The 54,783-nt window shown below is 67.2% G+C and carries 61 protein-coding genes, 2 tRNA genes and 1 riboswitch (1 of these 64 only partly in view); of the genes, 16 read left to right on the plus strand and 47 right to left on the minus strand.

The genetic code is table 11. The annotated features are described in order from the left end of the window. The first annotated feature begins 138 nt into the window (after nt 1-138). The 6 genes from FFS23_RS11285 (at nt 139) to guaA (ending at nt 4,907) form a co-directional block, all read left to right on the plus strand. Entirely contained in the window at nt 139-339 is a 201-nt protein-coding gene (locus FFS23_RS11285; protein WP_137898693.1) for a hypothetical protein, read from the plus strand. A 221-nt stretch (nt 340-560) separates the two neighbouring features. Continuing rightward, the gene (gene rpsM, locus FFS23_RS11290; protein ID WP_038663341.1) at nt 561-929 is read left to right on the plus strand and encodes a 30S ribosomal protein S13; all 369 of its coding nucleotides are present in this window, start codon (nt 561-563) and stop codon (nt 927-929) included. 88 nt (nt 930-1,017) lie between these two features. Beyond that, entirely contained in the window at nt 1,018-1,407 is a 390-nt protein-coding gene (rpsK, locus tag FFS23_RS11295) for a 30S ribosomal protein S11 (RefSeq protein WP_037534130.1), read from the plus strand. Between the two features lie 83 nt (nt 1,408-1,490). Continuing rightward, a complete protein-coding gene (locus tag FFS23_RS11300; protein WP_038663345.1) occupies nt 1,491-2,558 on the plus strand; it encodes a DNA-directed RNA polymerase subunit alpha in 1,068 nt (355 codons plus the stop codon). Between the two features lie 257 nt (nt 2,559-2,815). Continuing rightward, nucleotides 2,816-3,238, plus strand: a complete 423-nt coding sequence (gene rplQ, locus FFS23_RS11305) for a 50S ribosomal protein L17 (protein WP_038663347.1) — start codon at nt 2,816-2,818, stop codon at nt 3,236-3,238. A 112-nt stretch (nt 3,239-3,350) separates the two neighbouring features. Next, nucleotides 3,351-4,907, plus strand: coding sequence for a glutamine-hydrolyzing GMP synthase (gene guaA, locus FFS23_RS11310; RefSeq protein ID WP_137898694.1), 1,557 nt, complete (start codon nt 3,351-3,353; stop codon nt 4,905-4,907). A gap of 47 nt (nt 4,908-4,954) precedes the next feature. Here the strand turns inward: guaA and FFS23_RS11315 are convergent, their stop codons facing one another. Together FFS23_RS11315 and FFS23_RS11320 are read right to left on the minus strand one after the other, a co-directional pair. Further along, nucleotides 4,955-7,429, minus strand: a complete 2,475-nt coding sequence (locus tag FFS23_RS11315) for a TonB-dependent receptor (RefSeq protein ID WP_171009459.1) — start codon at nt 7,427-7,429, stop codon at nt 4,955-4,957. A 267-nt stretch (nt 7,430-7,696) separates the two neighbouring features. Continuing rightward, nucleotides 7,697-7,773, minus strand: a tRNA-Arg gene (locus tag FFS23_RS11320). A 60-nt stretch (nt 7,774-7,833) separates the two neighbouring features. Between FFS23_RS11320 and FFS23_RS11325 the strand changes: the two genes are divergently transcribed. After that, nucleotides 7,834-8,574: a queuosine precursor transporter gene (locus FFS23_RS11325; RefSeq protein WP_137898696.1), complete on the plus strand. Its 741-nt coding sequence runs from the start codon at nt 7,834-7,836 to the stop codon at nt 8,572-8,574. A 205-nt stretch (nt 8,575-8,779) separates the two neighbouring features. On the opposite strand, the gene FFS23_RS11330 is transcribed toward FFS23_RS11325, so the two are convergent. From FFS23_RS11330 to FFS23_RS11475, 30 genes are all read right to left on the minus strand, one after another. Beyond that, a complete protein-coding gene (locus FFS23_RS11330) occupies nt 8,780-10,120 on the minus strand; it encodes a sensor histidine kinase (protein ID WP_137898697.1) in 1,341 nt (446 codons plus the stop codon). Between the two features lie 40 nt (nt 10,121-10,160). Continuing rightward, nucleotides 10,161-10,856 (minus strand): winged helix-turn-helix domain-containing protein, encoded by a 696-nt coding sequence (locus FFS23_RS11335; protein ID WP_038663357.1) that lies wholly within the window; start codon nt 10,854-10,856, stop codon nt 10,161-10,163. 375 nt (nt 10,857-11,231) lie between these two features. Continuing rightward, nucleotides 11,232-11,876, minus strand: a complete 645-nt coding sequence (locus tag FFS23_RS11340; protein ID WP_038663359.1) for an adenylate kinase — start codon at nt 11,874-11,876, stop codon at nt 11,232-11,234. Nucleotides 11,877-11,913: 37 nt separating this feature from the next. Next, nucleotides 11,914-13,278 (minus strand): preprotein translocase subunit SecY, encoded by a 1,365-nt coding sequence (secY, locus tag FFS23_RS11345; RefSeq protein WP_038663362.1) that lies wholly within the window; start codon nt 13,276-13,278, stop codon nt 11,914-11,916. A 128-nt stretch (nt 13,279-13,406) separates the two neighbouring features. Then, nucleotides 13,407-13,949 carry a 50S ribosomal protein L15 gene (rplO, locus tag FFS23_RS11350; protein ID WP_038663364.1) on the minus strand — a complete coding sequence of 181 codons (543 nt, stop codon included), beginning with the start codon at nt 13,947-13,949 and terminating at the stop codon, nt 13,407-13,409. A gap of 191 nt (nt 13,950-14,140) precedes the next feature. Next, the gene (gene rpmD, locus FFS23_RS11355) at nt 14,141-14,317 is read right to left on the minus strand and encodes a 50S ribosomal protein L30 (protein ID WP_038663366.1); all 177 of its coding nucleotides are present in this window, start codon (nt 14,315-14,317) and stop codon (nt 14,141-14,143) included. Nucleotides 14,318-14,322: 5 nt separating this feature from the next. Further along, nucleotides 14,323-15,099, minus strand: a complete 777-nt coding sequence (rpsE, locus tag FFS23_RS11360) for a 30S ribosomal protein S5 (RefSeq protein ID WP_137898698.1) — start codon at nt 15,097-15,099, stop codon at nt 14,323-14,325. Between the two features lies 1 nt (nt 15,100). Next, nucleotides 15,101-15,457, minus strand: a complete 357-nt coding sequence (gene rplR, locus FFS23_RS11365; RefSeq protein WP_038663371.1) for a 50S ribosomal protein L18 — start codon at nt 15,455-15,457, stop codon at nt 15,101-15,103. Beyond that, entirely contained in the window at nt 15,457-15,990 is a 534-nt protein-coding gene (gene rplF, locus FFS23_RS11370) for a 50S ribosomal protein L6 (RefSeq protein ID WP_038663374.1), read from the minus strand. Before rplF ends, rplR begins: the two co-directional genes overlap by 1 nt. Further along, nucleotides 15,990-16,385: a 30S ribosomal protein S8 gene (gene rpsH, locus FFS23_RS11375; protein ID WP_037534152.1), complete on the minus strand. Its 396-nt coding sequence runs from the start codon at nt 16,383-16,385 to the stop codon at nt 15,990-15,992. Before rpsH ends, rplF begins: the two co-directional genes overlap by 1 nt. Before the next feature lie 9 nt (nt 16,386-16,394). Then, a complete protein-coding gene (gene rpsN / locus FFS23_RS11380; RefSeq protein WP_038663377.1) occupies nt 16,395-16,700 on the minus strand; it encodes a 30S ribosomal protein S14 in 306 nt (101 codons plus the stop codon). Nucleotides 16,701-16,741: 41 nt separating this feature from the next. After that, nucleotides 16,742-17,329 carry a 50S ribosomal protein L5 gene (gene rplE, locus FFS23_RS11385; RefSeq protein ID WP_038663381.1) on the minus strand — a complete coding sequence of 196 codons (588 nt, stop codon included), beginning with the start codon at nt 17,327-17,329 and terminating at the stop codon, nt 16,742-16,744. Continuing rightward, nucleotides 17,322-17,639, minus strand: a complete 318-nt coding sequence (gene rplX, locus FFS23_RS11390; RefSeq protein ID WP_038663384.1) for a 50S ribosomal protein L24 — start codon at nt 17,637-17,639, stop codon at nt 17,322-17,324. Before rplX ends, rplE begins: the two co-directional genes overlap by 8 nt. After that, on the minus strand, nt 17,639-18,007 hold the full coding sequence (rplN, locus tag FFS23_RS11395; RefSeq protein ID WP_037534160.1) for a 50S ribosomal protein L14: 369 nt from the start codon (nt 18,005-18,007) through the stop codon (nt 17,639-17,641). Before rplN ends, rplX begins: the two co-directional genes overlap by 1 nt. A 162-nt stretch (nt 18,008-18,169) precedes the next feature. Then, nucleotides 18,170-18,442, minus strand: a complete 273-nt coding sequence (gene rpsQ / locus FFS23_RS11400) for a 30S ribosomal protein S17 (RefSeq protein WP_037534161.1) — start codon at nt 18,440-18,442, stop codon at nt 18,170-18,172. 10 nt (nt 18,443-18,452) lie between these two features. After that, nucleotides 18,453-18,656: a 50S ribosomal protein L29 gene (gene rpmC, locus FFS23_RS11405; RefSeq protein ID WP_038663387.1), complete on the minus strand. Its 204-nt coding sequence runs from the start codon at nt 18,654-18,656 to the stop codon at nt 18,453-18,455. 2 nt (nt 18,657-18,658) lie between these two features. After that, a complete protein-coding gene (rplP, locus tag FFS23_RS11410; RefSeq protein WP_037534163.1) occupies nt 18,659-19,093 on the minus strand; it encodes a 50S ribosomal protein L16 in 435 nt (144 codons plus the stop codon). A gap of 13 nt (nt 19,094-19,106) precedes the next feature. Then, a complete protein-coding gene (gene rpsC / locus FFS23_RS11415) occupies nt 19,107-19,814 on the minus strand; it encodes a 30S ribosomal protein S3 (protein WP_037534164.1) in 708 nt (235 codons plus the stop codon). Next, nucleotides 19,814-20,191 (minus strand): 50S ribosomal protein L22, encoded by a 378-nt coding sequence (gene rplV / locus FFS23_RS11420; protein ID WP_038663392.1) that lies wholly within the window; start codon nt 20,189-20,191, stop codon nt 19,814-19,816. Before rplV ends, rpsC begins: the two co-directional genes overlap by 1 nt. Beyond that, entirely contained in the window at nt 20,191-20,466 is a 276-nt protein-coding gene (gene rpsS / locus FFS23_RS11425; protein WP_017979490.1) for a 30S ribosomal protein S19, read from the minus strand. The genes rplV and rpsS overlap by 1 nt, the downstream gene beginning before the upstream one ends. Nucleotides 20,467-20,468: 2 nt before the next feature. After that, nucleotides 20,469-21,308, minus strand: coding sequence for a 50S ribosomal protein L2 (gene rplB / locus FFS23_RS11430; RefSeq protein ID WP_037534170.1), 840 nt, complete (start codon nt 21,306-21,308; stop codon nt 20,469-20,471). Nucleotides 21,309-21,313: 5 nt separating this feature from the next. Further along, on the minus strand, nt 21,314-21,625 hold the full coding sequence (locus FFS23_RS11435; protein ID WP_038663397.1) for a 50S ribosomal protein L23: 312 nt from the start codon (nt 21,623-21,625) through the stop codon (nt 21,314-21,316). Next, complete coding sequence (rplD, locus tag FFS23_RS11440) at nt 21,618-22,244, minus strand: 50S ribosomal protein L4 (RefSeq protein WP_038663400.1); 627 nt, start codon at nt 22,242-22,244, stop codon at nt 21,618-21,620. Before rplD ends, FFS23_RS11435 begins: the two co-directional genes overlap by 8 nt. Nucleotides 22,245-22,246: 2 nt before the next feature. Next, the gene (gene rplC, locus FFS23_RS11445; RefSeq protein ID WP_038663403.1) at nt 22,247-22,996 is read right to left on the minus strand and encodes a 50S ribosomal protein L3; all 750 of its coding nucleotides are present in this window, start codon (nt 22,994-22,996) and stop codon (nt 22,247-22,249) included. Between the two features lie 287 nt (nt 22,997-23,283). Beyond that, nucleotides 23,284-23,592, minus strand: a complete 309-nt coding sequence (gene rpsJ / locus FFS23_RS11450) for a 30S ribosomal protein S10 (protein WP_007406109.1) — start codon at nt 23,590-23,592, stop codon at nt 23,284-23,286. Nucleotides 23,593-23,863: 271 nt separating this feature from the next. After that, nucleotides 23,864-25,057, minus strand: a complete 1,194-nt coding sequence (gene tuf / locus FFS23_RS11455; RefSeq protein ID WP_038663408.1) for an elongation factor Tu — start codon at nt 25,055-25,057, stop codon at nt 23,864-23,866. Between the two features lie 179 nt (nt 25,058-25,236). Next, nucleotides 25,237-27,333: an elongation factor G gene (fusA, locus tag FFS23_RS11460; RefSeq protein ID WP_038663410.1), complete on the minus strand. Its 2,097-nt coding sequence runs from the start codon at nt 27,331-27,333 to the stop codon at nt 25,237-25,239. Between the two features lie 84 nt (nt 27,334-27,417). After that, a complete protein-coding gene (rpsG, locus tag FFS23_RS11465) occupies nt 27,418-27,888 on the minus strand; it encodes a 30S ribosomal protein S7 (protein WP_037534182.1) in 471 nt (156 codons plus the stop codon). Nucleotides 27,889-27,945: 57 nt separating this feature from the next. Next, on the minus strand, nt 27,946-28,317 hold the full coding sequence (gene rpsL / locus FFS23_RS11470; protein WP_010185487.1) for a 30S ribosomal protein S12: 372 nt from the start codon (nt 28,315-28,317) through the stop codon (nt 27,946-27,948). Between the two features lie 218 nt (nt 28,318-28,535). Continuing rightward, nucleotides 28,536-29,555 carry an alpha/beta fold hydrolase gene (locus FFS23_RS11475; protein ID WP_245640716.1) on the minus strand — a complete coding sequence of 340 codons (1,020 nt, stop codon included), beginning with the start codon at nt 29,553-29,555 and terminating at the stop codon, nt 28,536-28,538. 130 nt (nt 29,556-29,685) lie between these two features. Here FFS23_RS11475 and FFS23_RS11480 point away from each other — a divergent pair. The 4 genes from FFS23_RS11480 to nusG all read left to right on the plus strand — a co-directional run bounded on the left by FFS23_RS11480 (nt 29,686) and on the right by nusG (nt 30,939). Continuing rightward, nucleotides 29,686-29,761, plus strand: a tRNA-Trp gene (locus FFS23_RS11480). Between the two features lie 98 nt (nt 29,762-29,859). Continuing rightward, on the plus strand, nt 29,860-30,003 hold the full coding sequence (locus FFS23_RS11485) for an LPXTG cell wall anchor domain-containing protein (RefSeq protein ID WP_137898699.1): 144 nt from the start codon (nt 29,860-29,862) through the stop codon (nt 30,001-30,003). A 191-nt stretch (nt 30,004-30,194) separates the two neighbouring features. Further along, a complete protein-coding gene (secE, locus tag FFS23_RS11490; RefSeq protein WP_017979500.1) occupies nt 30,195-30,392 on the plus strand; it encodes a preprotein translocase subunit SecE in 198 nt (65 codons plus the stop codon). A 10-nt stretch (nt 30,393-30,402) separates the two neighbouring features. Further along, nucleotides 30,403-30,939, plus strand: coding sequence for a transcription termination/antitermination protein NusG (nusG, locus tag FFS23_RS11495; RefSeq protein WP_037534189.1), 537 nt, complete (start codon nt 30,403-30,405; stop codon nt 30,937-30,939). Between the two features lie 64 nt (nt 30,940-31,003). Here the strand turns inward: nusG and FFS23_RS11500 are convergent, their stop codons facing one another. Further along, a complete protein-coding gene (locus FFS23_RS11500) occupies nt 31,004-32,071 on the minus strand; it encodes a threonine aldolase family protein (protein WP_249340641.1) in 1,068 nt (355 codons plus the stop codon). Between the two features lie 50 nt (nt 32,072-32,121). Then, a riboswitch (SAM-I-IV-variant riboswitch) is annotated at nt 32,122-32,231 on the minus strand. A 139-nt stretch (nt 32,232-32,370) separates the two neighbouring features. Here FFS23_RS11500 and FFS23_RS11505 point away from each other — a divergent pair. Continuing rightward, the gene (locus FFS23_RS11505) at nt 32,371-34,335 is read left to right on the plus strand and encodes a glycoside hydrolase family 84 protein (RefSeq protein WP_137898700.1); all 1,965 of its coding nucleotides are present in this window, start codon (nt 32,371-32,373) and stop codon (nt 34,333-34,335) included. A gap of 60 nt (nt 34,336-34,395) precedes the next feature. Then, on the plus strand, nt 34,396-34,713 hold the full coding sequence (locus FFS23_RS11510) for a hypothetical protein (protein WP_137898701.1): 318 nt from the start codon (nt 34,396-34,398) through the stop codon (nt 34,711-34,713). On the opposite strand, the gene FFS23_RS11515 is transcribed toward FFS23_RS11510, so the two are convergent. The 10 genes from FFS23_RS11515 to glmU all read right to left on the minus strand — a co-directional run bounded on the left by FFS23_RS11515 (nt 34,710) and on the right by glmU (nt 48,726). Continuing rightward, nucleotides 34,710-35,912, minus strand: coding sequence for a histidine-type phosphatase (locus FFS23_RS11515; RefSeq protein WP_137898702.1), 1,203 nt, complete (start codon nt 35,910-35,912; stop codon nt 34,710-34,712). The two genes, FFS23_RS11510 and FFS23_RS11515, sit on opposite strands and share 4 nt — an antisense overlap. Nucleotides 35,913-35,985: 73 nt before the next feature. Further along, nucleotides 35,986-38,601 (minus strand): TonB-dependent receptor, encoded by a 2,616-nt coding sequence (locus FFS23_RS11520; RefSeq protein WP_137898703.1) that lies wholly within the window; start codon nt 38,599-38,601, stop codon nt 35,986-35,988. Nucleotides 38,602-38,769: 168 nt separating this feature from the next. Continuing rightward, nucleotides 38,770-40,647: a sensor histidine kinase gene (locus FFS23_RS11525; protein WP_137898704.1), complete on the minus strand. Its 1,878-nt coding sequence runs from the start codon at nt 40,645-40,647 to the stop codon at nt 38,770-38,772. Further along, nucleotides 40,647-42,557 carry a putative bifunctional diguanylate cyclase/phosphodiesterase gene (locus tag FFS23_RS11530; protein ID WP_137898717.1) on the minus strand — a complete coding sequence of 637 codons (1,911 nt, stop codon included), beginning with the start codon at nt 42,555-42,557 and terminating at the stop codon, nt 40,647-40,649. Before FFS23_RS11530 ends, FFS23_RS11525 begins: the two co-directional genes overlap by 1 nt. 48 nt (nt 42,558-42,605) lie before the next feature. Beyond that, complete coding sequence (locus FFS23_RS11535) at nt 42,606-43,520, minus strand: ROK family protein (protein WP_137898705.1); 915 nt, start codon at nt 43,518-43,520, stop codon at nt 42,606-42,608. A 44-nt stretch (nt 43,521-43,564) separates the two neighbouring features. Next, entirely contained in the window at nt 43,565-44,776 is a 1,212-nt protein-coding gene (locus FFS23_RS11540) for an FAD-dependent monooxygenase (protein ID WP_171009462.1), read from the minus strand. Next, nucleotides 44,758-46,581 (minus strand): glutamine--fructose-6-phosphate transaminase (isomerizing), encoded by a 1,824-nt coding sequence (gene glmS / locus FFS23_RS11545; RefSeq protein WP_137898706.1) that lies wholly within the window; start codon nt 46,579-46,581, stop codon nt 44,758-44,760. The genes FFS23_RS11540 and glmS overlap by 19 nt, the downstream gene beginning before the upstream one ends. A gap of 15 nt (nt 46,582-46,596) precedes the next feature. After that, entirely contained in the window at nt 46,597-46,974 is a 378-nt protein-coding gene (locus FFS23_RS11550) for a PIN domain-containing protein (RefSeq protein WP_137898707.1), read from the minus strand. After that, on the minus strand, nt 46,971-47,348 hold the full coding sequence (locus FFS23_RS11555; RefSeq protein ID WP_038663433.1) for a ribbon-helix-helix protein, CopG family: 378 nt from the start codon (nt 47,346-47,348) through the stop codon (nt 46,971-46,973). The genes FFS23_RS11550 and FFS23_RS11555 overlap by 4 nt, the downstream gene beginning before the upstream one ends. A gap of 25 nt (nt 47,349-47,373) precedes the next feature. After that, complete coding sequence (glmU, locus tag FFS23_RS11560; RefSeq protein ID WP_137898708.1) at nt 47,374-48,726, minus strand: bifunctional UDP-N-acetylglucosamine diphosphorylase/glucosamine-1-phosphate N-acetyltransferase GlmU; 1,353 nt, start codon at nt 48,724-48,726, stop codon at nt 47,374-47,376. 61 nt (nt 48,727-48,787) lie between these two features. Here glmU and FFS23_RS11565 point away from each other — a divergent pair, with 61 nt between their 5' ends. Continuing rightward, nucleotides 48,788-49,489: an HAD-IA family hydrolase gene (locus tag FFS23_RS11565; RefSeq protein ID WP_137898709.1), complete on the plus strand. Its 702-nt coding sequence runs from the start codon at nt 48,788-48,790 to the stop codon at nt 49,487-49,489. A gap of 6 nt (nt 49,490-49,495) precedes the next feature. Here the strand turns inward: FFS23_RS11565 and FFS23_RS11570 are convergent, their stop codons facing one another. From FFS23_RS11570 to FFS23_RS11585, 4 genes are read right to left on the minus strand one after another with little or no spacing between them, the layout of a single operon-like run. Beyond that, the gene (locus tag FFS23_RS11570; protein ID WP_137898710.1) at nt 49,496-50,485 is read right to left on the minus strand and encodes a nucleotidyltransferase domain-containing protein; all 990 of its coding nucleotides are present in this window, start codon (nt 50,483-50,485) and stop codon (nt 49,496-49,498) included. After that, on the minus strand, nt 50,470-51,324 hold the full coding sequence (locus FFS23_RS11575; protein WP_137898711.1) for an HprK-related kinase A: 855 nt from the start codon (nt 51,322-51,324) through the stop codon (nt 50,470-50,472). The genes FFS23_RS11570 and FFS23_RS11575 overlap by 16 nt, the downstream gene beginning before the upstream one ends. After that, nucleotides 51,321-51,587 carry an HPr-rel-A system PqqD family peptide chaperone gene (locus FFS23_RS11580; protein WP_137898712.1) on the minus strand — a complete coding sequence of 89 codons (267 nt, stop codon included), beginning with the start codon at nt 51,585-51,587 and terminating at the stop codon, nt 51,321-51,323. Before FFS23_RS11580 ends, FFS23_RS11575 begins: the two co-directional genes overlap by 4 nt. Nucleotides 51,588-51,591: 4 nt before the next feature. Then, on the minus strand, nt 51,592-52,029 hold the full coding sequence (locus tag FFS23_RS11585; protein ID WP_137898713.1) for a hypothetical protein: 438 nt from the start codon (nt 52,027-52,029) through the stop codon (nt 51,592-51,594). Between the two features lie 505 nt (nt 52,030-52,534). Here FFS23_RS11585 and FFS23_RS11590 point away from each other — a divergent pair. Together FFS23_RS11590 and FFS23_RS11595 are read left to right on the plus strand one after the other, a co-directional pair. Next, a complete protein-coding gene (locus FFS23_RS11590) occupies nt 52,535-53,761 on the plus strand; it encodes a sensor histidine kinase (RefSeq protein ID WP_038663453.1) in 1,227 nt (408 codons plus the stop codon). 51 nt (nt 53,762-53,812) lie between these two features. Next, nucleotides 53,813-54,783, plus strand: the 5' portion of a protein-coding gene (locus FFS23_RS11595; RefSeq protein ID WP_249340642.1) for a substrate-binding domain-containing protein. Its footprint extends 100 nt past the window's final position; 971 of the gene's 1,071 nt are visible here — the first part of the coding sequence; its start codon is at nt 53,813-53,815; its stop codon lies beyond the right edge, outside the window.

Below are 54,783 nucleotides of genomic sequence, written 5' to 3' on the forward strand. Positions count from 1 at the left end.
TTTCCAGCCCGGCCGACGGTTAACCACTTGTCAGCCCCGGGCCGATAGGGTGACGGCGCAAGACGCAGCCGGGGGGCTGCGTTCGACGGGCGGCGGTGCCGCGGGGGCTTTGCGCCGGATACGGCAAGAAGGAGCATTATGCTTGGGGCGATCGTCTTTACCTACGGCATGCTGATGAGCTTCGTGTTGCAGGGCGCGACCCGCAACGCCAAGCTCGCGCGGCCCAATCCGCCGATGCTGCAATATGTCGGCTATCTGCTGTGCGGCCTGTCCGCGGGTCTGTCGATCATGCTGCTGATCATGGCCTTGACGGCAAGGGCCCCCTTCCCGCTGATGTAAGCGAGGATCGGGCGAAGCGGCCGGGAACCAGTCGCTTGACACGGCGTTTGCGCCCGCCTACCTGCACTCCTCTCCGAAATACCGGCTTCCGGCGACGCTCGTTTGCGTTCGTCGCGCTTTGCGTAGATGCAAGGTCTTGGAAGGCGGTGTTGGGTCGGAGGATGCGACGAGATGGGGGCGTGCGGCCATGCCGTTCCCCGTGGAGCTAGGAGAAACATTTCATGGCACGTATCGCGGGTGTCAATATCCCGACCAACAAGCGCGTGGTGATCGCGCTGACCTACATCCACGGCATTGGCCTGACCAAGTCCAAGGAAATCATCGCCAAGCTGAACATCGCGCCGGAGCGTCGCGTGCAGGACCTGACCGATCAGGAAGTGCTGCAGATCCGCGAGACGATCGACGCCGACCACACGGTCGAGGGCGATCTGCGTCGTGAGACGGCGATGAACATCAAGCGCCTGATGGATCTCGCCTGCTATCGTGGCCTGCGCCACCGCAAGGGCCTGCCGGTCCGCGGCCAGCGCACGCACACCAATGCGCGCACCCGCAAGGGCAAGGCGAAGCCGATCGCAGGCAAGAAGAAGTAATTCGTCCGGGGGACGAATTACTACGCCGGAGGCAGGCTCGATGCCGATTGCCCGGCGATTTCCGAATTAGGGTCAGGAATCTCAACCAATGGCACGTGAACCGCAGCGTATTCGCCGTCGCGAACGCAAGAACATCACCGCCGGCGTCGCCCATGTGAACGCCAGCTTCAACAACACCATGATCACCATCACCGACGCGCAGGGCAATGCCATCTCGTGGTCGTCGGCCGGTGCGATGGGCTTCAAGGGCAGCCGTAAGTCGACCCCGTATGCCGCTCAGGTGGCCGCGGAAGACGCCGGCAAGAAGGCCGCCGAGCACGGCGTCCGCACCCTCGAAGTCGAAGTCAAGGGTCCGGGTTCGGGCCGCGAGTCGGCGCTTCGCGCGCTGCAGGCGGTCGGGTTCCAGATCACCTCGATCCGCGACGTCACCTCGATCCCGCACAACGGTGTGCGTCCGTCGAAGCGTCGCCGCGTCTGATCTTCCACGCGCCGGCTGACGAGTCGGCGCGTTTTTCTCCCGGCTGGAGCTGCCCCCGTTCCGGCCCAAATTAGGGGACACCTGTGTCTGTCAATGCAAAGAACTGGCAGGAACTGAAGAAGCCCAACGGCCTTGAGAAAAAGGGCGGCGACGGCAAGCGGAAGGCGACCTTCGTGGCCGAGCCGCTGGAGCGTGGTTTCGGCCTGACGCTCGGCAACGCGCTGCGTCGCGTGCTGCTCTCCTCGCTGCAGGGCGCCGCCGTGACCTCGATCAAGATCGAGAACGTGCTGCACGAATTCTCCAGCCTGGCGGGCGTCCGCGAGGACGTCACCGACATCGTTCTGAACGTCAAGCAGATCGCGATCCGCATGCAGGGCGAGGGGCCGAAGCGCCTCCAGCTCTCGGCGACCGGCCCCGGCGAAGTCAAGGCCGGCGATATCGCCGTGTCGGGCGACATCGAGGTGATGAACCCCGAGCTGGTGCTGTGCCACCTCGACGAAGGCGCCACGCTCAACATGGAGCTGACCGCCGACATCGGTAAGGGCTACGTCCCCGCGACCGCCAACCGTCCGGCTGATGCGCCGATCGGCCTGATCCCGGTCGACGCGCTCTATTCGCCGGTGCGTCAGGTGTCGTACAAGGTCGACCCGACCCGCGTCGGTCAGGACCTCGACTACGACAAGCTGACGCTGACGATCGAGACCGACGGCACCGTGACGCCCGAGGATGCGGTGGCCTATGCCGGTCGTATCCTGCAGGACCAGCTGGCGCTGTTCGTTCACTTCGACGATTCGGCGATCACCCGTTCGTCCGCTCCGATCGGCCAGGCGGCCGCTCCGGCGGCTGGCGGCGACGCGGCCGGCGACACGCAGCAGATCAATCGTTATCTTCTCAAGAAGGTCGACGAGCTCGAACTGTCGGTGCGTTCGGCCAACTGCCTTAAGAACGACAACATCATCTACATCGGTGACCTCGTCGGCAAGACCGAGGCCGAGATGCTCCGGACCCCGAACTTCGGCCGCAAGTCGTTGAACGAGATCAAGGAAGTCCTCTCGTCCATGGGCCTGCGCCTCGGCATGGAAATCCCGGGCTGGCCGCCCGAGAACATCGAAGAGATGGCGAAGAAGCTCGAGCAGGAAATTATGGGGTAATCGCAGGCGGATAGCCTCGGCTATCCGCCGTCTCGGCGATGACCTCGGCCGACGGGCAGGGAAGCGGCAAAGCCGCAACCCTGCCCGTTCGACGTGACCGGTGCGGCCTCGCCGCACCGCCACCCGGCCGCCCAAGGACACGTCTCTTTGCGTGACCTTTATGAACTTACCGGGGCCTCAATGGCGGTGGCCCGTTACGAACCGCCTGGTCTGGGGATCTCCGTAAAACGGCCCCATAACGAACAAAGGAAGTTACCATGCGTCATCGCGTCGGCGGCCGTAAGCTGCAGCGTACCTCGGCCCATCGTATTGCGCTGTTCCGCAACATGTCGGCCGCGCTCATCAAGCATGAGCAGATCACCACTACCGTCGCCAAGGCGAAGGAACTGCGTCCCTACGTCGAGAAGCTGATTACGCTGGCCAAGAAGGGCGGCCTGTCGAACCGCCGTCTCGCCCATGCGCGCCTGCTCGACGATGCGCAGCTCGTGAAGCTGTTCGACGTCCTCGCCTCGCGCTACGCCGACCGCAACGGCGGCTACACCCGCATCATCAAGGCCGGCATCCGCGCCTCGGACGCCTCGCCGATGGCGATCATCGAGTTCGTCGACCGCGACGTCTCGGCCAAGGGCCAGGATTCGGGTCCGGTCCAGTCGGACGAGGATTTCGACGAAGCGGCATAAGCCCCGCCCCTTCATCCCGGGCATGTCCCGGAATGACGGAAAAGCTCCGGAGGCCGCGTCAGCAATGGCGCGGCCTCTTTCGTTATCGGCGTCGCATCGCTACACGCCCGCCATGCAGCATACCGACACCATCCTGATCGTCGACTTCGGCAGCCAGGTGACCCAGCTCATCGCCCGCCGCGTCCGCGAAGCCGGCGTCTATAGCGAGGTCGCCCCCTTCCAGTCCGCCGAGGCCGCGTTCGACCGGCTCAAGCCGGCGGGCATCATCCTGTCGGGCGGCCCCGCCTCGGTCACGGCCGAGAACAGCCCGCGCGCGCCGCAGGCCTTCTTCGAGGCGGGCATCCCGATCCTCGGCATCTGCTACGGCCAGCAATTGATGAGCGCGCAGCTCGGCGGCAACGTCATCGTCTCGGGCGACGGCGGCGAGTTCGGCAAGGCCTATGTCGAGGTGAAGGCCGATTGCGCGCTGTTCGACGGCCTCTGGGCCGAAGGCGAGCGCCATCAGGTCTGGATGAGTCACGGCGACAAGGTGAATGCGATCCCGCCCGGCTTCACCCCCGTCGCGACCTCGGAAGGCGCGCCCTATGCGATCGTCGCCGACGAATCGCGCCGCTTCTACGGCGTCCAGTTCCACCCCGAGGTCGTCCACACGCCGGATGGCGGCAGGCTGATCGCCAATTTCGCCCGCCACGTCTGCGGCCTCGCCGGCGACTGGACGATGGCCGAGTTCCGCGAGGCGAAGATCGCCGAGATCCGTGCGCAGGTCGGCAGCGGCAAGGTAATCTGCGGCCTGTCGGGCGGGGTCGATTCGTCGGTCGCCGCGCTGCTGATCCATGAGGCGATCGGCGATCAGCTCACCTGCGTGTTCGTCGATGGCGGCATCCTGCGCGCCGGCGAGGCCGAACAGGTCGTCAGCCTGTTCCGCGGCCATTACAACATCCCGCTCGTCCATGTGGAGGCGCAGGACCTGTTCATGGATGGCCTCGCCGGCGTCACCGACCCCGAGGCGAAGCGCAAGTTCATCGGCAAGACCTTCATCGACGTGTTCGAGGCGGAGGCGAAGAAGATCGGCGGGGCCGAGTTCCTCGCGCAGGGGACGCTCTACCCCGACGTGATCGAAAGCGTCAGCTTCACCGGCGGCCCCTCGGTGACGATCAAGAGCCACCACAATGTCGGCGGCCTGCCCGAGCGAATGAACATGAAGCTCGTCGAGCCCTTGCGCGAATTGTTCAAGGACGAGGTGCGCGCACTCGGTCGCGAGCTCGGCCTGCCCGACGTCTTCGTCGGCCGCCATCCCTTCCCCGGGCCCGGCCTCGCGATCCGCATCCCCGGCGAGGTGACGCGCGAACGGTGCGACATCCTGCGCAAGGCGGATGCGGTCTATCTCGAGGAGATCCGCAACGCCGGCCTGTATGATGCGATCTGGCAGGCGTTCGCGGTGCTGCTGCCGGTGCGGACCGTCGGGGTGATGGGCGACGGCCGCACCTATGACCATGTGCTCGCCCTGCGTGCGGTGACCTCGACCGACGGCATGACCGCCGAGGTGTTCGGCTTCCCGAGCGACTTCCTGCCGCGCGTCGCGACGCGCATCGTAAACGAGGTCAAGGGCGTCAACCGCGTGGTCTACGACTATACGTCGAAGCCGCCCGGTACGATCGAGTGGGAATGACCGGGCGCCAGTAACGGCGCGGGCAGCGATGCCCGCGCCGTTCGCGTTCAGAGGGTCACGCGCAGCGACAGCGAGGTGGTGCGGCCGTTGATCGAGCGCGCGCGGACGATACCGTTGGCGGGGATCGATCCGTCCTCCGCCTCGGTGAAGCCGCGCACGTCGAACACATTGTTGGCGTTCAGCGAGAGCAGCAGCCGGTCGGTCCAGCGCCATTGGGCGAAGCCGTTGACCTGGGTGAAGCCGGGCAGCCGCAGGTCGCCGACGTCCTGCGCATAGCTGCTGGTCGTGCCGACGACATTGGCGCCGACGCTGAACCGGTCGACGGTGACCTGCGGCGTCGCCTGGAAGATCAGCGCCGCCTGCCGCCGTGGCGTGCGGCCGACGCTCTGCGGGCTGAGCGCATCCTCGGTGACCTTGGCATCGGTATAGGTCGCGCCGACCGTGAGGTCGAACGGCCCGTAGCCATAGCCGCCGTCGACTTCGAAACCGTAGGCGCGGTATTTGCGGTCGATGAAGGTCTGCCGCGTCGCCTCGAAATTCTGCTCCTCGGTGCCGGCCCAGAAGCCGGTCAGATTGGCGGTGAGGCCGTCATGGCGATATTTCACCCCGGCCTCGGCCTGACGGACATAGTCGATGGCGGCGTCGCGGTTGGTCAGCGATCCGTCGACGGTGCTCACCTGCGGCCCGAACAGCAGACGGTCGGCGTTGGCGCGCGCGCCGCGGCTGTAGCGGGCGAAGACCGCGAAGGGCTCGGACACGCGGAGGTTGATGCCGGCCGAATAGGAGAGGTAATGCCAGGTGTAGTCGACCGGCGCCGGGCTGGTCAGCGGGATCACCGCCACCCTTCCTTCGGCGGCGGAGAGGCGATCGTCGCCGTCGATATCGAAGATGGTCGTGCCGATCCGGTTGCCGCCGAGTTCGGCGCCGTAGATCGACCCGCGCGCGCTGCCGTAATCGTAGCGGACGCTGGCACCGAGCGCGACGCGGCCGATCTTGTAGTTGAGCGAGCCGAACGGCGCGTTGACCGCATAATCGACGCGATAGCTGCGCCGGCAGCAGCCACCGAACCATGACGCGCCGAAGCCGTAATAGCCGTTCTGCGTGACGGCACGGCCGCGGCCGTCGAACACATCGACCAGGGCCGCGCGGCCGTCGCCGCGCACGTCCATCAGCGTCGAGGTCCATAGCCAGTCGGTGTCGACCGTCTGGCGCGACGCGTAGAAGCCGGCGGTGGTGGTCAGGTCGCCCTTGCCGACCCGGTCGACGCGGCTGACGCGCAGATCGTTGGTGACGTTGTTGAGGCTGTTCAGCTTGACGTCGAACACGACGATGCGCGCGAGCAGGCCGTTGCCGTTGATCGCGGACGGATCGGCAATCGCCTGACCGGCGGCCGGGCCGGTGGCGTAGCGCAGCGTCGCGCCGCTGCCGCCGAGGTCGGTCGCGGTCGCGGTCGCCGCCGCTCCGTCCACCGTGGCCGGGAAGTTCGAGATGAATCGTCCGGAGATGTCCGCATAGCGGAAGCGTTCGGTCAGCATCCAGCCCGACAGATCGACCTGCGTCTCGAAGCCGATCGCCTTGACCACCGGATGCTGACCGTCGCGCAGGTCGTCGACCACCGGATTGTTGTGCCCGTCGAGCGTGACGTTGCTGGTGACGTAGCGCGAGAGCAGCGCATCGTGCGCAATCGAGAAGCCCGGGATGTCCTCGTAATTCGGGTGGCCGTCGCTGCCGGTGACGCGCACCGGATTGGGGAGATAGGCCGCCGAGCGGTCGTCGAGCAGCTTGCCGTAGAGGCGGGCGTAGCCGCCGGTGAACGCTCGGGTGACGTTGACCTTGATCTGGCCGCCCTTGGTGCCGTCATAGCCGACGTGGCGTGGCCCCTCGCCCTGATGGTAGAAGCCGCCGACCTGGAAGCGTGTACCTTCGGCGATCTTGCCGCCGTAGGTGAAGTCGACGCGATGCTCGTCATAGTCGAGTCCGGTGCTCGCCTGGATCGCACCGCCGGCGACCTCGCCGGTCTTGGAGATCAGGTTGACGACGCCGCCCGGCGAGTTGGACGAGAAGGTCGAGGCGGAGCCGCCGCGGATCGCCTCGACCGAGGCGAGATTGAGGTCGGCGCGCAGGAAGATGTCGGCATTGCCGAAGGTGATGTCGCCGAATTCGAGGACGGGCAGGCCGTCTTCCTGCAATTGCAGGAACTTGGCGCCGCCAGTCGCGATCGGCAGGCCGCGGATCGAGATATTGGCATTGCCGTCGCCGCCCGAGCTTTCCGAGCGGATGCCGGGGATGTTGCGGAAGATCTCGGCGGTCGAGCGCGGCGCGATCTTGAGGATTTCGGTCTCGCGCAGCGAGCTGGTCGAGATCGCGCTGTCGAGCCGGTCGCGGCCGCGTGCCACCGCGGTGACGATGATGTCAGTGTTCTTCGCCGGCGCCCGTGCCGGATCGCCCGCCTTCTGCTCCGCCTCGGCCGGCATGTCCTGTGCGCTGGCCGGCTGCGGCAGGACATTGGCGAGGGTAATCATCGTCAAGCTTAGTCGGGCAAGAAGCACGGGGGGTCTCCATATGGGAAGCATACGGAGCCATTCTAGGGGATGTTTTCAAATGGCAGCGCTATCAGCGCAAAAATCACAATCGTTTGTAAGGAGATCGTCATAACCGGACCGCGGTAACGACATAGCCTTATCATCAGCCGGCAGCGGTAAACCCAAAAGTGTTATTTGAATCAATGCGGTAAAGGCGCGACCGCGATGACGGCAGGATCGCGGTGACGTCAGCCTGGGACCAGGATCTGGCGCGCCCGGCTGGATTCGAACCAGCGGCCACAAGCTTAGAAGGCTCGTGCTCTATCCATCTGAGCTACGGGCGCGCGCGGCAGACCGATTAGCGCGGTTTGCGCGGGACGGGAACCGCCATATAATGCGCCGCCATGGGCGAGCGGGGCGAACGGGCGATCGATGCCGCGGCGATGCGCGGGCAGGCGTTCCGCTATTACGACTTCGTCATGGCGGCGTTCGTCGCGATCCTGTTGCTGTCCAATGTGATCGGTGCGGGCAAAGTGGCGCAGATCGTGCTGCCCGGCATCGGGCCATGGCCGTTCGGCGCGGGCATCCTGTTCTTTCCGGTCAGCTACGTGATCGGCGACGTGTTGACCGAAGTCTATGGCTATGCGCGGGCGCGGCGGGTGATCTGGGCGGGTACCGCCGCGGTGGTGTTCATGGCGTTCATGAGCTGGGTGGTGGTCGCGCTGCCGCCGGCGCCGAGCTGGGGCAATCAGGCCGCCTATGCGACGATCTTCGGCCAGGTGCCGCGAATCGTGCTGGCGAGCGTCTGCGCCTTCTGGGCGGGCGAGTTCGTCAATTCCTACGTCATGGCGCGGATGAAGGTGCGTACCGCGGGCAGGCATCTGTGGATGCGGACGATCGGTTCGACGGTCCTCGGCGAAGGCGTGGACAGCCTGATCTTCTATCCGCTCGCCTTCCTCGGCGCGGCGGGGTTCACGCCGGCGCTGGTGGTCAAGGTGATGCTGACGCAATGGGCGCTCAAGGTGGCGTGGGAGGTGATCCTGACGCCCGTCACCTATGTCGTCGTCGCGGCGCTGAAGCGCGCCGAGGGCGTCGACGTCTTCGACCGCGCGACCGCCTTCACGCCGTTCCGGACGGGGGTGTGACCGCACCGGTGTTGGACGACATGGACAAGATGGACACCTTAATGGAAACGATCCGCTCCCATCGTTTCCGTTTTGGAGGTGATGGATCGACGATGCGAAAGAGCCGGCGGCGGGGATAGCAGGCGGGGCACGTGTAGGACAGCGCGACAGAGGCTCGCTTAGCCCGGCCGTCAGTCCGGGCCGTGCGAGACCCGCGGATGCCGCATCAATGGACCGGCAGCACGATACGCGCGATGAGACCCGGCACGTTGTCCGCCAGTTCGAACCGGCCGTTGTGGAGCCGCGCGACCGCCTCGATCAGCGCCATGCCGAGGCCCGCGCCCGGCGTCGTGCGCGCCGCGTCGAGCCGGCCGAAGCGCTTAAGCGCCTGTGCGCGGTCGGCTTCGGCGATGCCGGTGCCGCGATCCTCGACCTGGATCGCGATCTCCTGCGCGTGGCAGACGAGGCGCAACGTCAGCACGCCCCCGCTCGCGGCATGTTTGAGCGCATTGTCGATCAGGTTGGTGATCGCCTGGCTGAGCAATTCGCGGTGCAGCGGCATCGCCGGCGCGGAGGCGTCGATCGCGACGGTGAAGTCGAGCCCCGCCTCCTCCGCCACCGGCTCGTAGAGTTCGGCGATCTCCTCGACCAGTTCGGCGGGCTCGACGAGGATGAACCGGTCGCGCGACACCGATTCGGAGCGGCTGATCTCGATCACCATCGTCAGCATGCGCATGACGAGATCGGTCTCGACCAGCAGCCCGCCGAGCGCCGCCTCGCGCGCCGCGGGGTCGGCGATCAGCACCGCCTGCTCGGTCTTGGTACGCAGCCGGGTGAGCGGCGAGCGCAGGTCGTGCGCCATACTGTCGGTGACGACGCGCAATTCGACCATCAGCCGTTCGAGCTTGCCGAGCATCAGATTGAGCTGATGGCCGAGTCGGTCGAACGCGTCGCGTCGCGCCGGTGCGACCGGCACGCGGCGGGAAAGATCGCCCTCCCCCGCCGCCCCGATCACCGCGGCGATGCGGTTGAGGCGCAGACCGACGTAGCGCGCGAGCACCAGCCCGGCACCGACGCCGAGGATCAGCGACAGCAGCACCGCGACCGCGAGCGCGCCCTCGATCGCATTGCGCTCCGCCTCGACCAGATCGAGGCGGCGGCCGGTCAGCAGCCAGTGGTCGCCGATCGGACGCAGCGTATAGCCGATGTCGTTGGTCGCCTCGCTGGTGTCGAAGTCGGCGATGCGGAACTGGCTGGGGACGAGCGGGATGCCGACGTGCGCGGGGGCGTAGCCGGCGACGCGATTGCCATTGCCGTCGAGCACCGCGAGCAGCAGGGCGGTGTCGCCGGCGACGCGGGCGTGTTCGATCGCCTCGATCACCGCGGCGAGTCCGTCGGCGCGGTAGATCGCGCGCATCGCGTCCGACTGTTCGATCGTCTCGCGCCGGACGGTGCCGACCACCGCGGCGTCGGTCTGCCGCCAGACGAAGCCGACGAGCACGAGGTTGGAGATCAGCGCGAGCGCGATCGACAACAGGGCGATGCGGGCAGTGACGGACAGGCGCATGGCCCGTCCTAACCGACCGCCCACCAAATGCGAATCCGGATCAGACGGGATCGGCGGCAAGCCGGTAGCCGGCGCCCCGCACCGTGTGGAGAATCGGCGAGGCGAAGCCGTCCTCGAGTTTGCGACGCAGACGGCCGATATGGACGTCGACGACGTTCGAGCCCGGATCGAAATGATAGTTCCAGATCTTCTCGAGCATCATCGTCCGCGTGACGACCTGTCCGGCATGGCGGGCGAGGAATTCAAGCAGGTTGAATTCGCGCGCGCCGAGCGGGATGTTGCGGCCGGCGCGGGTGACATGCCGGGCAAGCAGGTCGATCTCGAGATCGCCGACCGCGAGCTTGGTCTTCGTCGGCTCGGTGGCGACGCGGTCGCTGCGGCGGACCAAGGCCTCGATCCGCGCGGACAGTTCGGCGAAGGAGAAGGGCTTGCAAAGATAGTCGTCGGCGCCGGCCTTGAGCCCGTCTACGCGATCGTCGACCGCGGCGAGCGCGGACAGGACGAGCACCGGCGTCGCGATCCCCGCGGCGCGGATCGCGCTGACCATCGAGAGGCCGTCGAGGCCGGGCAGCATGCGATCGGCGATGATGAGGTCGAAGATGCCCTCGCTGGCGAGGAACAGGCCGTCGCGGCCGTCGCGCGCCGATTCGACGGAATAGCCGCCCTCGGACAGGCCCTTGGCGAGATAGGCGGCGGTCGAGCTGTCATCCTCGACGATCAGGATCTTGCGGCTCACGGTGTCTTGCTCACGCTTCCTCACTACAGGAAAGGCCGGCGGAAAGCATCCCTTCCGCCGGCCCCTACGGCACCCCCGGGAGTGACGGGTACCGATCTCGACAAACCTGCCGATCGACGCTGCGACCGTGGGTTACGGTCTAGCGGAGCGGTGGTAGCGATGCGGTGACCGTCAGATGACAAAAACGTCATGGTTGTAACGGGTTATGTCGAAATCAGGAAATGTCGACGCCGCGCTACATTCGTCATCCCCGCGCAGGCGGGGATCCATACGCGCGGACCTCACGATGAATCGCGGACGTCGGAGGTTATGGATCCCCGCCTTCGCGGGGATGACAGAGAGGGGCAGAAGGGAAAGGCGAGGCCATCGCCCCCCTTACCCGTCGAGGATCGCCGCGATCGCCTGCGAGACGTGATCGATGTCGGCCATGCCGTTGACGCGCTCGACCAGTCCGCGCGCCTGATAGATCGGCAGGATCGGCGCGGTCTTGGCGCGATATTCGGCCATGCGCGTTTGCACCGTCTCGGCATTGTCGTCGGGGCGGCGCTTGAACGCGGTCGAGCCGCAGACGTCGCAGACGCCCTCGACCTTCGGGCGCTTGAAGCGGTCGTGATAGCCCTCGCCGCAATTGGCACAGGTATAGCGGCCCTCGACGCGCTCGATCAGCGCGGCCTCGTCGACCTCCAGCTCGATGACATGGTCGAGCGTCAGGCCGCGCGCTTCGAGCAATTCGTCGAGCGCGACGGCCTGCGCGGCGGTGCGCGGATAGCCGTCGAAGATCGCCCCGCCCCCGACGCCCTGGTCGAGCCGCTCGCCGATCAGCGCCGAGACGATCGCGTCCGAGACGAGCTCGCCCGCCTCCATCACCGCCTTCGCCTGCTGGCCGACGGGCGTGCCCGCCTTGACCGCGGCGCGCAGCATGTCGCCGGTCGACAATTGCTGCATCCCGCGCGTGGCCATCAGCCGCTGCGCCTGGGTGCCCTTGCCCGCTCCTGGCGGTCCGAGAAGGATGATGTTCACGCGAGCTCTCCCTGTTTGGCTCGTGGACTTGCCGACGTTAGCGGAGACGCCCGCCCTTCAGCTTCGCCTTCTTGATGAGATCGCCATATTGATGCGCGAGCAGATGGCTCTGGATCTGCGTCACCGTGTCCATCGTCACGTTGACGACGATCAGCAGGCTGGTGCCGCCAAGATAGAAGGGAATCGACAGCGCCGACACCAGATATTCGGGCAACAGGCAGATGATCGTCAGATAGGCCGCGCCGATCACGGTGATGCGGGTCAGCACGTAATCGAAGTAATTTTCGGTGTTCTTGCCCGGGCGGATGCCGGGGATGAACCCGCCATAGCGCTTGAGGTTGTCTGCGGTCTCTTCGGGATTGAAGACGACGGCGGTGTAGAAGAACGAGAAGAAGATGATGCCGGCGGCGTAGAGCGCCATGTACACCGGCTGGCCGTGCGCCAGATACTGGTTGAGGGTGATGATGAAGTCACCCCATTTCGATTGGCCGGCGACGCGCTGGCCCGCGAACTGGCTGATCGTCAGCGGCATCAGCAGCAGCGACGACGCGAAGATCGGCGGGATCACGCCCGCGGTGTTGATCTTGAGCGGCAGATGGCTGCGGTCGGCCTGCATGCCGCGCTGCGTCTGGCGCTTGGGATATTGGATCAGGATGCGACGCTGCGCGCGCTCCATGAAGCAGATGAACAGGATCAGCGCGACGACCGCGATGATGATGCCGATCAGCCGCACCGCGTCGATCGAACCCGACCGGCCGCCTTCGAGCAGGTTGACGAGCGTGGTCGGCAGATGCGCGACGATGCCGGCCATGATGATGAGGCTGACGCCGTTGCCGATGCCGCGGCTGGTGATCTGCTCGCCGAGCCACATCAGGAACATCGTGCCGCCGATCAGCGAGACCACTGCGGCGACGCGGAAGGTCATGCCCGGCTCGATCACCGCGGCGAGGCCGTTGCTCGCGCTCAGCGCCTCGAGCCCGACGGCGATGAAATAGCCCTGGATCGCGGTCAGCGCGACGGTGCCGTAGCGAGTATATTGGTTGAGCTTCTTGCGGCCCGATTCGCCTTCCTTCTTGATCGCGGCGAGCTGCGGCGACAGCGAGGTCGACAGCTGCACGACGATCGAGGCGGTGATATAGGGCATCACGCCGAGCGCGATCAGCGACATGCGGCTGAGCGACCCGCCCGAGAAGGTGTTGAAGAAGTCGAGCACACCGCCCGTGGTGCGCTGGCTGAGCAGGCCCAAAGCGGTCGGGTCGATGCCCGGCAGCGGCACGTAGCTCAGCAGCCGGAAGACGATCAGCGCGCCGATCGTGAACCACAACCGCTTCTTGAGGTCGGTCGCCTGCGCGAACTTCGCGAGGCTGATGCTTTGCGCCATCTGATCGGCTGCGGATGCCATGCGTGTATCCTGGAAACAAAAACGGCGGGATGCGTTTGAACCGCCCCGCCGCTCATATAGGCGCTGGGTGCGCCTTGTCTAATCGGTCCGGCGCTTTGTGTCCCCGCGCGCGGCGGGGACACGAAAGATTACGCCTTGAACGACGCCTTCTTTTCCTGGCGCGCCTTGTACTGCACGCCCTTCTTGGCGGCGGCCTTCTCGGCGGCGGGGACGATGGTCGGGATGTCGAGCGAGCCGCCGGTCTTCTCGACCTGCGCGCGCGCACCCGCCGACGCACCGGCGACGTGGAAGGCGAGCTTGGTGGTCAGCTCACCCTTGGCAAGCAGACGGACGCCGTCCTTGCCGCCACGGACGAGGCCGGCCGCCTTCAGCGCCGCCTGGTCGATCGTGCCGTCGGTCGACAGCTTGCCCGCGTCGATCGCCTTCTGGATCGCGCCGGTGTTCACCTCGGCATAATCCTTGGCGAAGATGTTGTTGAAGCCGCGCTTGGGCAGACGCATGTGGAGCGGCATCTGGCCGCCCTCGAAGCCGGCGATGCTGACGCCCTCGCGGCTCTTCTGACCCTTCTGGCCGCGGCCGCCGGTCTTGCCCTTGCCCGAACCGATGCCGCGTCCGACGCGGATCTTGGACTTGCGGGCACCCTGGTTGTCGCGGAGTTCGTTGAGCTTCATGATATGCACTCGCTTTCGCTTTTGTCGCGCTGATGGAAAAAGGAAGGGGGCCGCTTAGCCCCCTTCCCCGTATTTGTCACTAGGTCGGGACCGCCACCGTTCCGTCACCCCGGCCGAAGAGCCGGCGTCCCGCTTCTTCCAAAACGAAAGGAGCGGGACCCCGGATCAAGTCCGGGGTGACGGACGACGTATCAGCCCTGTACCTCGATCATATGTGCAACCTTGCGGATCATCCCGCGGACCTCGGGGCTGTCTTCCAGCTCCGAGACCTTGTGCATCTTGTTGAGGCCGAGGCCGATCAGCGTCGCGCGCTGATCCTTGGTGCGGCGGATCGGCGAACCGGTCTGCTTGATCTTGATCGTCGCCATGTCAGTTACTCCACGACGGCCGCTGCGTCCGCCTCGGCGGTCTGCGAACCACCGCGGCCGAGCAGGTCGGCGATCTTCTTGCCACGGCGCTGCGCGACCGACTTCGGCGAAGTCTGTTCACCCAGTGCCTCGAACGTGGCGCGGATCATGTTGTAGGGGTTGGACGTGCCGACCGACTTGGTCACCACGTCGGCAACGCCGAGGCTCTCGAAGATGGCGCGCATCGGGCCACCCGCGATGATGCCGGTGCCCTGCGGCGCCGAACGGAGCGTCACGCGACCGGCACCGAAGTGACCGTTGCCGTCGTGATGCAGCGTGCGGCCGTCCTTCAGCGGGACGCGGACCATCGCCTTCTTCGCGGCCGCAGTGGCCTTGGAGATGGCTTCCGGCACTTCGCGCGCCTTGCCGTGACCGAAGCCGACGCGGCCCTTGCCGTCACCGACGACGACCAGTGCGGCGAAACCGAAGCGCTTGCCGCCCTTCACCGTCTTCGAGACGCGGTTGATATGGACCAGCTTCTCGATCAGCTCTTCGCCGCCGTCATCCTGGCCGGGACGACCGCCACGGTTGTCGCGACCGCGACCGCCGTCACGACCACCGCGATTGCCACCGGGGCCACCGGGGCCACGGCCACCGCCGCCACCACGACCGCCGCGCGGCGGGCCGCCGCGACCGCCACCGGGACCGCCGAAGCCGCCCTGCTGGCCGCCCTGCGGCGCCGAATTGGCCTCCTGGGGAGCGCCTTCAGCCGCTGCGGGCTGCACGTTGTTCTCGTCAGCCATATTAGAACTCCAATCCGGCGGCACGCGCCGCCTCAGCCAGCGCCTTGACGCGGCCGTGGAACAGGAAGCCGCCACGATCGAACACGACCTGCGTCACGCCGGCGGCCTTCGCCGCCTCCGCCACGCGGGTGCCGACGGCGGTCGCTGCCGCGATGTTGGCGCCGGACGTGTCGCGCACGTCCTTCTCCAGCGTCGAGGCCGAAGCGACGGTCTTGCCGGCGACGTCGTCGATCACCTGGGCATACATGTGCTTGCCCGAGCGATGGATCGACAGCCGCGGGCGGGTGCCCGAACGTGCCTTCAGCGCGGTACGGTTGCGCCGACGGCGCTTCGCGAAAAGAGAGAGACCCTTGGTCATTACTTCTTCTTCCCTTCCTTGCGGAAGATGAACTCGCCGTCGTACTTGATGCCCTTGCCCTTGTACGGCTCGGGCTTGCGCCACTGACGGATCTCGGCGGCCAGCTGGCCGACCTTCTGCTTGTCGGAACCGCTGATCTCGACGGTCGTCGCGTCCGGCGTCTTGACCTCGATGCCTTCCGGCACGTCGATGTTGACGTCGTGGCTGTAGCCGAGCTGCAGCTTGAGGTTACGACCCTGTGCGGCGGCACGGTAGCCGACGCCGGTGATCAGCAGCTTCTTGGTGAAGCCGTCGGTCACGCCGGTGACCAGGTTCTGCACCATCGTCCGCTGCATGCCCCAGAACGCGCGCGCGCGCTTGGTGTCGTTGGCCGGCTGCACCTGGATGCCGCCGTCCTCGAGCGTGTAGCTGATCTCGTCGCGGAGCGGCATGGTGAGGGTGCCCTTGGGGCCCTTCACGCTGATGATGCCGTCGTTGATCGTCGGGGTGACGCCGGCCGGCAAGGCAATCGGCTTCTTACCAATGCGGCTCATCAGAAGACCTCCGCGAGCACTTCGCCGCCGACATTCTGCTCGCGCGCTTCCGCGTCGGACAGAACGCCACGAGGCGTCGAGACGATGGTGATGCCGAGGCCGTTGCGGACGCGGGGAAGTTCCTGCGAGCCGGAATAGACGCGGCGGCCGGGCTTCGAGACGCGGGCGACATGCTTGATCGCCGGCTGACCCTCGAAATACTTCAGCTCGATGCGGACGCCCGCTGCGGGGCCCATCTGCTCGTCGCTGTAGCCACGGATATAGCCTTCGCGCTGCAGCACGTCGAGCACGCGGATGCGCAGCTTCGACGCCGGCGAGAGGACGGAGTCCTTCTTCGCGCGCTGGCCGTTGCGGATACGGGTGAGCAAATCACCCAGGGGATCGGTCACTGCCATGATGAATCCTTACCAGCTCGACTTGGTGAGACCGGGGATCATGCCCTTATTGGCCAGATCACGGAGCATCACGCGTGCGAGACGGAACTTGCGGTAATAAGCGCGCGGGCGGCCCGTGATCTCGCACCGGTTGCGGATGCGGGTCGGGTTCGCGTTGCGCGGCAGTTCCGCCATCTTGAGGCGAGCGATCAGACGCTCGCTCTCGTCGAGGCTCTGGTCATTCGCCATCGCCTTCAGCTTCGCCAGCTTGGGAGCATATTGCTTCACAAGCTTCTTGCGACGCTCATTCTTGTTGATCGAACTCAGTTTCGCCATGGACTTAAGCTCTCTTCCTTACTTCAGGAAAGCGAGGCTGCTCACGCAGCCTGCTTCTGCTGCTCAGCCTCGGGCTGAGGGAACGGGAAACCGAAGAGACGGAGCAGCTCGCGCGCCTCGTCGTCGGTCTTCGCCGTGGTGGTGACGATCACGTCCATGCCGCGCACCTTGTCGATGCGGTCATAGTTGATCTCCGGGAACACGATCTGCTCCTTGATGCCGCAGGCGTAATTGCCACGGCCGTCGAAGCTCTTCGGATTGAGGCCGCGGAAATCGCGGACGCGGGGAAGAGCGATCGTGATGAAACGGTCGAGGAATTCGTACATGCGCTCGCGGCGAAGGGTGACCTTCACGCCGATCGGCATGCCCTCGCGCAGCTTGAACTGCGCGATCGACTTCTTCGCCTTGGTGATCACGGGCTTCTGCCCGGCGATCAGCTCCATTTCGGAAGCGGCCTGGTCGACGCGCTTCTTGTCCTGGGTGGCCTCGCCGACGCCCATGTTGAGGACGATCTTCTCGATCCGGGGGATCTCGTTGACGTTCTTATAGCCGAACTTCTCGACCATCGCCTTGACGATCGTGTCCTCGTAGATGCCCTTCATGCGGGGCTTGTAGGCTGCATCAGCCATCGATCTTGTCCCCCGTCTTCACGGCCACGCGGACCTTCTTGCCGTCCTGCGTCTCGAAGCGGACGCGGGTGGGCTTGCCGTCGGCGGTCACGTGCGCGACCTTCGAGATGTGCAACGGCGCCTCGATCTTCTCGAGACCGCCCTGCGGGTTCGCCTGGGTCGGCTTGCGGTGGCGCGTCGCGACGTTGACGCCGCCGACGACGACCTTGCCGTCCTTCGGCATCGCCAGGGTCACGGTGCCGGTCTTGCCCTTGTCCTTGCCGGACAGGACGATGACCTGGTCACCCTTCTTGATCTTCGCGGCGGCCATTACAGCACCTCGGGAGCGAGAGAGATGATCTTCATGTGCTTCTTGCCACGCAGCTCGCGCACGACCGGGCCGAAGATACGGGTGCCGATCGGCTCCTCGTTCTTGTTGACCAGGACGGCGGCGTTGCCGTCGAAGCGGATGGTCGAGCCATCGGCACGGTGGATGTCCTTGGCGGTGCGGACGATGACGGCGCGATGCACGTCACCCTTCTTCACCTTGCCGCGGGGCTGTGCTTCCTTGATGCTGACGACGATGATGTCGCCGACGGTGGCGGTACGACGCTTCGAGCCGCCCAGCACCTTGATGCACTGCACCCGCTTCGCGCCACTGTTGTCAGCGACGTCGAGATTGGATTGCATCTGGATCATCGATCCATTTCCTTCTCGTCTATGGGGTGGATACCGACCCAACCCCGCCTAAAATAACGACCCCGGCGCAGCGGACTGCACCGGGGGAGCGGCCCTGTACCCACTCCGCTGGCAGGACGCAAGCCCTGCCCTGTTCATCCGCCGGCCGAAGCCGGCGGTGAGTTATGCGTCGACGTCGACCCGCTCGGGCGTCGCATGGGTGTTGACCCGATCGACGACCTTCCAGGTCTTCAGCTTGGAGATCGGTGCGGTCTCTTCGATCCGCACCGTTTCGCCCTGCTTGTACTCGTTCGCCTCGTCATGGGCGTGGTACTTCTTCGAGCGACGGATGATCTTGCCGTAGAGCGGGTGCTTGACCTTGCGCTCCACGTTCACGACCACCGTCTTGTCGCCCTTGTCGGACACGATCAGTCCGGTCAGCACGCGCTTCGGCATCTGATGTTCCTTACTTGGCAGCCGCGGCGCTGGTGCGCTGCGCCTGGAGGGTCTTGATCCGCGCGATGTCGCGACGGACTTCCTTGACGCGGCTCGGCTTCTCGAGCTGGTTCGTCGCCGCCTGGAAGCGGAGGTTGAACTGCTCGCGCTTCAGCTGGCCGAGGCTCTCGGACAGCTGATCGTCGCTCTGGCTAAGAAAATCGGACTTGGCCATTATCACTCGCCTCCGAGGTGGCTGGTGTCACCCAGGCGGGCGACGACCTTGACTTTGATCGGGAGCTTCATCGCGGCGCGCTCGAACGCCTCAGCGGCGATCTTGCCTTCGACGCCGTCGAGCTCGAACAGGATCCGGCCCGGCTTGACGCGGGCGGCCCAGAATTCGGGCGAACCCTTGCCCGAGCCCATGCGGACTTCGGCCGGCTTCGACGAGACGGGGACGTCCGGGAAGATGCGGATCCACAAACGCCCCTGGCGCTTGATGTGACGCGTGATCGCGCGGCGGGCCGCCTCGATCTGGCGTGCGGTGATCCGGTCCGGCTCCATCGCCTTCAGGCCGTACGACCCGAAGTTGAGGCTGGTGCCACCCTTGGCGTCGCCATGGATGCGGCCCTTGAAGGCCTTGCGGAATTTGGTGCGCTTTGGCTGCAACATGTCGTGTCAGTCCTTAACGACGGTCGTCGCGGGCCGGGCGGACGCCGGAGGTCTGAGCCTCCATCATCAGCCGGTCCTGCGCCATCGGGTCATGGCCGAGGATCTCGCCCTTGAAGACCCAGACCTTCACGCCGCACACGCCGTAGGACGTGTGGGCCTGGGCCTCGGCATAATCGATGTTCGCGCGCAGCGTGTGCAGCGGAACCCGACCTTCGCGATAGCTCTCCGAACGCGCGATCTCGGCGCCGCCGAGACGGCCGCCGCAAGCGACGCGGATGCCGTCGGCACCCAGGCGCATCGCCGACTGCACCGCACGCTTCATGGCGCGGCGGAAGGCGATACGACGCTCGAGCTGGTCGGCGATACCCTGTGCGACGAGCTTGGCGTCGATCTCCGGCTTGCGGATCTCAACGATGTTCAGCGACACGTCGGACTTGGTCATCGCGCCGATCGTCTTGCGCAGCTTCTCGATGTCCGAGCCCTTCTTGCCGATGATCACACCGGGACGGGCAGCGAAGATCGAGATGCGGCACAGCTTGGCCGGACGCTCGATGACGACCTTGGAGATGGCGGCCTGCGGCAGCGTCTTCATGATGAAGGCGCGGATCTTCAGATCCTCCAGCAGCAGCTGGCCATAATCATGGCCTTCGGCGAACCAGCGGCTGTCCCAGGTCCGGTTGATCTGGAGCCGCATGCCGATGGGGTTGCTCTTGTGACCCATTATGCTTCTTCCTGCTCGCGCACGACGATGCGCAGACGGCTGAACGGCTTCAGGATGCGGGTGGACTTGCCACGGCCGCGGGTCGCGAAGCGCTTCATGGTGATCGACTTGCCGACCGAGGCCTCGGCGACGACGAGCGCGTCGACGTCGAGGTTGTGGTTGTTCTCGGCGTTGGCGATGGCCGAGGCCAGCACCTTGCGCGCGTCGATCGCCATCGCCTTGGTCGAGAACTGAAGGATGCTCATCGCATCGCCGACCGGCTTGTTGCGGATCAGCGCCGCGACCAGGTTCAGCTTCTGCGCCGAACCACGGATCTGCGTCGCGACGGCAAGCGCTTCCTTCTCGCCGACCTTGCGGGGGGATACAGGCTTGCTCATCAGCGCTTGCCCTTCTTGTCAGCGGCGTGACCCGGGAAGTAGCGCGTCGGCGCGAACTCACCCAGCTTCATGCCGACCATGTCTTCATTGACCGACACCGGCACGAACTTGCGGCCGTTGTAGACGTTGAACGTGAGGCCGACGAACGACGGCAGGATGGTGGAACGACGCGACCAGGTCTTGATCGGCGCGCGGCCACCGGCATCCTGCGCGGTTTCCGCCTTCTTCAGAAGGCTCAGTTCGACGAACGGGCCCTTCCAGACTGAACGAGCCATGGTTAGCCCTTCCTCTTAGTCGAATGACGCGACCGGATGATCATCTTGTCGGTCGACTTATTGTGACGGGTGCGAGCACCCTTGGTCGGCTTGCCCCAGGGCGTAACCGGATGACGGCCGCCCGAGGTCCGGCCTTCGCCACCGCCGTGCGGATGGTCGACCGGGTTCTTGGCGACGCCGCGGGTCAGCGGACGCTTGCCCATCCAGCGAGAACGCCCGGCCTTGCCGAGGTTCTGGTTCTGGTTGTCCGGGTTCGACACCGCACCGACCGTCGCCATGCACTCGCCACGGATGTAGCGCTGCTCGCCCGAGTTGAGGCGGACGATGACCATGCCGCGGTCACGACCGACGACCTGCACATAGGTGCCGGCCGAACGGGCGATCTGACCACCCTTGCCCGGCTTCATTTCCACGTTGTGGACGATGGTGCCGACGGGCACCTGGCCCAGCTCCATGGCGTTGCCCGGCTTGGTGTCGGTCTTCTTGGCCGCGAGGACCTTGTCGCCCGGCGCCAGCCGCTGCGGCGCGATGATGTAGGCCAGCTCTTCGTCGGCATACTTCACCAGCGCGATGAACGCGGTGCGGTTGGGGTCATATTCCAGACGCTCGACCGTGCCCTCGACGTCCCACTTGCGACGCTTGAAGTCGACGTAGCGATACTTCTGCTTGTGACCGCCGGCGATGCCGCGCGACGTCACATGACCCTTGTTGTTGCGACCACCGGTCTTGCGCTTGCCTTCGGTAAGCGCCTTGACCGGCTTGCCCTTGTAGAGCGCGGATTTGTCGACGAGGATCAGGCCGCGGCGGGCCGGGCTCGTCGGGTTGTAATGCTTGAGTGCCATGACCCTTAGATCCCCGTCGTCACGTCGATGGACTGGCCGTCCTTCAGGGTGACAATGGCCTTCTTCATGTCCGAGCGCTGGTAAGGAGCGCCCTTCCACTTCTTGGTCTTGCCCTTCTGGACGATCGTGTTCACGCCGGTCACGGTGACGTCGAAGAGAGCCTCGACGGCAGCCTTGATCTCGGGCTTGGTCGCGTCGTTCGCGACCTTGAACACGACGGCGTTATGCTCGGAGAGCAAGGTCGCCTTTTCGGTGATGTGCGGCGCGACGATCACGTCATAGTGACGGTTGTCGACGGCCTTCTGCTGCTTAGCCATTGAAGCGAGCCTCCAGCTTCTCGACCGCCGCGCGGGTCAGCACCAGCGTGTCAGCCTTCAGGATGTCATAGACGTTGGCACCGGCGGACGGCAGCACGTTGATGCCGTGCAGGTTGCCCGCGGCGAGCGCGAAGCTCGTCTCGACGGCGTCGCCGTCGATGACCAGCGCCGACTTGCCGAAGCCGAGCTTGGCGAGATCGCCGACCAGCGTCTTGGTCTTGTTGTTCTCGACCGCGATGCTGTCCATGACGATCAGCGAGCCGGCCTTGGCATGGCTCGAGAGGGCCATCTTCAGACCGAGGGCGCGAATCTTCTTGTTCAGACCGGGGTTGAAGTCACGGACGCGGGCGCCGTGAGCCTTACCACCGCCGATGAAGACGGGAGCGCGGCGATCGCCGTGACGGGCGGTACCGCCGCCCTTCTGGCGACCGAACTTCTTGCCGGTGCGCGCGACGTCCGCACGCTCGCGGGTGCCACGAGCCGTCTCGCGACGCTTCTCGAGCTGCCAGGTGACCACGCGGTGCAGGATGTCGGCGCGCGGATCGAGGCCGAAGACCTCGTCGTTGAGCTCGACGTCCGCCGCAGCGGTGCCGGCGAAGGATTGAACCTTGACCTTCACGTTCAGCCCTCCTGGCCGTCGGTAGCTTCCGGCGCGCTCGTCTCTGCGGGCGTGTCGGCTGCGGTGTTGCTGTTGGCAGCCTGCTTCAGGCTGGCGGGATAGGGAGCCTCGGCATGCGCCTTGACCTTGACCGCGTCCTTCACGAACAGCCAGCCGCCCTTCGAACCGGGCACCGAGCCCTTGACGAAGATGAGGCCGCGCTCGGCGTCGGTACCGACGATCTCGAGGTTCTGCTGCGTGCGGTTGCGGTCGCCCATGTGGCCGGCCATCTTCTTGTTCTTGAAGACCTTGCCCGGATCCTGGCGCTGACCGGTCGAACCGAGCGAACGATGCGAGACCGAAACGCCGTGCGTCGCGCGCAGACCCTTGAAGTTCCAGCGCTTCATGCCGCCGGCGAAGCCCTTACCCTGGGTACGACCCTGGATATCGACCAGCTGACCGGCAACGAAATGCTCGGCCGAGATTTCCGCACCGACGTCGAGGAGATTGTCCTCGCTGACGCGGAATTCGGCGACGACCGCCTTGGGCTCGACCTCGGCCTTGCCGAAGTGGCCGCGCTGCGGCTTGGCGACATTCTTGGCTTTTGCGACGCCAGCACCGAGCTGAACGGCAGTGTAGCCATCACGATCTTGTTCGCGACGGGCAATGACCTGGAGGCCTTCGAGCTGCAGGACGGTGACCGGCACGTGGCGGCCATCATCCTGGAACAGGCGGGTCATACCCATTTTCTTCGCGATCACGCCAGTGCGCATGATCCATCACTCCATTACAGAGGCACGCCCGGGACCATTCCCGTACGTGCGTGCGGCACCTCGCTAAAGGTGCCATCCAGCCCGATTGTATGTACGTCGCCCCGTCCCGGGCTGGTCGCCCCCGTTGCCGGGAACATGACGGGAGACGCTGGCCCGGCAACCGAAGCGGCCGGCGGTATCTCGTGTCTGTCAGGTACTCCGCCGTGGCGAAGGTCCCGAACCGCTGCTCCGCCTGGGCGGAAAACAGCAAACCCGCGGGACTCACGTCGACCGCGGGATGCGGGCCATTACGCCAGCTTGATCTCGACGTCAACGCCTGCGGCGAGGTCGAGCTTCATCAGCGCGTCCACGGTCTGCGGGGTCGGCTGCACGATGTCGAGCATGCGCTTGTAGGTGCGGACCTCGAACTGCTCGCGCGACTTCTTGTCGATGTGCGGACCGCGGTTGACGGTGAACTTCTCGATGCGGGTCGGCAGCGGAATCGGGCCGCGGATGAGCGCGCCGGTGCGGCGCGCGGTGTCGGCGATGTCGCCGGTCGCCTGGTCGAGCACACGATGATCGAACGCCTTGAGGCGAATGCGGATATTGCTGTCCATGATCCCTACCGATGCGAAGGAGCACGACCCCGGCCGTCTCCACCGCCGGTTGGCGGAGGACTCGTGCCGCTGGTGCTGGACCGGCGGGATGAGATCGGCTGCCCGTTATGACGGATGCAGCGCGACGACGAGAAAGAGCCGTAACTCAGTAAAACTTGGAGGAGCGCCCTTAAAGGAGCCCTCATTAAATAGCAACAGCCCGACACTCCTTTTTGGGAGTGCCGGGCCGCTGTTTTTCGATCGGGCCGGCGCCGTGGCGCCGGTCCGAATCTTACTTGGCGATTTCGCTCACGACGCCCGCGCCGACGGTACGACCGCCCTCACGGATGGTGAAGCGCTGGCCGACGTCCATGGCGATCGGCGCGATCAGCTTGATGCCGAGCGAGATGTTGTCGCCGGGCATGACCATCTCGGTGCCCTCGGGCAGCTCGACGGTGCCGGTCACGTCCGTCGTGCGGAAGTAGAACTGCGGACGATAGTTGGCGAAGAACGGCGTGTGACGGCCACCCTCTTCCTTCGACAGCACGTACACTTCCGACTGGAAGTCGGTGTGCGGCTTGATCGAGCCGGGCTTGCAGAGCACCTGGCCACGCTCGACTTCGTCGCGCGCAACACCGCGGATCAGCGCACCGACGTTGTCGCCGGCCTGGCCCTGGTCGAGCAGCTTGCGGAACATCTCGACGCCGGTGACGGTGGTCTTGCGGACGGTCGGGTGGATACCGACGATCTCGACTTCCTCACCGACCTTGACGATGCCGGTCTCGACGCGGCCCGTGACGACCGTACCGCGACCCGAGATCGAGAACACGTCCTCGATCGGCATCATGAACGGCTTGTCGAGCGGACGCTCCGGCTGCGGGATGTACTCGTCGACCTGCTTCATCAGCTCGAGCACGGCGTCCTTGCCGAACGTGTCGTTCGAACCCGACAGCGCGCAGGTCGCCGAACCCTTGATGATGGGGATGTCGTCGCCCGGGAATTCGTACGAGCTGAGCAGCTCGCGGATTTCCAGCTCGACCAGCTCGAGGATTTCCTCGTCGTCGACCAGATCGACCTTGTTCATGAACACGACCATCGCCGGCACGCCGACCTGACGGGCGAGCAGGATGTGCTCGCGGGTCTGCGGCATTGGGCCGTCGGTGGCCGACACGACCAGGATCGCGCCGTCCATCTGCGCGGCGCCGGTGATCATGTTCTTCACATAGTCGGCGTGGCCCGGGCAATCGACGTGCGCATAGTGGCGGTTCGGCGTCTCATACTCGACGTGCGCGGTCGAGATGGTGATGCCGCGCTCGCGCTCTTCCGGCGCCTTGTCGATGTTCGCGAAGTCGACGGCGGTGCCGCCGGTCGTCTCTGCCAGCACCTTGGTGATCGCGGCGGTCAGCGACGTCTTGCCATGGTCGACGTGGCCGATGGTACCGATGTTGAGATGCGGCTTGTTCCGCTCGAATTTTGCCTTAGCCATTTTCCTACCTTCTGATTCGAATTCGGTGCCGCCGGGGCCACGCGAACGCGGCCCTTTAGCGGTAGATGATTGGTAACGCCAGCCCCTGCCCGCAGCCTAAGTCCGGCGACCGCCGGCATCAGGCGCGGGTGGCAGGCCTTTCGGCATCCCGGGGCCAGGTCGCCCTGGCCCCGTGCGCCTCAGGCCATCTTCGCCTTGATCTCGTCGGCGACGTTGGTCGGGACCTCGTCGTAGTGCGAGAACTGCATGCTGTACTGCGCACGGCCCTGGGTGAACGAGCGGAGCTGGTTCACGTAGCCGAACATGTTGGCCAGCGGCACCATCGCCTCGACCGTCTGCGCGTTGCCGCGGCTGTCGGTGCCCTGGATCTGGCCACGACGGCTGTTCATGTCGCCGATGACGTCGCCGAGATAATCCTCGGGGGTGACGACCTCGACCTTCATGATCGGCTCGAGCAGCTTGATGCCGGCCTTCTGGGCCGCTTCACGCATCGCGCCGCGCGCGCAGATCTCGAACGCCAGCGCCGACGAGTCGACGTCATGGTAGGCGCCGTCGTACAGATGGACCTCGAAGTCGATGATCGGGAAGCCGATCAGCGAACCCGTCTCGGCGGTCTCGCGCATGCCCTTCTCAACGGAGGGGATATACTCCTTCGGGATGTTGCCGCCCTTGACCTCGTCGAAGAACTGGAAGCCCGAGCCACGCTCGCCGGGGACGACCGTCAGCTTGACGCGACCGAACTGACCCGAACCACCCGACTGCTTCTTGTGGGTGTAGTCGATGTCGACCTTCTTCGCGAGATATTCGCGATAGGCCACCTGCGGCGCGCCGACGTTGGCCTCGACCTTGAACTCGCGCTTCATGCGGTCGACGAGGATCTCGAGGTGGAGCTCGCCCATCCCCTTGATGATCGTCTGGCCCGATTCGGCGTCCGACGAGACGCGGAACGACGGATCCTCGCGCGCGAGACGATTGAGCGCGACGCCCATCTTCTCCTGGTCGGCCTTGGTCTTCGGCTCCACCGACAGCTCGATCACGGGCTCGGGGAATTCCATCCGCTCGAGGATGATCGGGGCGTTGATCGCGCAGAGCGTGTCACCGGTCGTGGTATCCTTGAGACCCGCCAGCGCGACGATGTCGCCGGCATAGGCCACCTGGATGTCCTCGCGGTCGTTCGCATGCATGAGCAGCATGCGGCCGACCTTTTCCTTCTTGTCCTTGACCGAGTTGGTCACCTGCGACGCCGCCTCGAGTTTGCCCGAATAGATGCGCGCGAAGGTCAGCGTGCCGACGAACGGATCGTTCATGATCTTGAACGCCAGCGCCGAGAACGGCGCGGTGTCGTCCGACGGACGCTCGTCCGGCGTCTCGCCGTCGAGCTTCACGCCCTTGATCGCCGGAACGTCGAGCGGCGACGGCAGATAGTCGACGACCGCATCGAGCAGCGGCTGCACGCCCTTGTTCTTGAACGCCGAGCCGCAGACGACCGGCACGAATGCCATGCCGAGCGTGCCCTTGCGGATCAGCATCTTGAGGTCGGCGACCGACGGCTCGTTGCCCTCGAGATACGCCTCCATCAGCGCATCGTCCTGCTCGACCGCCATCTCGATCAGCTCGCTGCGATACTTGGCGGCCTTCTCGGCCATGTCCGCAGGGATGTCCTGATATTCGAACTTCGCGCCCAGGCTCTCTTCGAGCCAGATGATCGCGCGGTTGTTCACCAGGTCGACGAGGCCCTTGAAGCCGCCTTCCATGCCGATCGGCAGGTACAGGACGGCCGGACGCGCGCCGAGACGCTCGATGATCGAATCGACGCAGAAATAGAAATCGGCACCGGTGCGGTCGAGCTTGTTGACGAAGCACATGCGCGGCACGCCGTACTTGTCGGCCTGACGCCACACGGTCTCGGACTGCGGCTCGACGCCGGCGACGCCGTCGAAGCAGGCGACCGCACCGTCGAGCACGCGCAGCGAACGCTCGACCTCGATCGTGAAGTCGACGTGGCCCGGGGTATCGATGATGTTGATGCGGTGTTCCGCACCCTTGCCCTCGTCAGCCGACCAGAAGCACGTGGTCGCGGCGGACGTGATCGTGATCCCGCGCTCCTGCTCCTGCTCCATCCAGTCCATCGTCGCGGTGCCTTCGTGCACTTCGCCGATCTTGTAGGACTTGCCGGTGTAATAGAGGATGCGCTCGGTCGTGGTCGTCTTGCCGGCGTCGATGTGCGCCATGATGCCGATGTTGCGATAGCGATCGAGCGGATGGCTGCGGGCCATGATCGTGGTTTCCTTAGAGATGTGGGGAGCGCAGCTTCCGCCGGCTCCCCACGATATAGGTTAGAAGGTCGAGGCTTCCAAGCCTTACCAGCGGTAGTGGCTGAAGGCGCGGTTGGCTTCGGCCATACGGTGCGTGTCTTCGCGCTTCTTCACCGCGTTGCCGCGGTTGTTGGCGGCATCCATCAGCTCGCCCGACAGGCGCGCCGACATGGTGTTCTCGCTGCGCGCACGGGCGGCGGCGATCAGCCAGCGGATGGCCAGCGCCTGGGCGCGTTCCGGACGGACCTCGACGGGGACCTGATAGGTCGCACCGCCGACGCGGCGCGAACGCACCTCGATGCCCGGCTTGATATTGTTGAGCGCGTCATGGAACACGCCGATCGGCTCGCGCTTCGCGCGGCTTTCGACGGTTTCGAGCGCACCGTAGACGATCAGTTCCGCGACGGACTTCTTGCCGTCGAGCATGACCGAATTCATGAACTTCGAGAGAACCTCATCCCCGAACTTGGGATCAGGCAGGATGACCCGCTTTTCGGGACGACGACGACGTGCCATTTCAAAAACCTTTCTAACTTCAGCCTGGTGGATGATCCCGCAGAAGGGACATCCGGCTTACTTCGGACGCTTGGCGCCGTACTTGGAGCGGGACTGACGGCGATCCTTGACACCCTGCGTATCGAGCACGCCGCGCAGGACGTGGTAGCGGACGCCGGGAAGATCGCGCACACGGCCGCCGCGGATCAGGACCACCGAGTGCTCCTGAAGGTTGTGGCCTTCGCCCGGAATGTAGCTGATGACTTCGCGGCTGTTGGTCAGGCGGACCTTGGCCACCTTGCGCAGCGCCGAGTTCGGCTTCTTCGGGGTCGTCGTGTAGACGCGGGTGCAGACGCCGCGCTTCTGCGGGTTCTGCTCCATCGCAGGAACCTTCGACTTGGCCTTCTGCGGGTCGCGGCCCTTGCGGACCAGCTGGTTGATCGTCGGCATGAAGCCTTCACCTCGTATGTGGGTTACTTTGCTGGAGCCTTCACAGCACTTCGGAATACAAAAAGGGACGGATGGCGGCGCATGCACCACCCCGGCCCCACAACTTTGCATCCAGCAATGTTCAAGCATGTCCGACGGATCGCTCCGACGGACGGGGCGGGCCTATACGCAGAGTCGCGCCGCGGGTCAACGGGGCGCCCGTCCCCCGAGCGGGCGGCCTAGCGCCGCGCGGCGAGCGTCGCCAGCAACACCTTTTCGAATCGCGCCGGATCCTCGACCTGCGGCGAATGGCCGAGCCCGTCGAGCGGGACGAGCGTCGCATTGGGCATCTGCGTCACCGCCTTCTTGGCGACGATCGGAATCGCCTCGAGGAACTGGCGCAGGTTGGGCGGCGTCTGCGCCCGGCCGAAGGCGGTCCGGTCGAGCGTGCCGATGAGCAGCGTCGTCGGCGGCTTCAGACGGTACAGCTCGTGCGCGACCGGCTGCGTCTTGATCATCTCGCTGGTCTTGGCCTGGGCGAGCGCCACCGCGTCGCGCCCCGCCCCCTGATACATGCCCGCCAGCATCCACACCCAGCGATCATAGGCCGGCTTCCAGGTGCCGTGATAGTAATTCTGCTGCTGATAGGCCTTGATCGACGCATAGCTCGCCTTGCGCTCTCCCGCCCAAAGCGTGTCGACGTCGACGTACGGCAACCCCTCTTCCGACCGGTCCTTCAGGCCGAGCGGATTGACCAGCACCAGCCGCTCGACCGCCTCCGGGTACAGGATGGCGAAGCGCATCGCGAGCATGCCGCCGAAGGAATGACCGACGATCGCCGCACGGCCGATGCCGCGCGCCTCCATCAGCCGGCGGGTGAAGGACGCGAGCATCTCGAAACTATATTGGGCGGCGCGCGGCTTGGCCGATTTGCAGAAGCCGATCTGGTCGGGAACGAGGACGCGATAGCCGGCATTGGCGAGCGCCCGCGCGCTGCTTTCCCACGTCGCGCCGCAGAAGTTCTTGCCGTGCAGCAGCACCACGCTGCGGCCGTTCGGCCGCGCCGGGGCGATGTCCATGAAGGCCATCGTCGCGGGCTGGCCGACGATGTCGAAGGTCATCGTCTGCACCGGCCAGGGATAAGTGAAGCGTTCGAGATTGGGGCCGAGCTCGGGCACCGCGACCGGATCGGCGGCGATTCCGACCGCAGGCAGACATGCGAGCGCCAGTGCCGCACCCGTCGCCATGATCTTCGCCAACCGCCGTCTCCCGTGCCTGTTTCGTTACTGCCCCATAATGAGATCGCTACCGCCCGTCACCCGTGCGATGACGATCGCACAGGACCGTCTTGCCCTTTTTTTCGCAAGGCGGTAGAGGGCGCGACGCTGCAGGAGTGTAGCTCAGTTGGTAGAGCATCGGTCTCCAAAACCGAGGGCCCACGGTTCGAGTCCGTGCACTCCTGCCAGTCCCGCCTGCGACGCGCCGGCCGGACCTTGACCGAACGCAATGAATTTTTTGTCATATTGGCGGTGACGCCGACATTCGGCCTGCTATAAAGCGGGCATGGATGAGGCTACTCGATTTACGCTGGTTTATGCCATTATCGGCGTGTTGCTGCTGATCGGCATACCGACGCTGATCGTATATTTGCGCAAGCGCAAGCGCGAGAAGCTGCGCCGGCGCGGGATCAAGACCTACGGTCATTGAGTTGCGCCGCGGGCGCGCCGGCGCGGCGCCTCCCGGCGGACTTGCCTTTACCGGCCCGCGCGGCTATCTGCGCAGGCCATCCGACAGCTGAGGACGGGCCACGCCGGTTCCCCACATGAGGGAAGCGGCAGCGGCCTTATGTCTTCAGCGACACGGATTTTCGTGATTCCAGCGGGTTTTGAGAAAAAACAGTGGCGAAGACGACCCCCATCGAATTCATCCGTCAGGTGCAGGCCGAGACCAAGAAGGTCGTCTGGCCGACCCGGCGCGAGACGATCATGACGGGCGTGATGGTGGTCATCATGACCACGATCCTCGCGCTGTTCTTCCTGGGCGTCGACACGTTCTTCAACGCGGTCGTCCAGGCGCTGCTCAAGCTCGCGAAGTAAGGGTTTTCCAATGGCGCGCTGGTACATCATTCACGCCTATTCGGGCTTCGAGGGCAAGGTCCGCGACGCGATCATGGCCGAGGCGACGCGGCTCGGGCTCGAGCAGCTCGTCGAGCAGATCGAGGTGCCGACCGAGACGGTGACCGAGGCCCGCCGCGGCAAGAAGATCGCGGTCGAGCGCAAGTTCATGCCCGGCTACGTCCTCGCCAAGCTCAACATGAACGACGACGTCTACCACCTCGTCAAGAACACGCCCAAGGTGACCGGCTTCCTCGGCAGCATGGGCAAGCCGCAGGCGATCAGCGAGGCCGAGGCCGCGCGCATGCTCAACAGCAAGGAAGAGGCCGCCGCGGCGCCGAAGACCAAGGTCAAGGTCGATTACGAGATCGGCGACGCGGTCAAGGTGCTCGAAGGGCCGTTCGCGAGCTTCAACGGCATCGTCGAGGAACTCGATTTCGACAAGTCGAAGGTCAAGGTGTCGGTGTCGATCTTCGGCCGCGCCACCCCGGTCGAGCTCGACTTCGAACAGGTCGAACGCTCGAAGTAATCGCGACCAGCGTCGCGGTACGAAGGGCCGGAGCGGCGACGCTCCGGCCCTTGTCGTATCCGGCTCAGGCAGCCGCGCAGGCGAAGGCGTCCGCGCCCGCATCCCCCGCGACGGCGCGCAGGTCGGCGATCAGGGCGTCGACGCGCGCCGGATCGGCATCCCAGGCGAACATGAACCGCGCGCCGCCGCCGATGAAGGTATAGAAGCGCCACCCGCGCTCGCGCAGGCCGTCGAGCACCGTGTCGGGCGCGGTGAGGAAAACGGCATTCGCTTCGACCGGGAACATCAGGTCGACGCCGGGCAAATCGGCAACCGCCGCCGCGAGCCGGTCGGCGCAGGCGTTGCCGTGTTCGGCGTTGCTCAGCCAGGCGCCGCTTTCCAGCAGGCCGACCCAGGGCGCCGACAGGAAGCGCATCTTCGAGGCGAGCTGCCCCGCCTGTTTGCAGCGATAGTCGAAATCCTGCGCGAGCGCGGGATCGAAGAACAGCACCGCCTCGCCGACCGCCATGCCGTTCTTGGTGCCGCCGAAGCACAATACGTCGACGCCGGCGCGCCAGGTGATGTCCGCCGGGCTGCATCCCAACGTCGCGCAGGCATGCGCGAAGCGGGCGCCGTCCATGTGCAGCCGCAAGCCGAGTTCGCGGCACACCGCCGACAGCGCCTGCACCTCGGCGACGGTATAGACCTGCCCCGTCTCGGTCGGCTGGGTGATCGTCACGACGCGCGGCTTGGGGAAATGGATATCGGCGCGCCCGGTGGCGAGCTTGCGGATCGCCTGCGGATCGAGCTTGCCGCTCTCGGTCGGCGCGACGAGCAGTTTCGAGCCGTTCGAGAAGAATTCAGGCGCGCCGCATTCGTCGGTTTCGACATGCGCCTGCGCCGAGCAGATCACGCTATGATAGGATTGGCAGAGCGACGCGAGCGCGAGAGAATTGGCGGCGGTGCCGTTGAAGGCGAAGAACACCTCGCATTCGGTCTCGAACAGGTCGCGGAACGCGTCGGAGGCGCGCTGCGTCCAGTCGTCGTCGCCGTAGGCGCTGGCCGAGCCGCGATTCGCACGGTCCATCGCCTGCCACGCCTCGGGGCAGATTCCGGCATAATTGTCGCTGGCGAATTGCTGGGCGTCGGTCACGTCGCTGTCCTTGTTCCGGTTCGATGCACCAGAGACGAAGCGACGTGTGGCGTGATCCCGTTGGTTGCCGGTCCGGCCACATCCCTCCATCTGCATGGAGGCACCACCTTGCTCGGGAGCAGGTTGGTGTCGGGCGTCGTCCCGACTCTTGATGCTGCCGCGCCATTAGCGGCCCTGGCGTATACGATCAAGAGGGTGACGAAGCGTGTCTCGACGGGGGCCGGTGCGGCGTCCGGCTTGCCGCGGGTGCGACATCTGCCTAAGCCTGCGTAATACCAATTGGATACCGGAGGCACAGGATGACGCGGCGCAAGGGCGGAATCGGCGTATATGCGGCAGTGGCGGCCACGCTGGCGGGGTTCGCCGGCGCGGCGGGCGCGGCCGAACCGGCGACGCTGCCGGCGATCTTCCCCGCGCCCGCGTCGATCACGCTCGGCGACGGCGCGGTGGCGCTCGGTGATTCGGTGGTGCTGGTGGTCGCACCCGGGACGCAGAGCGAGACGGTCGCGCTGGTCCGCGGCATCCTGACCGCCGCCGGGGTGGCGACGATCACCAGTGCGCGTGCGGTGCCGAAGACGCTCGACCGGACCTATGTCGTGCTCGGCACCGGCGACGCCGGCGTGATCCGCGACGCGCTCGCGCGCAGCGGCACGACGCTCGACGGCCATGCCGAAGGCTATACGATCGCCAGTCTCGCTCGCGATAAGGGCAGCCTGATCACGCTCGCCGGCCAGGACGCCGACGGCCTGTTCCACGCCGCCCAGACCTTCCGCCAGCTCGCGCGGCGGCAGACGCTGCCCGCGCTGGTGATCCGGGATCATCCGGCGATGCCGATCCGCGGCACGATCGAGGGCTTCTACGGCGCGCCGTGGACGATGGCGGACCGCACCAAGCATCTCGCCTTCCTCGCCAGCGTCAAGGCGAACACCTATGTCTACAGCCCCAAGGACGATCCGTTCGCGCGGGCGCGCTGGCGTGAGCCCTATCCCGCCGCGACGCTGAACGAGCTCGGTACGCTGGCGGCGACGGCGCGGCGCAACCACGTCGACTTCGTCTATGCGATCTCGCCCGGCCCCAGCGTCTGCTTCTCCGATCCCGCCGACGCCAGGGCGCTGGAACGCAAGTTCGACGCATTGCGCGCGATCGGCATCGACAGTTTCTACGTCGCGCTCGACGACATCGAATATACCAAGTGGAATTGCGAACGCGACACCGCCGCCTTCGGGCCCTCCGGCGCGCAGGCGGCAGGCGTCGCCCAGTCCCAATTGCTCAACACGGTGCAGAAGGACCTGACCGCCAAGGACCCCAAGGCGCGGCCGCTGATCATGGTGCCGACCGAATATTACGACGCCAAGGAAACGCCGTACAAGGCGGCGCTGCGCCAGCACCTCGATCCGCGCATCGTCGTGCAATGGACCGGCACCGACGTGGTGCCGCCCGCGATCTCGATCCCCGACGCCAAGGCGGCGACCAAGGCGTTCGGCCGCAAGACGCTGCTGTGGGACAATTATCCGGTCAACGATTACGCCCAGACCACCGGCCGGCTGCTGCTCGCGCCCTATGACCGGCGCGAGGCGGGGCTATCGGGCGAGCTGACCGGCATCCTGTCCAACCCGATGAACCAGGAGGCGCCGAGTCGCGTTGCGGTGACCGGCGTCGCCGCCTTCGCGTGGAACGACCGGGATTACGACCCGACGCTGACCTGGCACGCCGCGGCGCGTGAACTGGCCGGCGGCGACGCGCAGGCCACCGCCGCGCTGCTGCTGTTCTTCGACACGCAGCATATGGCGCCGACCTTCGGCAGCCAGCCGTGGCAGCCGCAGGCGCCGCAGCTCAAGGCGCTGCTCGACGACGTGCGCGAGACGCTGGCCGAGGGCGACGCGGCGGTGCGGCAGGCGGCGATCGCCGAACTCGCGCAGCGCGCCGATGCACTGGCGGGGGCGTCGGACATCATCCGCTCGGGCACGGTCGATCCCGCCTTCGCCGCGCAGGCGCGGCCGTGGCTCGACGCCTTGCAGCGCTGGGGCCGCGCGTTGCAGCTGACCGCCGCGGGGCTCGATGCGGCGAATCGCGGCAGCGGCGCCGCGATGCGCTATTTCGCCGACGCCAAGCGGCTGGCGGCCGAGGCGGCAGCGATCCCGTCGATTCCCGGCGCGACCCGGTTCGACGGCCCGATCAAGATCGCCGACGGCGTGCTCGACCGGTTCGTCGCGGACGCGCCGGCGCTGATTGCGACGCCGCCGGCGAACGCCGCCGCCGACTGACCTGTTCGCCGCCCCGGATCGTGCTATCGTAACGGTCCGGGAGCGAACATGGAGGCTGACATGGCTGTGCTATGGTCCCTGTTGCTCGCGGGGTCGGCGGTGCCGGCGGTGCCCGCGCGATTCACCGCATTGCCCGCGGGCGAGCGGTTGCAGCGGCTCGACGATTTCCGCGATTCGCTGCCCGCCGGCGAGCGGCGGCGACTCGACCGCGCCTTGCCGCGATCGGCGGGCGGCGGCATCGCGCGCTGCGACCATATCGACCGCAGTCGCGCGTCCTGCGAGTCGGCGGCCTATCTGCCGGCGTTGCACGCGACCGGTCTGCTGCCGCGCTTCCTGGCAACGCTGCGAAAGCCGGGCGACAGGGCGTCCGGGCGCTAGCGCAGCAACGCCGCGCGGAACTCAGCGAGCGTGCACAGGCCGGCGACGCCACGCGCCTTGCAGTCGGGGATCGGCAGCACCGCGACATAGGGCGCCGCAAGCGGTGCGGCGCTGCGGATCTGATCGAGCGTCTGCGATCGGAAGAGTGCGCGCACGTATCGGTCCCCGGCGGCATCGCGCAGCCGTTCGAAGATGATCGCGCCGCCCGGCGACGGATCGTCGACGGCAAGACCCGGGACGCGCCAATGCAGGTCGAGCAGCCCGCCGAGGCTGGCGATATTGGTGTCGTGGCCGGAGATCATCGTCACCGCCGCGGCCCCGTCGTCGCCGAGCGACTCGGCGATCAGCGGCGCGAGCAGCGCGAGATTGGCCTTGGCGACGTAGCGCGGACGCGCGAGCAGCCGGAATTCAGCGCTGTGCAGCTCGGACAGCCGGCCGATGTCGGCCGGCGTGGCGCGGCCCCAGCCGACGTCGGTCATCGGTTTGCCGTCGGCATATTCGAGCAGGAGAATTTGTGCCGCGGTCGAGGCGCGATCGAGCGCACCGGTAAGCTTGGGGCGCTTGCCGGGTCGTGCGGGGGCGAGGCCGGTCGGCGTGGCGGCGATGCCGCACCCGGGCGTGGGCTTGCCGCAGAGGATGACGTCGAGCCGCGTCAGGAGCGGGGCGAGGCGGCGTTCCTCGGCGGCGATGCCGGCGGGACCGGCGGCGGCGAGCACCGCGGCCCGCGCCTCCTCCGCATCGAAGGGCACCGCGCCTTCGTCGATCGGTGAGAACAGCGGGTCGGCGACGTCCTGTGGCTTGTGCTCGGGCGCCGATGAACAACCGGGAGCCAGATCGGCGGCATAGGTGCGTGCGGTCTCGATCGTCCGTTGGTCGCTGTCGGCGACGATGCGGAGGCGCGCGCAGCCCCGGCGCGGCAGCAGGCCGGCGGCGGTCCAGGTAGTGCGGTCGTAGCGGGCGACTTGGACCAGCGCGGCGCGGCCGTGCGGCGTGAGATAGCCGGGTGCGACCGGCCATTGCGGCCATGCGTCGCGCGCACTGCCCGCGGGCAGCGGCGGCGACTTGGTCGGCGGGCGGACGCCGTGGCGCATCAGCAGCACGACGCGGTCGAGCGTGAGGCCCGCCGGAGCGGCAGGCTCGCGTGCCGCGACGGGAGTGGCCATACCGGCGATCAGCGTGGCGATGAGCAGGCGTTTCATGTCTTGTCCTCTCCTGAGGCAGCGATCGCCACCCGTCGGGTGCTGCACCTGTCGCAGCACCTTCCCTCGTCGCCTAGAAGTGCAGCTGGGCGCCCCAGCGGAAGCTGTAGCCATAGCGTTCGCGCTCGATCAATTGCGGCTTCGATCCGATATAGCGACGCCACGCCGCATCGGTGAGGTTGAGCGCCTGACCGAAGAAGGTGAGCTGCGGCGTCACTTCATAGCTGAGGTTGACGTCGAGCTGGCCGTTGCTGTCGGTATATTGGTCGGTCGCCGCACTGGTGCCGATCGTATCAAGATAGGGCGAGCGATAGGAATAAGCGGCGCGGATCGCGACGCCGTATTTCTCGTAGAAGATTTGCGCGGTGCCGACGTCGCGCGACTGGAGGAACAACGGCAGGTCGCCGGTGCGCGGCGGCTGGCCGGGAACGGTGCCGCTGCCATGACCGGTGATATGCGCGTAATTGACCGCGAAGCCGAAGCCGTCGAGCGCACCCGGCAGGAAGGTGAAGCGGACCTGCGCGTTCGCCTCGATGCCCTGCACCTCGGCCTTGTCGAGATTGAGCGGCTGGACGAGGTTGACGCCGGTCAACGCCTGGCCGGCATAGGTGCCCGACTGGCTGATCCGCGTGCCCGTGTAGATCGGATCGTCGATATGTTTGTAGAAATAGCCGACCGACAGAAGCCCCTGCCCCGGCAAATAATATTCGACCGCGCCGTCGAGATTGACCGCCTTGTAGGGCTTGAGGTCGGGATTGCCGAGCGTGACCGTCGTCGGCGAGGTGGTCGTGTCGACCGCGACATAGGGCGACAGATCGGGGTAGTTCGGGCGGCCGATCGCGGTGGTCGCGGCACCGCGGACGATCAGGCCGTTCGCCACCTCCCATTTGGCGTTGAGGCCCGGAAAGACGTCGGTGTAGCTCTTGCGGCCGAAGGCGTTGTAATCGGCGTTCAGCGCCGAGGCGGCGGTGATGAGCTTGCCCTTGGTCCGGTCGCGGGTGTTCTCGACGCGGACGCCGGGCACCAGTGTCAGCGTGCCGAGATGGAGCGTGGCCATCGCATAGCCCGCCGCGATGCTCTCGCGCACGTCATAGTCGTTGGCGAGACTGTTGGTGCGGCTCGACCCGACGTTGACCGCGATCGTGCCGGGATTGGCGGCGAGGAACGCCTGCGCACGATCGTAGCCGACCCGCACCGGAAAGGGATAGGCACCGTCGTAGAAGCTGGTGTCGCCGAGATAGGAGACGTTGGCGAGCGTGAAGCTGCGGCCGGTGGTGAGACCGTAATTGAGCACGTCGCGCGCATTGGTCTTGTGGCGGTCGAGATATTTCGCACCGATTTTGATGCTGCTGTCGCTGCCGAGGCTCAGCGGCACGGTGAGGTCGGCGCGCCCCTGCCACAAGGTTTCCACCGCATTGCGCGTCTCGTAATTGACGCTGTTGAAGCCATAGGCGCTCTGGTTGGCGTTGGGCTGCACCGTCGGCGTGAAGACATAGGGCGTGTCGGACACGTCGTAATTGACGGTCAGCGCGCTGCCGCCGGTCCGGAAATTATATTCGGAACGCAGCGGGTCGCGCTTCTGCGCGCGGGTCCAGCCGCCGGCGAGATCGAGCGTCGCGTCGCCACCGAACGCGAAGCTGCCGCCGCCCTGCACCGACTTGGTGTTGTCCGTCTCCTGCCGGCGGCGGACGCGGACGCTGCCGCGACCGCGGAAGGTGCCGGTGGTCGCGGTCTGATTGGTGAAGGCAGACTGATTGTCGATGATGAACTGGTCGCGCGTCTCATTGTCGTCGAACCGCGACAAGGTGCCGCGCAGGAACAGCTTGACCGCATCGCTCGGCCGCCAGTCGAGATTGAGGACGACGCCCTTGCGGGTGCGGGTCAGATTGTAATCGCGCAGGCCGAGCTGGTCCGGCAGAACGTAGCTCTGGTTGGCGCCGGTCGACGATGCCGGCACTCGCCAGCTCGTCGAGCCCTGAAAATTCTCCGATTCGATCGGCCGCTTCGAATAATTGACCGACAGCACCGCGCCGAACTGGCCGTCCGGGCCGAACAGGCCGCCGACCTGCGCGTCGCCCTCCCACGGATGGCCGCCGTTGAGGTGATAGGCGCCATATTGGATGCGCGCATCGGCGAAGAGCGGCTTGTTGCGGTCGAACGCGGTCAGCGTGCGGATGTTGACCTCACCACCGATCGCATTGGCGTCCTGATCCGCGGTCAGCGACTTGGTGACGACGATCGAGTTGATCAGCGCCGAAGGGATGTCGTCGAGCTTGACCTGACGGCCGTCGGGCTCGGGCGCCGGCAACGTCAGGCCATTGAGCACGACGTTGACGAGATTGGGGTTGATGCCGCGGATGATGACGTAGCGGCCTTCGCCCTGGTCGTTGGCGACCGACAGTCCGGGCAGGCGGCGCACCGCCTCGGCGACGTTCTGGTCGGGCAGTTTGCCGACATCGTTGGCGTAGAGCGCTTCGACGAAATTGTCGGCGCGGCGCTTGGTCTCGATCGCCTTCTTCTCGCCCTGTGCGGTGCCGACGACGACGATATCGGCATCGGTCTGTACGCCGGCCTGCGCCGCTTCCTGCGCGGTCGCGGTGTCGTGCGCCGCATCGCCGCTCTGCGCCGCCGCCGGCACCGCGAACAGGCCGAGCGCGGACACGCCCGCCATCAATGCAACAGTCTTCATCACCACATCCCCCACGCGCTCCCGGGGAGCGCCCAAGCGGGCGGGCTAGGTTGGCCGAATGACAGAATGGCGGCATTTGCATAACCGTTCTGTTACGTTGCCGGTCTGCAACAGCACGTGTCCGAACAACCGCCATCCGTCTTGGAATTCAGACAGGGAACCTTGGGCTCATGCCGCGCCATCCGCCGTCGCGGCGCGGAGCGTCAGGATGGCGACCGCGCCCATGCCCCGGCCCTCGCTCTCCAGCCGCAGCGTGCCGCCCATCGCAGTCATCGAATTGGCGCACCAGTGCAGGCCGAGGCCACCGGATTTGTGTTCGCGGGTCGAGAAGCCGCGCTGGAACACGGTCGCACCGGTGGCGGCGTCGAAGCCTTCGCCGTCGTCGCGGATGTGGACGGTCACCACGTCGCCCGACTGGTGGATCGACACGCCGATGCTGCCGCTGTCGCTGCCGGTGGCGGCGACCGCCTCGGCGGCATTGCCGAGCAGATTGCCGATCACCTGGCTGAGGATGACGCGATTGGCGCGCACGTAATACGACCCGGCGGGGAAACTGAACGCGATCGAGGCGGCATCGGCATAGCGCGCGATCGCGGCGTTGCGCGCGACGATGTCGCTGAGGTCGCAGCGTTTGAGATGCGGGCGGTCGTGCGCCTGCTGCTGCTGCTGGCCGATGATCTCGAGCACGTGCGCCATCGCCTCGCGGCCGACACGCAGCTCGCCGCGCATCGTCTCGCGCCCGGCGACCTCGGCGGCGAAGGCAGCGGTGACGAAGGTCGCGAGCCGCGCGCGGCGTTCGGGCGGAAGCGTCTCGAGCGCGAGCTCGGCGAGTGCGCGCTCGACGGTGGCGCGATCGATCGGCGGCGGCTGGGCGATGCCCTGGGTCAGGATGGTGCTGATCGGGGTGAGCGCGTTGCGGACGTTGTGCATCACCGCGACCGCGCTCTCGCTGCGACCGAGGGCGAAGCTCTGCACCTCGATCTGCTCGCGCAGGTCCTTGAGCTGCGCGAGCATCGCGTTGAGGCTGCGGCCGAGCGACCCGAATTCGTCGCGGCGGCGATCGCCCTCGAACAAGGCGATCGATCCGGAGGCGCGGACGCGCTGCATGTGACGCTCGACACGCTGCAACGGCGCCAGCACCAGCCGGGCGATCACCCGGCGCAGCACGAGAAGCACGATCAGCAGCAGCAAGGTCGAACCGGCGACCGCCAACAGCAGCATGCGCCGGCCGAGCAGGGTCGCGTCGCGGGTGACGTCGAAGCGCGCGGTGGCGATCGCGCGGCCATCGGGCGCACGGATCGGCACGGCGATCGTCATCCGCCCGCGGGCCGATGCGACATGGCCGCTGGCATTCGCAGCGGGACCGATCCGGGCGTCGAGCCGCAACAAATCGGACAACTGGCGCGCGGTCAGCACGCGCGCCATCAGCACATAGCCGCGCGGATCGCCGCTGCCGTCGGACCGGCGCACCTGCGCGACGCCGATCGCGGCGATGTCGGGGCCGACGCGCGCGTAGAAATGCGCCGACGCGCCTTTGCCGAGGATGCGGGGGAGATCTGCATCGGCGGCGACCTGCGCCATCGCCGCCTGCATCGCGCGGTGCGTCGCCCCCGGGGACGCATCGCGCCAGCGCGCGACGCGGACGCCGCCGTCGGCCGAGACATAGGCGATGCCCTGCACCCCGAGATCGCGCAGCGCACGTCGCGAGACGCCGTCGCGCTCGAATGCGGCCGCCGCGGGCGACGCCGGCGGCGGCGTCGCCATATAGTCGTAGCCCTGCGTCCAATCGCCATAGTCCCGGACGGCGGTTTCGACCTTGGCGGCATAATCGGCGAGCGCCGCGCGGGTGCGGTCGACGTGCCCCTGTACCGCCTTGGCCTCCAGAGCGTCGAAGCTCGGCGTGATGATCCCGGCGAGCAATACGGTGATGCCGAGCGCACCGACGACGCCGACCAAGGTGAGGATCAGCACCAATTTGGCGCCGAGCGACATCGCCCGCCCCGGTCGCGCGCGCCAGGACCACGCCGCGAGCGCGGGAAGGCGCATCAGCCGTCGGTTCCGGTATCCGCCCGATCGCCTGGCGTACCGCCGATCACCCGCCGCTCGGCGAGCGCGATCGCACGATCGGCGGCGACCGGCGGCGAGAAGAAGAAGCCCTGCAGGTGGCTGGTGCCGGCGAGGCGCAGCGCCTGGACCTGCGCCGGCGTCTCGACGCCCTCGGCGATCACCTCCAGCCCCAGCGCCCGGCCGAGATGGATGATCGAATGGACGATCGCCGCGCTCTCGCGCTCGCGCCCCATGCCGTCGATGAAGCTGCGATCGATCTTGAGGCTGTCGAGCGCGAATTTGCGGATGTTGTAGAGCGAGGAATAGCCGGTGCCGAAATCGTCGAGCGCGATGCGGAAGCCCATCTGGCGGAGGCGATAGAGCGTCTCGGCGGCGCGCTCGGCATCGTCGAAGATCGCGGTTTCAGTGATCTCGATCTGGACGCGGCCGGGCAGCACGCCGGCGCGCTGGACGCTCTCCATGACATGGCCGACGAAATTGTGGCGGCGGAACTGGCGCGGCGAGAAATTGACCGAGACATATTGGCCGGGGAAGCGCTGCACCGTCTTCAACGCCTCGTCGAGAATCCAGTCGCCGAGATCGTGGATGACGTTCGATTCCTCGGCGATCGGGATGAAGATCGCCGGGCTGATCGGGCCATATTCCTCAGTGTTCCAGCGCACCAGCGCCTCGAAGCCGATCACCTCGAGGTCGCCGCGGCCGACGATCGGCTGGTAGACGAGGCTGAGTTCGCCGCGACCGATCGCGGCGGCGAGCCCCTGTTCCACACGGCGGCGGAACCGGATGCCCTCATCCATGCTCTCGTCGAACAGGCGGGTGACGCTGCGGCCGGCGCGCTTGGCGTCGTTGAGCGCGAGGTCGGCGCGGCGCAGCGCGTCGATCGGGTCGCAGCCGCTGCCCTCGACGACGACGACCCCGGCGGAGGCGCCGCTCTGTACCGAATTGCCGAACACCTGATGCGTGCCCGCGCAGGCGGCGACGATGCGGTCGCACGCCATCACCGCGGCGTCCTCGCCGGCGGCGTCGAACAGCACGCCGAATTCGTCGCCGCCGAGCCGCGCGACGACCGCGCCTGCGGGCGCATGCGCCTGAAGGATGGCGTAGACGTCGCGGATCAGCGCGTCGCCGGCGAGATGGCCGAGCGTGTCGTTGACGATCTTGAACCGGTCGAGATCGAACATCGCGGTGGCGAACAGGCCGGGGCGGCGGGCGCGATCGCCGAGCGCGCGCAGGAAGGCGAGCCGGTTGGGCGCATCGGTGAGCGAATCGTGCGTCGCCATGTGCAGCGCGCGGCTCTCGTTGGCGGCGAGTTCGGCGGCCTGTTCCTCGAGCTGGACGATCTGCTGCGCGAGCTGCACGCGCGCCGCGGCGAGTTCGCGGTCCACCTCCCATCGACGGGCCAGCGCGGTCGCGGTCTGGATGATCTCGGCGACCTCGAACGGTTTGGCGATGTAGAAGATCTTGTCGACGGGACCGGCGACCTTGCTGATCTCGATCGGCGAGAAGTCCGAAAAGCCGGTGACGATGCACAGGTTGATCTCGGGATCGATCGCGCGGATGCGGCGCGCGGTCTCGCGCCCGTCGATGCCGGGGGGCATGCGGATGTCGATGAAGGCGACGGCATACGGCGTCCCGGCGGCCTGCGCCGCCTCGACCGCGGCGACCGCCTCATGCCCCTGATGGCAGAGAGTGAGTTCGAACGGCTCGGCTTCGTCGGGATCGCGCGCGGCATCGGCACCGAACAAATCCACCGCCATCACGCCGAGCGCATCCTCTTCCGCCCCGCGCTGGCGGACGAAGCTGCGGACGTAACTGTCGTGCATCGCCGGCTCGTCGTCGACGACGAGCAGGCGCCGGGGTGGCAGGCGTTCGGGTGCAGCGGCAGTCATCGACACGAACTTCCCTCTCCTCATTGGCGGAGAGGTAAGCAAATACGGTTAAAACGCCGTGAACGACTTCAATTGCTGTTCGAGTGCCTGACCGCCAATCACGATCGCGCCGAGTGGCCCCGCATTGCCGCCGAGCGCCGGCGGGACGACGAACGAAGGCTCGGCGATTTCGGGCAAGGCGATATAGCCGGCGAGGCTCTTGACCATCGCGGCGCGGATGCGCGGGAAGAGATGGTCGTTGCCGACCATCACGCCGCCGCCCATGACGATCCGCCGCGGCACGCCGGTGAGCACCAGCGTGTGGCAGAGCTGCGCGAGGACATGGGCGACCGGCTCCCAGACGGGATCGTCGGCGGCGATGTCCTCGCCCTTCTTGCCGGCACGCGCGCCGATCGCAGGGCCGGCGGCGAGCCCCTCCAGACACCCGCCGTGGAACGGGCAGATGCCGATCCAGTCGTCGCCGGTCAGCCGGTCGGGGCGGATATGGCCCAATTCGCTGTGGGTGAGGCCGTCGACCGGCACGCCGCCGGCGATCAGACCGACGCCGATGCCGGTGCCGACCGTCACATAGGCGACATCGCGCAGCCCCTCGGCGGCGCCCCAGCGCGCCTCGGCCAGCGCGGCGCCGACGACATCGGTATGGAAACCGGTCGGCACCTCGTAGCGCGCGGCGAGCCGCTTGGCGACGTCGGTGCCTGCCCAATGCGGCTTGGGGGTCGAGGTGACATGGCCGTAATCGGCGGCATGCCGGTCGATCGAGATCGGCCCGAAACTGGCGATGCCGAGCGCGTCGAACTTGCCCCAGCCGTCGAGGACATGCTCGATCCCCGCCAGCGTCTCTTCGGGCCGGGTGGTCGGCAATTGGACGCGATCCTCGATCGCATCCGGCCCGCGCGCCAGCAGGCAGACGATCTTGGTCCCACCCAATTCGATACCGGCTACCAGAGGGGGGACGCTGACCACGATCGTTTCTCCTTTGGACGCGGGCGTTAGCCGAGAACTGCGGATTAGGCGAGAGTCAGCGCAAGCGGCGCAAGGGGCCGTCCGATCAGCCCGCTGACCATCGCCGCCTGGATGCGATCCGCCGGCCAGCGACCCGATAATGGCCCGACCAGCCGGTCGCGCACGAACGGCAGAATGCGGCTGTCGGACTGATAGACCGGGGTGAACAGCGCGGTCAGCGACTGGTAGAGGCGGACATGACGCCGACGCATCGCCACCGCCGCCGCCAGTCCCGTGTCGACATCCGCCGCGCGCAGCCCGATGGCAAGTGCATGCGCATCGAGCAGCGCCATATTGGCGCCCTGACCCAATTGCGGACTCGCCGAATGCCAGGCGTCGCCGATGTGGATCAACGCCGTTTCCGCCGGCCGCGGGAGAGTGCGGTGCGCATATCGGGCGAAGGTGAGCTGCGCGGGATCATCGATCTGGTCGAGAAGTGGGGTCGTCGCGGGCCATAATTCTCGTACGCCATCCTTCCACGCATCCAGCCCGGCCGCCCGCCACTCCGCGACCCGGTCGGCGTGGATCGACCAGAAAAATGCGGCTTGCTCCTGCTCGGCACCGGGCGGACGACCGATCGGCAGGACGCCCGCCATCGTGCTGGCGCGACGATACCGCTGTTCGAGCGCATCGGGCGCGAACCCCTCGACCCGGCGCAGACTTGCCCAGAGCGCGCCATAACGGAGCGCGCGGCCACACGGCGGCGCGAGCGGCGTCCGCGTGCCGAGTGCGTCGACGATCAGGTCGAACCTCTCCGAGCTACGGCCATCGGCAAAGGTCAGACGGCGGCGATCGCCGCTTACGAGTTCGCTGCCGACGATCATGCGTCCGGTTTCGAGCGGGATGCCGGCCGCGAACACCGCCTCGTGCAGGATAGCGAACAGCGTCGCACGATGCACGCCGAAGCCACACAGACCCGGCTGCGCGAGGGTATCATAGCCGACGTCGAGCACGACGCGACCGTTAGCCGTGCCGAACAAGCGCTCGATCCGTGCACTCCGGGCGATCAGCACGTCGGCAAGCCCGAGGCCACGCAGGACAGCGAGACCGGTCGGCTGGATCATCAGACCCGATCCGATCGGCACCGGCGCATCGAAGCGTTCGAACACGGTGACGCGATGGCCATCGCGCGCGAGCGGCAGCGCCGCGGCAAGCCCCGCCGGCCCGCAGCCGGCGACCGCGATGTCGCGGGGCGCGGCTATTCCACCGTCACCGATTTGGCGAGGTTGCGCGGCTGGTCGACGTCGGTCCCCTTCGCCACTGCGACATGATAGGCGAGCAGCTGCACCGGCACCGCATAGACGAGCGGGGCGATCAGCGGATGCACCTTCGGCATGGTGATCGTCGCGATACACCCCTCGCCCGCCGCCTGGATACCGTCGTAATCGCTGATGAGGACGACCTTGCCGCCGCGCGCCTGCACCTCCTGCATGTTGCTCACCGTCTTGTCGAACAGCGGGCCGGAGGGGGCGATGACGATCACCGGGACGTTCTCGTCGATCAGCGCGATCGGGCCATGCTTCATCTCGCCGGCGGCATAGCCTTCGGCGTGGATGTAGCTGATCTCCTTGAGCTTGAGCGCGCCCTCCAGCGCCAGCGGATAATCGGTGCCGCGGCCGAGATAGAGGACGTCGCGCGCGCCGGCGACGACGCCCGCCATCGCCTGAATCGCCTCGTCATAGGCGAGCGCGCCGTTGAGCGCGGCAGGCGCCTCTGCGAGGTGACGGACGATGTCGCGCTCCTCGCCGGGCTTGAGCTTGCCCTTGGCGCGGGCGAGGTTGGCGGCGAGCGCGGCGAGCACCGCAAGCTGGCAGGTGAACGCCTTGGTGCTGGCGACGCCGATCTCCGGCCCGGCGTGCGTCGGGAGCAGCAGGTCCGCCTCGCGCGCCATGGAACTGGTCGGCACGTTGACGACGACCGCGATCGTCTGCGCCTCGGAGCGCGCGTGGCGCAGCGCGGCGAGCGTATCGGCGGTCTCGCCCGACTGGCTGATGAACAGCGCGAGCCCGCCCGGCTCCATCACCGGCGCGCGGTAGCGGAATTCGGACGCGACATCGAGGTCGACGGGGACGCGGGCGAATTGCTCGAACCAATATTTGGCGACCATGCCGGCGTAGAAACTGGTGCCGCAGGCGACGATCGTGACGCGCTTGATGCTCGACAGGTCGAATTCGGGGATCGGCAGCGTGACGCGCTCTTCCATCCGCTGGAGGTACGAGCGCAGCGTCTGGGCGACGACGATCGGCTGCTCGTAGATCTCCTTCAGCATATAGTGGCGATGATTGCCCTTGCTGATCAGCTCGCCCGTGACGCCGGAAATGGTGATCGCACGCTCGACCGGATGATTGTCGCGGTCGTAGACCTGTGCGCCGTCCGCGGTGCAGACGACCCAGTCGCCCTCGTCGAGATAGGCGATGCGCTGGGTCAGCGGCGCGAGCGCGAGCGCGTCGGAGCCGAGGTAGGTCTCGCCGTCGCCATGACCGACGACGAGCGGCGAGCCGAGCCGCGCGCCGATCAGCAATTCGGGATGCTTGCGGAACAGGATGGCGAGCGCAAAGGCGCCGTGCAGGCGCGGCAGCACCTCGCGCACCGCGCCGACCGGGTCGATCCCCGCCTCGACCTTCTCGCTGATGAGGTGCGCGACGACCTCGGTATCCGTCTCGCTGGTGAAGACGCGGCCGCGGGCGATCAGTTCGTCGCGGAGCGGCTTGAAGTTTTCGATGATGCCGTTGTGGACGACCGCGACCTCCTCGGTCGCATGCGGGTGCGCATTGTTGGTGGTCGGGCCGCCATGCGTCGCCCAGCGGGTGTGCGCGATGCCGGTGGTGCCGGGCAGCGGATGCGCGGCGAGCTCGCGCGCGAGGTTGACGAGCTTGCCCGAGGCGCGCCGGCGCTCGATCCCGCCGTCATGATCGGTGGCGATGCCGGCCGAGTCATAGCCGCGATATTCGAGCCGCTTGAGCCCGTCGAGCAGGCGATCCGCGACGTCTTCCGCGCCGACGATTCCAACGATTCCACACATGATCGGGGTCTGCCTTCAGAGGAGGTAGGGAACACGGATCCCCGGCATGGTCGCCGGGAAATCCTTGATGTTGCGGGTGACGAGGATGCGGCCGTGCCGCGTCGCGCTCGCCAATATGATGGCATCGGGCGATTTCAGCCGGTGCCGTTCGCGACGCAGCGCCGCCGCACGCAGGGCGATGTCCGCATCGATCTCGTCCACCTTGAATCCGCCAAGAAACGCCTGCGCGTTTTCCACGTCACACGACGCGCCCTTCGACAGGACCTCGACCCAGACCATCCGGCTCACCCATGCGCCACCTTGATCGAGCGCACGCCGGATTTCGTCGCGCGCCGGACCGAAGCCCGCCAGCGCATCGATGACGATGTTCGAATCGAACGCGTGGCTGGTCATGCGGGGTCGGGATAGATGGGGTCGGGATATTTGCCGGCCACCATGTCGAGATAGATCTGGCGCTGGCGGTCGTCTTCCGCGTCGAACAGATCGGGAAACTCGGCCTTGACCTCTTCATAGTCGTCATCCCACGGACGGGTCCAGCTCGCCCGCTCGCGGCGCTGCCATTCGACCGCATCGCCAATATCGGTGCGATCCTTCCACAGGCCGAAGCCCCGATCGAGCCAATCGCGATCGTCCTCCGACTGCGCCTGCGACCGGAACGTGGCGACGGCCTCGCGCAGCATCGACGCGCGCGACCGGCCGAGCTTCGCCGCACGCTCGTCGAGCCAGCGCAGGTCATCGGGCGGAAGGTCGGCCAGCACTCGCGTCATGACCGCATGATATCACACAGTGATATCACTGGCCAGCCTTGCGCGCCGTCATCATCGCGCGGAAGCGCGTCGCCCAGCCGGGCTTGGCGACCTGCGGCGGGCGGACTAGCGCCAGCGCACCGGCCTCGACGTCCTGCGTCAGCACCGATCCCGCCGCGACGATCGCGCCGTCGCCGACCGACACCGGCGCGACCAGCGCCGAATTGGAGCCGATGAACGCGCCCGCGCCGATCTGCGTCCGATATTTGAAGAAGCCGTCGTAATTGCAGGTGATCGTGCCAGCGCCGATGTTCGCCGCCGCGCCGACCTCGGCATCGCCGATATAGGAGAGATGATTGACCTTGGCGCCCTCGCCGAGCACCGCCTTCTTGATCTCGACGAAATTGCCGACCTTCGATTTGACGCCGAGCGTCGCGCCGGGACGCAGCCGGGCATAGGGCCCCACTTCCGCCCTCGCGCCGATCGTCGCGCCCTCGATATGGCTGAACGCGTGGATGACGACGCCGTCGGCGACGGTGACGCCGGGGCCGAAGACGACATTGGGCTCGATCACCACGTCGCGGCCTACGACGGTGTCGTGGCTGAACCACACCGTCTCGGGCGCGATCAGCGTCGCGCCGTCGGCCATCGCCTGCGCGCGCCGCGCCGCCTGCCAGCCTGCCTCGACCGCCGCCAGCTCGCCGCGGCTGTTGATGCCGGCGACCTCGTACTCGCCCGTCTCGATACACACCGCGCGACCGCCGCCGGCGATCGCCAGCGTCACCACGTCGGGAAGGTAATATTCGCCCGCCGCATTGTCGTTGCCTACCGATTCGAGCAGCCGCCACAGGTCGCGCGTGCGCACCGCGGTGACGCCCGAATTGCACAATTCGACCGCGCGCTCGGCGGGGCTGGCATCCTTATATTCCACCATCTTGCGGATCGTGCCGTCGCTCGCCGCGATGATCCGGCCATAGGCGCGCGCATCGGCGGGGCGGAAGCCGAGCACCGCGACGGTCGGCGCATCGGGCGCCTCGAGCCGCGCCGCGAGCCGGGCGACGGTGTCGCTGCCGAGCAGCGGCGTGTCGCCGAAACAGACGATCGCGATACCGTCGAAACCGGCGAGCGCGACCTTGGCCTGCAAGGCGGCATGCGCGGTGCCGAGCTGCTCGCGCTGCCACGCGATCTCGACCCCGGTCGCCGCCACCGCCGATTCGACCTGCTCGCCCGAGGCGCCGACCACGACGACGCGGCGCGTCGCGCCGGCGCGGTTGAGGCTGTCGATCAGGTGGAGCAGCATCGGCCGCCCGGCGATCGGGTGGAGGACCTTGTGCAGGTCGGACTTCATCCGCGTGCCCTTGCCCGCGGCGAGGATGATGACGGCGATGGCTGTGGTCATGCCGTCCGACTGCCACGGAAGGCTTGCCAATTCCATACCGACGCGCCACCGGCGCACGGATATGACGTCGAATTCACCGCCCCGCCCGTCGCCCGACGCCCCGTTCGACATCGTCGGCTTCGACCTCGACGGGACGCTGCTCGACACCAGCGGCGATCTCGCCGCGGCGGTTAATCATGCGCTCGCCTCGGTCGGGCGGGCGCCGCTCGGCGTCGCGCAGGTCAAGCCGATGATCGGCGGCGGCGCGCGTCGCATGCTCGCGCAGGGGATGGCGGCGACCGGCGGCTGCGACGAGGCGACGCTCGACGTGCTGCATCGGCGCCTGCTCGACCATTACGAAGCGCATATCGCCGATCTGACGCAGCCCTATCCCGGGGTGCTCGACGCGCTCGATACGCTCGCCGCGCAGGGCGCGCGGCTGGCGGTGGTGACCAACAAGCTGGAGGGGCTGGCCCGCAAGCTGCTCGGCGCGCTTGATCTCACCGGCCGCTTCGCGTGCATCATCGGCGGCGACACGATGGGACCGGGCAATGCCAAGCCCAGCCCCAAGCCGATCTACGAGATGCTCGCGCGCTGCGGCGGCGGCACCGCGGCGTTCGTCGGCGATTCGATCTTCGACATCGCGGCGGGCAAGGCGGCGGGCCTGCCGACGATCGCCTGTTCGTTCGGCTTCCTGATGCAGCCGGTGGCCGAGCTCGGCGCGGATGCGGTGATCGATGGCTATGACGAACTGATCCCGACGCTGGAGCGGCTGGCGCGGTAAGACGACTCAGTCCCGCCGCCACTTTGCCCAGAGGTGCCGCGCCAGCATCGCCGGCGGCATGCGCAGCCAGTGCGAACGGACGTAGAAGGCCAGTCGCGTCGCCGGGCGGATCGGCCGCCCCCAATCGTCGCGCGCCAGCAGCCGGCGCAGGTAGAGCGCATCGCCCCGCGCCAGCGTGCGATAGGCCGGATCGACCGGCGTCGCGAACAACCGGTGCGTCAGCCGTAGCGCCCTCGCCACCTCGCGCGACAGGCCGTGCTCCGCCGCTCGTGCGCGTGCGCCCTCGCTGCCGTGATCGTCGATCAGGCAGTGGATGTCCCACAGGTTGCGCAGCCCCCCCGCAAGGTCGCCGTCGGCGAACAGATGCGCGGCGGCATGGACCAGCATGTCGTCGGGCGACAGCACGGCAAGGCCGGTGCCGAGCGGCTGCGCCTGCGCCAGCAGCGCCGCCGCATCGGGCGTGATCCGCGCGGTGAGCGGCAGGATGGTATGGTGGACGTCGATCATCCGGTCGCGGTCGCGATGGATCAGCGGCGGCAGCTCGTGCATCCAGCGGCGGTAATAAGCGTCGTCATAGGGATCGGGCTTGACCCATTCCCACCCCGCGGCGAGCAGCTTCGCCTCGACCGCATCGAGCGACCCGCGCGGCACGAGGATGTCGAGGTCGCCGATCGAGCGGCCGCGCCCGGCGAGCAGCCCGGCGGCGACGAACGCCGTCCCCTTGAGCAACACGACCGCACAGCCCAGCGGCGCGAGCGCGCGCCGCGCCATCTCCGCCTCCCACAAGGCGGCGCGGCGGCCATTCTCGGCGGCGGCGCGCGCATCGGCGAGCAGCAGCGCGACATCCTCGGGCAGCGGCAGGCCATCGAGCCGATAGGCGAGCGTGCCGAGCAATTGCTCCGCGCGTGCCGTCGTGACGAGGCCGATCCAGTCGGTGTCGAGCGCCAGCGACTGCGGGTCGGCGAGCGCGCGCGCGAGGATCAGAGCGTCCGCCACAACGCCTCCACCTGCGCGATCGCCGCGGCGCCATCGGGATAGTCGATCGCATGCGCCGGCGTGGTGCGCACCAATCGGGTCAGGGCGTCGAATCCCGCCTCGCCGAGCGCGACGTAATTGGTCGACGCCTGGGTCAGCCGGACGAAGGATTCGGACGGCAGCACGCCGCGTGTCTCCGCCGCGAAGCCGTGACGCGGGTAGAGCAGCATCGCGGGTGCGGCGGGCTCGTCCATCGCACCGACCGCGAGCGCGTCGGGCACCATATGGCGGATGTCGCCCTTGGGCGTGCCGGTGAGCAGGGGGCCGAGCTTGGCGTCGGGCCGCGCGGCGATGGCGGCGGCGATCGCCGCATTCTTGAGGCTGATGAGGCGGGGAAACGGGTGGACGAGCCCGGTCTCGGGATCGATCAGCGCGAATTCGTCGCTCATGAACCGCCAGCCGTGCGCCGCCAGCAAGGTCGCCAGCGTCGACTTGCCCGCCCCCGATTCGCCGGTGAGCAGCAGCGCCTGCCCGTCGCGCTCGACGCAGGCGGCATGAAGCAGCAGATAGCGGCGCCCGCCCAGCGCCAGTTGCAGGTTCATCGCCATTTCGGCGGCGAGCAGCCCCTGCGCGAGCGGCAGCGGCGCCGCCTCGGGCAGCATATAGTCGCCGGCGATGCGGATCGACGGCCGCAGCCAGCGCCGCCACCAATGCGTCGCCTCCAGCCGCACGGTGAAGTCGGGCAGATTGGGCGAGGGATAATAACGGTAGAGCTCGCGCAAGGCGTCGATGGGCGCGCGCCAGTCGCTGCCGACGCGAAAGCCGATCGGGCCGATCCGTACGGTGAAGACGTGCCTCATAGTGCCTCGACCAGCCCCGCCGCGACCATTTCGTCGAGCCGGGCCGCGAGCGCGTCGCGGCTGGCGTCGCCGAGGTCGTAGCGCTCGCCCAGCCGGAGCAGCAGCGTCTCGAGGTCGAGCGTCGTGTCGGCGAGCAGCGCGAGGATCTCGGGCGCGGGGCTGACCAGCAGATGGGTGATCCCGGACGGGCGATGGAAGACGGCGGTGAAGGCGTCGAGTTCGGCGGTCAGCAGCGCCGCGTCGGCCGGGGCGCGATAGCGCAAGGCGTCAGCCGCGCGGCATCTGCAACGAGGCGAAGCAGGTGAAGCCCCCCTGCCCGCGCTGCAGCCTGCGGATATAGCTCACATAGGCGCGGTTGCTCTCGTAGGTCGTGCCGGGCAGTTGCGCGCCGGCGAGCGCGCGCTTGACCTCTTCGCCCTTGAACGGGCGCGAGGCGGGGGGAAATGCGCCCTTGGTACCGGGGGCGACGACGTTGCCGGCCGGATCGATGAAGCGGCCCGCCCGCCCCAGATCGGGCACCGGGATCTCGCAGGTCATCACCGAACCCGCGGTCTGCGCCAACGCCGGCCGGATCGACACCACGGCGCCGGCGGTCACCGCGCCGAGCATCAGCACGCGACGGCGGCTGGCGACGGCGGCATCGTCCGGCTCCGCCGGTCCCGCCTGCGCTGGATTGTAGCCGTCGACCGGCGTCTCGTCACTCATGGCACCCCTGCTACCGCCACTGCCTTTCACATTCGCTAACCACTGGCAAGCGCAGGAAATGTGCGGTGGTGGGACGGAGGGGAAATTTCGGTGTGACGGTCGGCATTGATGAAGTCGCCGGGCTCCCGTCCATCACGGTTTCGCCGCGCCACCTCCCCTTGGCGGGGGATATGGCAGACGGGCGCAAATCTGGTTCCTTCGTATTCCAAATCCACCCCGTCACCCCGGACGTGTTCCGGGGTCCACTCTGCGGCGGGGAGCAAGGCTTGAGCCTCCTGCCGTTCCCTTGCGGCGTGGTGGACCCCGGAACAAGTCCGGGGTGACGGAGCTGATGAGGAAACCGATCGATCCTCATGAACCGCAGCCATATGTGATTGCCCTGCCTGGCGGGGACGACTCCGCGTCGGCCGAGTGGTGGAGGGGGCGGGAGCGTCGCGACCCGATCCCGAAGCTTGTAGCGACATCCCCCCTCCCCGCCGCGGCCAAGCTCGGCTAGCCACGCGTCATGGCTTCCCGATTCGTCCACCGGCTCAGCGGCGCGCTGGGAATCGCCTTCGGCACCGGCGCGGGCGTGTTCCTCGTCGACGGGCGGCCGGACGGCGCCGCGATCGCCTTCGTTGGCGCGGTGGCGGCATCGCTGGCGGCGATGGGGCGCGGCGACCAGGGTATCGCCGCGGCGCGCCATGCCGGGCCGGACGCCAACGTGCTGCTCGGCGAGGTGCTCGACGTCATCGCCGAGCCGGTGCTGCTGGTCCGTGGCGGCGTCGTCACCTGTGCCAACACTACTGCGCGCGCCTTGCTCGGCCGCCATATCGTCGGCGAGGACGTCCGCGTCGCGATCCGCCACCCCGCCGCCGCCGACCGGCTGAGTTCCAGCGCGCCGCTGCCCGGCCGTCCGGTCGAGCTGGTCGGTCTTGGCAGCCCCGACCAGCGCTGGGAGATGCGCACCGGCGAAACCGCCGACGGCGCGCGCATCGTCCATCTGATCGATCAGTCGGGCAATTACGCCGCCGAGAAGATGCGCGTCGACTTCGTCGCCAACGCCAGCCACGAATTGCGCACGCCGCTCGCCTCGATCCTCGGCTTCATCGAGACGCTCAACGAGGAGGCGGGCGAGGACCCGGGGTTGCGACGCCGCTTCCTCGACGTGATGTTCGCCGAGGCGCGGCGGATGCAGCGGCTGGTCGAGGATCTGATCTCGCTCTCCCGGATCGAGGCGGAGAAATACCGGCTGCCCGGCGAGCGGCTGTCGCTGAGCGAATTGCTCGAGGACGTCGCCGCCGAGATCGCCGCCGCGCACAGTCCGCGCGCGCAGGACGTCGCCGTGACCATCGACCCGGACCTGCCCGAGGTGGTCGGCGACGAGGCGCAATTGTCGCAACTGCTGCACAATCTGATCGGCAATGCGATGAAATACGGCCGGGCGGGCACGCCGGTGACGGTGGCGCTGGGGCTCGACCCGTCGAACCTGCTGCGCTTCACCGTCACCGACGAGGGCGAGGGCATCGCGCCGCAGCATATCCCGCGGCTGACCGAGCGTTTCTATCGCGTCGACCCCGGCCGCAGCCGCAGCGTCGGCGGCACCGGGCTGGGCCTCGCGATCGTCAAGCATATCGTCGAGCGGCATCGTGGCCGGCTCGACATCGTCAGCCGGGTCGGCGTCGGCACCAGCGTCACCGTCGCCTTGCCGCCGGCGGATGCACTGGCCGAAGCCGGTGTCATCAAAGGGTAACGTAACCGTCACACAGGCGGGGCGTGGCGGCGTCGAGTCGCTCGCGGGGACATGATGCGCGTTCGAACTCCTGGCCTGCTGCTGACGTGGGCGCTCTGCCTCGCCGGCTGCCAGGATCAGGCGAACGGCGGCGGCGGCGGTGCGCGCGATCAGATCACCGCGGTGGGATCGTCGACCGTCTATCCCTTCACGACGCTCATCGCCGAAACGTTCGTCGCCAACCAGCCCGACGCCAAGGCGCCGGTGATCGAATCGACCGGCACCGGCGCGGGGATGCGGCTGTTCTGCGCCGGGCTCGGCGCGGCGCATCCCGACATCGAGGACGCCTCGCGGCGGATGAAGCGCAGCGAATATGCCGGCTGCCAGGCGAACGGCGTCGGGCCGATCATGGAGGTGCAGATCGGCATCGACGGCATCGCCTTTGCTGAGGCGCGCCGACCCGCGGGGAGCGGACCGGGCATGAGGCTGACCCCCGCCGATCTCTATCGTGCGCTCGCCGCGACGCCGGGCGGCGTGCGCAACGCCGCGCGGCTGTGGCGCGACGTCAATCCGGCGCTGCCGGCGACGCCGATCCAGGTCTATGGCCCGCCCGCGACCAGCGGTACCCGCGACGCGCTCGCCGAGCTGATCCTGACCCGCGGCTGCGAGGCGATCGATCCGCACGCCCGCACGCTCGCCCGCACCGATCCGGAGGCACACAAGATGCTGTGCACGCGGGTGCGCGAGGACGGCGTCTATGTCGATGCCGGCGAGAACGACAATCTGATCGTCCAGAAACTGTCGGCCAATCCCGACGCGATCGGCGTGTTCGGCTACAGCTATCTCGAACAGAATGCCGGCACGGTGGACGGCGTCGCGATAGACGGGGTCACGCCGAGCTATGCGACGATCGCGGCCGGCGCCTATCCGGGATCGCGGCCCTTGTACCTCTACGTCAAGATCGCGCATCTCAAGGCGATCCCGGGGCTCAAGGCGTTCCTGCAAAGCTATACCCGTGCCTGGGGACCGGAGGGGCCGCTCGT

Origin of the sequence: Sphingomonas sp. 2SG, assembly GCF_005503285.1 — a bacterium.
Classification (GTDB): Bacteria; Pseudomonadota; Alphaproteobacteria; order Sphingomonadales; family Sphingomonadaceae; genus Sphingomonas; species Sphingomonas taxi.

Bases quoted from the DNA above. Each gene is read 5' to 3' on its own strand.
- FFS23_RS11575 (WP_137898711.1), bottom strand. From the start codon at position 51,324: ATGAGGCACGTCTTCACCGTACGGATCGGCCCGATCGGCTTTCGCGTC.
- fusA (WP_038663410.1), bottom strand. From the start codon at position 27,333: ATGGCCCGCAGCCATCCGCTCGATCGCTATCGCAACATCGGCATCATG.
- FFS23_RS11530 (WP_137898717.1), bottom strand. From the start codon at position 42,557: ATGACTGCCGCTGCACCCGAACGCCTGCCACCCCGGCGCCTGCTCGTC.
- FFS23_RS11590 (WP_038663453.1), top strand. From the start codon at position 52,535: ATGGCTTCCCGATTCGTCCACCGGCTCAGCGGCGCGCTGGGAATCGCC.
- FFS23_RS11565 (WP_137898709.1), top strand. From the start codon at position 48,788: ATGACGTCGAATTCACCGCCCCGCCCGTCGCCCGACGCCCCGTTCGAC.
- rplR (WP_038663371.1), bottom strand. From the start codon at position 15,457: ATGACCAAGGGTCTCTCTCTTTTCGCGAAGCGCCGTCGGCGCAACCGT.
- FFS23_RS11555 (WP_038663433.1), bottom strand. From the start codon at position 47,348: ATGACGCGAGTGCTGGCCGACCTTCCGCCCGATGACCTGCGCTGGCTC.
- FFS23_RS11525 (WP_137898704.1), bottom strand. From the start codon at position 40,647: ATGCGCCTTCCCGCGCTCGCGGCGTGGTCCTGGCGCGCGCGACCGGGG.
- FFS23_RS11585 (WP_137898713.1), bottom strand. From the start codon at position 52,029: ATGAGTGACGAGACGCCGGTCGACGGCTACAATCCAGCGCAGGCGGGA.
- glmU (WP_137898708.1), bottom strand. From the start codon at position 48,726: ATGACCACAGCCATCGCCGTCATCATCCTCGCCGCGGGCAAGGGCACG.
- FFS23_RS11330 (WP_137898697.1), bottom strand. From the start codon at position 10,120: ATGCGCCTGTCCGTCACTGCCCGCATCGCCCTGTTGTCGATCGCGCTC.
- rpsC (WP_037534164.1), bottom strand. From the start codon at position 19,814: ATGGGTCACAAGAGCAACCCCATCGGCATGCGGCTCCAGATCAACCGG.
- rplV (WP_038663392.1), bottom strand. From the start codon at position 20,191: ATGAGCAAGCCTGTATCCCCCCGCAAGGTCGGCGAGAAGGAAGCGCTT.
- rpsG (WP_037534182.1), bottom strand. From the start codon at position 27,888: ATGGCACGTCGTCGTCGTCCCGAAAAGCGGGTCATCCTGCCTGATCCC.
- FFS23_RS11550 (WP_137898707.1), bottom strand. From the start codon at position 46,974: ATGACCAGCCACGCGTTCGATTCGAACATCGTCATCGATGCGCTGGCG.
- rplN (WP_037534160.1), bottom strand. From the start codon at position 18,007: ATGATCCAGATGCAATCCAATCTCGACGTCGCTGACAACAGTGGCGCG.
- FFS23_RS11510 (WP_137898701.1), top strand. From the start codon at position 34,396: ATGGCTGTGCTATGGTCCCTGTTGCTCGCGGGGTCGGCGGTGCCGGCG.
- rpsH (WP_037534152.1), bottom strand. From the start codon at position 16,385: ATGGCAGTGACCGATCCCCTGGGTGATTTGCTCACCCGTATCCGCAAC.
- rplX (WP_038663384.1), bottom strand. From the start codon at position 17,639: ATGGCCGCCGCGAAGATCAAGAAGGGTGACCAGGTCATCGTCCTGTCC.
- rpsL (WP_010185487.1), bottom strand. From the start codon at position 28,317: ATGCCGACGATCAACCAGCTGGTCCGCAAGGGCCGCGACCCGCAGAAG.
- rplO (WP_038663364.1), bottom strand. From the start codon at position 13,949: ATGAAGCTCAACGAACTCCGCGACAACCAGGGTGCCCGCAAGTCCAAG.
- rpmC (WP_038663387.1), bottom strand. From the start codon at position 18,656: ATGGCCAAGTCCGATTTTCTTAGCCAGAGCGACGATCAGCTGTCCGAG.
- FFS23_RS11485 (WP_137898699.1), top strand. From the start codon at position 29,860: ATGGATGAGGCTACTCGATTTACGCTGGTTTATGCCATTATCGGCGTG.
- nusG (WP_037534189.1), top strand. From the start codon at position 30,403: ATGGCGCGCTGGTACATCATTCACGCCTATTCGGGCTTCGAGGGCAAG.
- rpsK (WP_037534130.1), top strand. From the start codon at position 1,018: ATGGCACGTGAACCGCAGCGTATTCGCCGTCGCGAACGCAAGAACATC.
- FFS23_RS11520 (WP_137898703.1), bottom strand. From the start codon at position 38,601: ATGAAGACTGTTGCATTGATGGCGGGCGTGTCCGCGCTCGGCCTGTTC.
- glmS (WP_137898706.1), bottom strand. From the start codon at position 46,581: ATGTGTGGAATCGTTGGAATCGTCGGCGCGGAAGACGTCGCGGATCGC.
- rpsN (WP_038663377.1), bottom strand. From the start codon at position 16,700: ATGGCGAAACTGAGTTCGATCAACAAGAATGAGCGTCGCAAGAAGCTT.
- rpsJ (WP_007406109.1), bottom strand. From the start codon at position 23,592: ATGGACAGCAATATCCGCATTCGCCTCAAGGCGTTCGATCATCGTGTG.
- rpmD (WP_038663366.1), bottom strand. From the start codon at position 14,317: ATGGCGACGATCAAGATCAAGCAGACCGGTTCGCCGATCCGCCGCACC.
- rpsQ (WP_037534161.1), bottom strand. From the start codon at position 18,442: ATGCCGAAGCGCGTGCTGACCGGACTGATCGTGTCCGACAAGGGCGAC.
- FFS23_RS11325 (WP_137898696.1), top strand. From the start codon at position 7,834: ATGGGCGAGCGGGGCGAACGGGCGATCGATGCCGCGGCGATGCGCGGG.
- secY (WP_038663362.1), bottom strand. From the start codon at position 13,278: ATGGCATCCGCAGCCGATCAGATGGCGCAAAGCATCAGCCTCGCGAAG.
- FFS23_RS11435 (WP_038663397.1), bottom strand. From the start codon at position 21,625: ATGGCTAAGCAGCAGAAGGCCGTCGACAACCGTCACTATGACGTGATC.
- FFS23_RS11315 (WP_171009459.1), bottom strand. From the start codon at position 7,429: ATGATTACCCTCGCCAATGTCCTGCCGCAGCCGGCCAGCGCACAGGAC.
- rpsS (WP_017979490.1), bottom strand. From the start codon at position 20,466: ATGGCTCGTTCAGTCTGGAAGGGCCCGTTCGTCGAACTGAGCCTTCTG.
- guaA (WP_137898694.1), top strand. From the start codon at position 3,351: ATGCAGCATACCGACACCATCCTGATCGTCGACTTCGGCAGCCAGGTG.
- rplC (WP_038663403.1), bottom strand. From the start codon at position 22,996: ATGCGCACTGGCGTGATCGCGAAGAAAATGGGTATGACCCGCCTGTTC.
- tuf (WP_038663408.1), bottom strand. From the start codon at position 25,057: ATGGCTAAGGCAAAATTCGAGCGGAACAAGCCGCATCTCAACATCGGT.
- rpsE (WP_137898698.1), bottom strand. From the start codon at position 15,099: ATGGCTGACGAGAACAACGTGCAGCCCGCAGCGGCTGAAGGCGCTCCC.
- FFS23_RS11285 (WP_137898693.1), top strand. From the start codon at position 139: ATGCTTGGGGCGATCGTCTTTACCTACGGCATGCTGATGAGCTTCGTG.
- FFS23_RS11505 (WP_137898700.1), top strand. From the start codon at position 32,371: ATGACGCGGCGCAAGGGCGGAATCGGCGTATATGCGGCAGTGGCGGCC.
- rplP (WP_037534163.1), bottom strand. From the start codon at position 19,093: ATGTTGCAGCCAAAGCGCACCAAATTCCGCAAGGCCTTCAAGGGCCGC.
- FFS23_RS11515 (WP_137898702.1), bottom strand. From the start codon at position 35,912: ATGAAACGCCTGCTCATCGCCACGCTGATCGCCGGTATGGCCACTCCC.
- rplE (WP_038663381.1), bottom strand. From the start codon at position 17,329: ATGGCTGATGCAGCCTACAAGCCCCGCATGAAGGGCATCTACGAGGAC.
- rplF (WP_038663374.1), bottom strand. From the start codon at position 15,990: ATGAGCCGCATTGGTAAGAAGCCGATTGCCTTGCCGGCCGGCGTCACC.
- rplQ (WP_038663347.1), top strand. From the start codon at position 2,816: ATGCGTCATCGCGTCGGCGGCCGTAAGCTGCAGCGTACCTCGGCCCAT.
- rplB (WP_037534170.1), bottom strand. From the start codon at position 21,308: ATGGCACTCAAGCATTACAACCCGACGAGCCCGGCCCGCCGCGGCCTG.
- rpsM (WP_038663341.1), top strand. From the start codon at position 561: ATGGCACGTATCGCGGGTGTCAATATCCCGACCAACAAGCGCGTGGTG.